The sequence below is a fragment of the Lancefieldella parvula DSM 20469 genome, from assembly GCF_000024225.1.
Classification (GTDB): domain Bacteria; phylum Actinomycetota; class Coriobacteriia; order Coriobacteriales; family Atopobiaceae; genus Lancefieldella; species Lancefieldella parvula.
On the sequence record NC_013203.1, the window covers coordinates 57,672 to 115,342 of the forward strand.

Here is a 57,671-nt window from a genome sequence, read left to right on the forward strand (position 1 = left end):
TGAGCAGGCTGGACGCATGGGCGGTTATGTCACTTACAGCGGCAAGCAGTGCACCGAGTACTCTATTGCAAACGGTGCCGTTGAGGTCATCAAGGCTATTGTTCACGACACCAAGTTGATTACGCCAGTTTCCACGTTACTCACTGACGTGTATGGAGTTTCTGGCTTCTACTCTTCACTTCCTGCAGTCATCGGCGCTAATGGTGTCGAGAAGGTCTTTGTGCCCGAGCTCTCTGACTCCGAGATTGAGGCATGGCGCAAGTCTTGCGAGCACGTCAAGGGCAACATCGACCAGCTCGGCTGGCTTGAGGTAGACGCTCGCATTGACTAGCGTGTCGCGTGCCGCGCGCCACATGCCGCGCGTGCTGCGAGCTTTGCGCGACTGTTGAGGCTGCGGTACCACTACGCTGACTATACAATCTATAGCGCTAGTCATATGACTGTGACCAGGTAATATTGCACATCGAACACACCTTGGGGCTTCTCCCGAGGTGTGTTTTGTGCTTCTGAGGCTCTTTTAGTTACCACTCAGTTATTTTCCGATTGCATGCCTAAAAAGTGCAAAGAATCTGTGTTTTGGATACAGATTCTTTGCAGAAATTAGGCAAATCTACAGATTCTTTGACGTTTTTAGGCAAAACTCACAGATTCTTTGCAGAAATCAGGCGCTCTTAATCCAAGCCTTGCGAGCCAGCTGGCTCTTTCATGCGTGCCGATACGCACTGGTAAAACCACCCTATCACCTGCGATTTTTAAACAACATTTAAATAAAAATTTCTATTGACTTGCAATCAATGTGATATCACAATAATACCAACAGAAGGCTCACTGTCACAAAGGAGATACTATGAGCACTGAAAAAATTATCAAATCCAAGAGTGGTTGGCTATTTTTGCTGATTGCTATTGCTCTTTTTGTAATAGCAGTCCTGTTTTTGGCAAATTTTGTGATTAGCGCTATAGCTGCAGATAGAAATCCTCGCCTGGAGCCATCGGTCCCAAGCATTATTGGTGCGTTGGTTTTCTTCTTTGCTGGTTTGTTTGTTTCAAGCGGCTTGTTTAGTCTTCAGCCTGGTCAGGCAAGGGTTTGCGTGTTGTTTGGTAAGTACATCGGAACCGTTAAGGACGAGGGCCTTCGCTGGGCAAATCCTTACTACGCTAAGACTCTGTCCGCAGGCAACCTTTCCACTCTTGTCACAGTTGGAGACACTTCTAGCGTAAACGTGCACACCTCTATCATTTCTACTCGTGCTCGCACGTTGAATGGCGATGTCCTCAAGGTTAATGATCGCATGGGCAATCCAATCGAGATTGCTGAGGTAGTTGTTTGGCGTGTCAGCGATACCGCAAAGGCTCTCTTCGATGTGGATGATTACGATAGCTACGTTGCTATGCAGGCAGAGACTGCACTTAGGCACGTCGCTAGCATTTACAGCTACGACCACATGGAGGATGAATCCGAGTCTAATACCGCAATTACCTTGCGTTCCAACATCGAGGAAGTCTCCGAGGCTCTTCAGTCTGAGTTGAGCCGCAACCTTTCCGTTGCCGGTATTACTGTCGACGACGCCCGTCTCACACATCTCTCTTATGCTCCTGAAATTGCACAGGCAATGCTCCGTCGCCAGCAGGCAGAGGCCATCATTGCCGCACGTAAGAAGATCGTTGAGGGTGCCGTTTCCATGGTTGACATGGCTCTCACTCAGCTTTCCGAGAATGGCGTTGTTGAGTTTGATGAAGACCGTAAGGCCGTTATGGCTTCTAACCTTATGGTTGTTCTCTGCGGCGAGTCTGAGGCTCAGCCTGTGCTTAACACTGGTTCTTTGCAGCAGTAAAGCATGGCGAGAAACCCATGGCACCTCGCAAACAATATCCGCTTCGTGTAGCTCCAGAAATCTGGGAGGCAGTTGAGCGTTGGGCACAAGATGATATGCGTTCAACCAACGCTCAGGTAGAATGGATTTTGCGCGATGCCCTGAAAAGGGCAAAGCGTTCTCCAAAAGCTAATAACACTTGTATGAACAAGACAGAAAAGATGGAAGAAGGAAACTAACATGGCCGATAATACTCCGCAGCCACCTGTTCCTAACGCTCCCGTTTCTCCCGCTGCACCTGCACCAGATGCGCCGGCGTCTCCCGCCGCGCCTGCACCAGCTGTGTCCGTACCAGCTGCGCCTACACCAACTGCGCCTGCAGCTGCCGTTGCATCAACAACGCCAGCTCCAGCGGGTGTCACTCCAGCGGCTTCTGGTGAGGTAGTTCCTGTGTTGAGCGTTCAACACTTCACCAAGAAATACGGCTCAAAGGTAGCTGTTTCTGATCTTTCGATCGACGTTATGCCTGGCGACATCTACGGTTTTATCGGCCACAATGGCGCAGGTAAAACTACGCTTATTAAGTCTGTCGTTGGCGCTCAGCCATTTGAGGGTGGCGTCATTTTTGTGGACTCGAAGAATGTACTGGTTGATCCTGTTGGCACAAAGCAGGTCATTGCTTACGTCCCAGATAACCCAGACATTTACGAGTTCATGAGCGGCATCAAGTATCTCAATTACGTCTGCGACATCTTTGGCGTTCCTGCGGAGAATCGCGTTGAGCGTATTACTACTATGGCTAACCGTCTGGGCATCACCGATTCCCTGTCAAATGCTATTGGTAGTTATTCTCATGGTATGAAGCAGAAGCTAGTTTTGATTTCCGCCCTACTTCACGAGCCAAAGCTCATTGTTTTGGATGAGCCATTTGTTGGCTTGGATCCAGCAGCAAGCTTCGAGTTGAAGAAGATGCTACACGAGCTGGCTGATCGTGGATCTGCAGTGTTCTTCTCGTCACATGTTCTTGAGGTTGTCGAGAAACTCTGCAATAAAATTGCAATTATTCGTCAGGGCAAGCTTCTTGCTGCAGGTAAAACGGATGAGATTCGCGGCAATGCTTCTCTTGAGGAAGTCTTCCTTGGTCTTGAAGCTGGCGCTCCTGGCGTTTCTGCCGAGATTGCTCAGGACATGGCCACCACAAAGGATGGCGCAGCTGTTCAACCAGTCATTCCAGGTACGCCTGTAGCCACTACACCCGCAGCTCCAGTTGCACCAACAGCACCGGTTACACCTGCGGTGCCCGCTACTCCAGCCGCACCAGCTGCTCCAGCCACATCAGTGGCACCTGCAACACCGGCTGCTCCAGCAGCATCGTCTGCGCCTGCAACTCCAGCGGGATCTGCAGGTCCTGCTGCGCCAACTACTCCTGGAGCACCAGTGCCTCCAGGCGCTCCAGTTCCTCCTTCCTTCCCTAAGGAGAACTAGTCATGGCAAACAACGTTCCACAGGCTCCTCAGCGCCCCGATGTGCCTGAGCAAAATCTGCCACTTTCAGGAGATGTTTTTATTCCGGCTCAGGTAAGTGCTGGTCAGATTCCTGTTCTTAATCGCTCTGAGCTTAAATTACCTTCTAACCTTAAAGTTTTCTGGATGCTGCTTAAAGTTCAGATTACCATGATTTGGACCACTCAGGTTATGGGTGCTCGAAAGAATTTTGAGAAGAAGGTTGGCGCAAATGCCCTGCCTATTGTTGGCGGTATTTTTGCAGTTGTCGGTGCACTCATCATGATGGTTTACATTTATGGCGTATCCACAGGTGTTGCTCTTGCCGGCTTCACAAGATTACTTCCTTTAGCAGGAATTCTTTTTGGTGCTCTACCAGGTGTTATTTTGACATTTGTAAAGGCTAATGGCGTACTTTTTGCGTATAAGGATTACGACTTTATCATGTCTCTTCCTATCAAAAAGAGCACCATTATTTATTCTCGAGTAGCCGCCCTGTATGCTGCCGAAGGTATTTGGTCTTTTGCCATTATGCTGCCAGTTTTTTTGGCCTACTTTACCTTTGAAGCAGTCACAATTCCGCGCTTGATCGGTGCTTTGTTTGCGCTCGTTCTTGGACCTAACTTGGCAGTTTCTGCTGCAATTCTTTTGGCTTTTGCTGTTGCTGCTCTTGCAGCAAAGTTGCACTTCAAGTCTTTAGGAATGGTCATTGGTGGCATTTTTGGCCTTTTATTTATGGTTGCCTATCTGTTCTTTATCTTTACACTTTCTTTCAATGCAGATAAGCTTTCTGCAGGTGCAGCTGGTAATTTTCAAGCCACTGTATTTAGCGTAGCAAGTTCTGTTGGACTGGTTTATCTTCCATCACTATGGATTGCCGACTTCTTTAGGTCTGGTTCTTTTGTCAGCTTCTTGCTATTTGTCCTGGTTTCCGTTGGAGCTCCAGCAGTAATCGTGGCAATTATTTCTCGCTTTAATGATCGTATTAATGCGCTAGTAAGCGAGGACAAGGTTCAGAAAAAGTTCACTACCAAACAGATTTCCACCAAGTCTGTGTCACCTTTTGTTGCTCTGATTAGAAAAGAGATCCAGACCATCATTGGATATCCAGCAGTTTTTGTGAACATGCTTTTTGGATGCTTGCTGATGGTTATTCTCGCCTTTATTTCTCTGTTCTTTAATACGTCGTCTATCGTTGCCAATTTTGTTCCTGCGTCTGAGGTTCCACGATATCTACCTCTAGCAAGAACTATCTTTGGCATGGCAACCACCTGGTTTGGTACCTCGATGTTCTGTGCTGCCAACTCTGCTGCTATTTCATACTCGCTGGAAGGTCGTTCAAACTGGTTGATGGCAACCATGCCAGTATCTTCAAGGCAGATTTTTGGTGCAAAGATTGCCGTTAACATGCTCTACGTGGCATTCTTCAGTATTCTGACTCAGATTTTCTTCCTAATTCCCGGCCACATTACCATTGAAACGGCGTTGAGAAACGTTATTCTGCCGCTTTGCATTGTATTTCTTGTGGCTAATGTTGGTCTGGCTATTGATATTCGCCGACCAAACTTTGATTGGACTTCTGTTATTGATATCACCAAGAGAAGCCTTTCAGTTACTGTTTCTTCTCTCGTTGGCACATTGGGCTCGATGATTGTTATTGGCGGAACATTCATGCTGATGATTTTGCCGGTTATCGATTCATTTAGCTCGTCAACGGGCATGGTTAACGAGACACTTCCAAATGTTGTTTTTGTTACGCTGTCGCTGTTGAATGCAGTTATCGGCGCCCTCATCTTTAACAACACCGTTCACCGAGGAGTCAGAATTTAACTTCTGTAATTCTTACAGGGAGCGCCGTGCAATTTCACGGTATTTACCTGCAGTAACAGTGTAAATTTTTCTGTCAAGAAGAAACTTTGAGACACCCACTAAATGTCGTTTATCGAATGGTGGGTGTCTCTTTTTATGCTTTGCGGTACGGTAGGGTGGCTAGAGGTTTTCTTGTTCGGTAAGTAGCAGGAAGAGCCGAAGCATATCGCGCTAGACTCGGGCGCGAACTATCGGCTGATCTTCTCGGCTGCTTACCGCAGTCAGAGGAGGCATCATGGCCGAAAAAAATGTTTCTAAGGTAAAGAATGTGGTCCTGGTGGGCCAAGGTGGCGTGGGCAAAACCATGCTTGCCGAGGCAATGCTGCATCTGACGGGTGCAACAACTCGTTTAGGCGGCCACGCAGGCACAAAGCCCACGCTTGATTACGATTCACAAGAGTCAGAGCGCGGATTTTCTATCTCTACTACTATCGCACCAATTACCTGGGAAAATACGCGAATTAACGTGCTTGACGCACCTTGTTATCCTGACTTTGTGGGTGACGCCTATTCGGCAATGAGCGCTGTTGAAACTGCGCTGTTTGTCGTTGATGCAGCTAGTGGACCCGGCACCATAACTACTAGGCTTTGGTTTGCTGCTGAGGACCTTTCTCTGTCTCGTGCATTGTTCATTAATCGCCTGGACCGTCCTGATGCAGACTACGAGACTGCAATGGCTATGCTTCAGGACCGTTTTGGTTCTTCGCTTGGAGCGGTGACCATTCCAATGGGTTCTGGTGAGGCATTTTCTGGCATTATTGACGTTGTTCATCAGAAGGCTCGTAAGCTGGTAGATGGCAAGCCTGAGGTCACTGACATTCCTGCCGAGTTCCAAGCAGAGGCAGAAGCTGCTCGATCCGCTCTAACTGAGTTGGTTGTTGAAGCCGATGATGAGCTTATGATGCGCTATCTTGAGGGCGGAGAGATTACGCAGGAAGAGCTTGAGAGCCTGCTGGGTAAGGCCCTTATGGAGCGCATTTTTGTTCCTGTTTTCTCCGGTTCTTGTGTTCACGAAGAGGGTGTCATCTCTCTACTCGACGCTATTGATGGCTGGTTCCCAACCATGTCCGATTTTGGTCGCATTCCGCTGGTTAACGGCGAGCAGCTTGATATTTCACCTGATGATGAGCGTCCTGTTGCGTTTGCTTTCAAGTCGTTGCAGGATTCACAAAACGGCAAGCTTACGTTTGTGAAAGTCCTGGCGGGTACCATTTCTGCAGGCGACGAGCTTATCAACGCGCGTACTCGCAAGCCTGAGCGCCTTTCTCACTTGTATCGCATGTGTGGTAAAGAGACGTCTGACGTCAGCATCGCCGCAGCTGGCGATATCGTAGTAGTTCCAAAGCTCGAGGCTATGACGGGTGATACGCTTTCCGTTACTGGCAAGGTTGAGGCTGCTGCATTTAGGTTCCCTAACTCTCTGTATCGCACGGCTATTGAGCCTGATGAGCGCGGTACCGAGGGCAAACTCTTTGCATTTTTGGAGAAGGCAGCCGACGCCGATCCAACTCTTAAGGTTGAACGCGATGAGGACACCGGACAGACCATTGTGTCTGCAATTGGTGAGGCACAAGTAGCTGTTCTTCTCGAGCGTCTTGAGCAGCGAGCCGGCGTTTCTGCGCATAAAGTTGCGCTCCGCATCCCGTATCGCGAGACGATCCGTCGAGTTGCAAGTGCTCAGGGTAGGCACAAGAAGCAGACTGGCGGTTCCGGCCAGTACGGCGACTGCTGGCTGCGTATTGAGCCAAACCCAGACGCAGGCTACGAGTTTGTCGACGAGGTTGTAGGCGGGCATATTCCACGCGGCTTCATCCCCGCTATTGATAAGGGCGTTCAGGAGACCATGCGTGAAGGCGTTTTGGCTGGTTATCCTATGATTGACATCAAGGTTGCCGTTTACGAGGGCTCTTACCATCCAGTTGACTCTAACGAGATGGCTTTCAAGACTGCTGCCCGCATTGGTTTCCAAAAGGCTGTTGAACAGGCAGAACCTGTTTTGTTGGAGCCTATGGCTCACCTGGAGATTACCGTTCCAGACAGCTATGCGGGTTCCGTTATGGGCGATGTCTCCGCTTCCCGTGGTCGCGTTGAGGGAATGTCTTCTGGCACCGGTGTTTCCGCTGGTGAGACTACTATTAAGGCGACGATTCCATACGCTGAGGTTACCGATTATGCTACAAGACTGAGGTCCCTCTCGCGAGGAACGGGTGAGTATACCGTTGAGCTGTCAGGATATGAGCAGGTACCACATGATATCCAGGCTCGTCTAGCTGCAGAGTATGCCGAGCGTCGCGCCGCCGGTGAGCGCTAAGCCGCAGGTTGAGTGTGGCTGCTAGGAGCACTTCGGGCGCGGCACGTGCCGTGAGCACAGACGCGCTGCGAGCGCTGAGCCGCAGGTAGACGTAACGTTTCAATCACGAGCCCTCGCATCTTTCAGGTGCGAGGGTTCTTTTGCGTTTCTGCAGCGTGTTAGCGTCGGGTTTTAGGCTTGGCGTACAAAATAGTGCAGTGTTGGCGTGTCACGCAGATGAATCGCCGTGTTCCTGATCAAGAAAGCTGGACAGCTAGGTGGTCGTACTACTTGATATGCATCTCTATGAATAAACTTCATCTAATATGCTAAAAGATGAATAGTCTTGTATAAAAAATCTAACTATCGATAAATTCCGCGTTTACAAAACACATCTATGTCGGATATTCTGCTCAATTACGAGCATTTTACACATCTAATGACGATATTTTGCATGTTTTAGGTATTTTCAGCGTCATGTATACGTCTTTTTGACAGATTATCTGACATAGGTGTGTTCAGGCATTATCAAAACAGTGCAAGCGACTAAAGATTCTGCAGAAAGTCAGGTTTCTAGAAATTCGTGGACTTATTCTGGGTAAATTACAAACATAACTTCGTACATCAAAGTTATGTTTAGATTGCCACGTGTTTGACCTGCGTATCTAATGCGTCGCTCGTACGGTGTGGTTGACCCGGCCGCACGCACCCCGTGCGCCTTGCGCCCTACGCACCCCATGCGCCCACTCATCCTGCAGATCCTGCACGTCATACAGCAAACAAGCTGCTTATTCCTGTATCGTTTAAAGAAAGGTCGCACATGTACCTAGAGCATATTAATGGACCGGAAGACGTAAAGAAGTTGGACTCAAAAGCTCGCTTGACGCTTGCCCAGGAGATTCGCGAAAATCTGCTGGTCATGGAGTCAAAACACGGTGGCCATTTTGGTCCAAACTTTGGTATTGTTGAGGCAACTATTGCGCTTCATACCGTATTCAACTCGCCCGTTGACCATATCGTTTACGATGTCTCGCACCAGACATATCCACACAAGATGCTCACTGGCCGCAAGCAAGCATATATGGATCCCGCACTCTATGACTCGGTGTCTCCTTACACCGATCCTGCTGAGACTCCGCATGACCTCTTCAAGATTGGCCATACTTCCACGTCTATCAGCTTGGCGCTTGGCCTGGCAAAGGCTCGTGACATTATGGGCGGCAAGGAGAATATCATCGCAGTTATCGGCGACGGCTCGATGTCCGGCGGCGAAGCGCTCGAGGGTTTAAACGTTGCTGGCGAGCTGAACAGCAACTTTATCATCGTTTTCAACGATAATCAGATGTCCATTGCCGAGAATCACGGCGGCATGTACGACCAGTTCGCTGAGCTGCGCCGCACCAATGGAACTGCCGAGAATAACCTTTTCAAGTCGATGGGCCTTGACTACCTGTATGTTAACGACGGCAACAACATTGAGGCTCTTATCGACGCGTTTGAGCAGGTAAAAGATATGACTCGCCCGGTTGTGGTTCACATTAATACGCTCAAGGGTAAGGGATACGCTCCCGCGGAGGCAAACAAGGAGAAGTGGCACTGGCATATGCCGTTCGACATCCAGACTGGTCAGAGCCCAGCGTCCGGTTCGTCCGAGTCGTACGCCGGAATTTTTGCAGAGTACGCGCTCAAGCGCGCAAAGACCGATCCTAAGTTCTTGGTGCTCATGTCAGCTGTTCCTGGCCTACTTGGTCTTTCGCAGGAACGTCGAGAAGAGCTTGGAAAGCATTATCTTGACGTGGGCATTGCCGAAGAAACCGCAGTTGCAATGGCTTCCGGCGCGGCTCACGCGGGCGCGCACGTAGTTTGGGGTTCAAGTGCAACCTTCATCCAACGTACCTACGACCAGTTAACCCAGGACCTGTCGCTCAATCAGAATCCCGCGGTTATTATGGGCTCCGGCTCCATTAGAGGCTTGATGGCCGCCACTCACCAGGGCCTCAGCAGTATTTCCATGATCGCAAACATCCCTAACATGGTGTACCTCGCACCGTCTAACGCCGAGGAGTACATCGCTATGCTCGATTGGGCGCTTGAACAGGATAAACACCCTGTCTACATCGCAATTTCTTCCGGTCCTGTGGTTCACGTCGAAGGTTCCGTTCGTACAAACTTTGACGACCTCAACACCTACGAGGTCACGCGTCAGGGCTCCAAGGTGGCTGTTCTTGCCCTGGGCGATTTCTACGACCTTGGCGAGAAAACCGTCGAGGCCCTAAACTCTACTTTGGGAATTGAAGCTACGCTGGTCAAGCCATATTTTGCCTCTGGCGTCGACGAAAATTTGCTCGACAACCTGGTAAAAGATCACGACGTCATCGTAACCATTGAAGATGGCATCATCGAGGGTGGTTGGGGACAGAATATTGCCAGTTACCTGGGAACTTCTTCCGCGCGTGTGCTGAACTACGGCGTTAAGAAGGCCTTCTACGACCGCGTCAACATTGCAGATCTTATGCGAGAAAGTCACCTTGACCCTGAACTGATTGCTGCAGACGTCAAGCAGGTGTTGGGTTTGTAGGTGTTGCTGCAGCACCGCACTTCTCGTTATCACATCAAAACTGCAACAAAAAAGAGGGGCCGCAAATGCGGTCCCTCTTTTGTATCAAGTAAGTGTGCTGTTGCAACGCCCCGTTGCGACTTGCCGTCTGAGCTTGCGTTGTGGTGCGTTGTCGCGTTGCGGCACGTTGTTGCAACGCCCCGTTGCGACTTACTGCCGCGTTGCGGTGCGTTGTCGCGTTGTGGCACGTTGTTGCGACTTGCTGCCGTCGCGGTGGCGTGTAGAGCTGGAAGCTTAAGCCTTAAGAGCGCGGCCCATAGCATCGGCCTGAACAATAGCTGCGTAGAGTTCGTCAGGAGTGACATCGCCAGCGAGGTTGTGGATGGTCTCGCCAGGAACACAAGCAGCTTCAGCAATCTTCTTGATCTGCTCGTCAGTGGTAATGCCAATCTCCTCGAGGGTAGTTGGCAGACCAACCTCAAGGCAGAAGTCCTGGACCTCATCAAACTCCTCCTGAGGAACGCCCTCAAGAACAAGCTGGACTAGGGTACCAAAAGCAACGCAGTTGCCGTGAGGTGCACTGTGGCCACCAAGGGAGGTAAGGCCGTTGTAGAAGGAGTGAGCTGCTGCGCAGTTAACGTTGTCAGCGCCGACGCCACTCATGTAGACGGCTGCCTCGCAGATAGCCTCGAGAGCTGGGGTTACAACGTTGTTCTCGCAAGCCTTAATTGCCTGTGAACCGTAATCGCGAAGAGTAAGGTAGCACTCCTTAGCAACTGCCATACCAACGCGGGTAATGCCGGTTCCCTCAAGGGAAGGAGACTCGGTGCGGATGGATGCGCGACCCTCAAAATAGGTGCCCAGTGCATCGCCCATGCCCGCTACCAGGAAGGAAACAGGTGCGTTAGCGATAATCTGAGTGTCGACCATAACTGCGTCTGGGTTCTGTGGGTAGAAGAGGTACTTGTCAAAGGAACCGTCATCGTTGTAAATAACGGAGAGGCCGGTGCATGGAGCGTCAGTAGCTGCAACGGTAGGAAGAATAACGATGCGCTTGCCAGCGTAGTATGCGGTTGCCTTTGCAGTGTCAACAGCGCTGCCGCCGCCGATTGCGACGACTACGTCGATGTTGTCCTCCTCGACAATAGCCTTCATGCGGTTAATCTCGCCGTTAGAAGAAATGCCGCCGAAGATTTCGTAGCGACGGTAATAGTCGCCCTTGCCTTCAAAGCTCTGCTCGATCATGTCGTGAGCTGCTTTGTAGCCGCTGTTAGAGCAGACAAACAGGAAGCGCTTTCCCATGTAGCCCATTTCTTTTTCGAACTCGAGACAAGCATTTTTGCCCTGAACATACTTCAGTGGCTCACGCATAGCGCGTAACATTTTCATAGGTCCCCCTCTCCGGATACGTTTAGACCTATGTAATTTACGGTAGCACTTTGAATGTAAAGAGGAGCGATTAAATTTTTTGAGTCTAAATATTCTGAATTGTATAAACTGTTGTTTTATGGGGGATGTTCTGTAATTGTTGATTTACAAAATGGCACATCTTCCCTGTATGGCCAGCGCTGTGAACGGCATAAGAGGAATAAATGTCAAGATTAAATGAAAGGCAAATACAGGAAAGAAACATTTCCTTATATACGTGGTCAAATTATCTCAACTCAGGTGTTTTGATTTGGACCGTCATAACGCTGTATTATCTTTGGAGAGGTTTAAATTATTTTGATATTGCATTAGTGCAAAGTTTTGGTGCAATTGCGACTGCGGTGCTGGAAATTCCAACTGGATGGGTATCTGATCATTATGGGCATCACCGAGTTTTAAAATTAGCGGCATTGTCACGGTTTTTAGCTCTTGTTATTTTGACTTTAGCAAATAATTTATTTTTGATGATAGTTTCGGAATTTTTGTTCGCTTTAGCTAATGCTTCTCAGTCTGGGGCGGGTAGCGCATTTCTCTTTGAGTCAGTCAGTTTTGTGACCACAGAGGACGATAAAAGTAAACCTTATGCTTTAGTTCTTTCAAGAATAACTGGAGTACAGTCTGAAATTAGAATTGCGGTTCGATTAGTTGCACCTCTATTGTTTGATATTAATCCGTTGATTCCATTTTTAATTTCTATTTTTATCTATCTTTTTAGCTGTTTTCTTGCAACAGAATATAAAAATTCTAAACATGTAGGTGTGAGTTGTAATGTGCATCCACTTTTAATTGAATGTTCAATTAAAAATATTTTTAGAAAAATTTTTATTAATATAAAGAAATTTATTACAGTATTTAAAAACTTAATAAAAAATCGATTCTTTTTAGTGCTATGTGCTGTTTCATCAATTTCATTAGTAATGGTAAGCAATTACAGTCAATTTGTTGCTCCAAATTTAGAGTCCATGGGATTTGATATAAAATTTTATGGAATCGTTACGGCAGCTGTGAGTTTAGGTGAATTGTTTGGATCACGGCTGATTGCCTTTTTTATAAAAAGGTATTCTGAATCTTATGAATCATATTTTAGTAATAATCTTTGCGGTTCGTTAAGTATAGAAGTGCGGCTGATTTTTACAATAGCTTTGTTTATGGCTATATTACTGCTGTTTTATGGAAACTTTTCGAGTATTGCTCTATGCATTTTTGTGTATATAGCGATTAATTTGTTATCGACGATGTTGAGTATTTTGTTAAGCAAGCAAATGAATCAAGTTGCAAACAGCACAAATCGTGCTACTTTGCTTTCAGTTTCAAATCAAATAGACGAGATTACTGCAGTTGTTTTTGATCCTATAATTGGTTTTGGACTTGATGCTGCAGGATTTGGAGTGGTATATATCTGCTTAGGTTGTCTAGCAATAGTAATTCTTAGCCTAATTCTGGCATATTGTGTACTACAAGCAAATTCAAAAAAATCTTTTTCGTAATGTTTGCTAAATGTACTGATAGAGCGCTAAAGGGTTGAATTTAGGTTGTCGGTTTTTAGGAATCTTTCTTAAAACGAATCACCTAACTGCGCTAAATGATATTCTTGTAGTGTCAAATTTTCGCACTGTGGTCTTTGGAGGACGCATGCTTAGTTCTGTCGAAATCAAACCCGATGTCTACTTTGTAGGCGCCCTGGACTGGAACGCTCGCGAGTTCCACGGTTATACCACTGAGCGGGGTATTACCTACAACGCATATCTTATTTTGGACGAGAAAATCACGCTTATTGATACTGTCAAGCGTCCATTTTCCGAGGAGCTGGTCGAGCGCATCAAGAGCATTATCGACCCAGCAAAGATTGACGTTCTAATTTGTAATCACATTGAGATGGACCACTCCGGCAGTGTTCCTCGTATTCTGGAGCTTGCACCAAACGCCGAGGTCTACGCAAGCGCACCTCAGGGAGTCAAGGAGCTCAAAGCTTTCTATGGCGAGAATATCAATGTCAACGGCGTAAAGACGGGCGATACGCTCAACATTGGTAAGCGCACTCTAACCTTCGTGCAGACCCCAATGGTTCACTGGCCAGACAACATGGTCACTTATTCCGACTACGATAAGATTCTCTTCTCCAACGATGCGTTTGGTCAGCACTATGCTTCAAGCACTCGTTTTGAAGACGAGTCAGACTATTGCGAGGTTATGAAGCAGGCTCGCAAGTATTATGCAAACATCGTTCTTCCTTACGGTCGTCAGGCTGACTCTGCTGTTACTGCAGTTAAGGGTATTGGTCTGGAGAACATTGATATTATCGCTCCAGCTCACGGTGTTGCATGGCGTTCTCATATTGCCGATATCATCTCCAAGTACGAGGAGTGGACATCGGGTAAGCTTGAGGAGAAGGCCCTGGTTGTGTACGACTCTATGTGGGGTTCAACCGACAAGATGGCTCACGCTCTTCTCGACGGTTTCTTGGCTGAAGGTATTCCTGTTCAGCTCATCGACCTTAAAGAGACTCACATCTCCGACGTTATGTATCACTTCCTGGATTCAAAGTATGTCTGTGTCGGTTCACCAACGCTGAACTCTAAATTCCTGCCTACCGTTTCTTCATTCCTAACCTATATGACTGGTCTTTCCCCAAAGAACGATCATCGCATTGGCTTTGCATTTGGCTCTTACGGTTGGGCTCCACTTGGGCCAAAGATGGTTCAGGCTGAGCTTGAGGTGGCAGAGTTTACCATGCCACTGCCCGCTCACGCTATCGGTTGGATTCCTTCCGACGAAGATTTAGATGCTGTTCGCGCTCAGGTCAAAGATCTGGTTGAGGCTGGTAAACAGCTGTAAACTGCGCTGCGATGCGCGCGACGCGCGCGACGTGTGCGACGTGCGGCTTTGGGTGGCTTCACGGTCCCGGATTTGACGTGGCAGGCGTAACATTACTGCGAACAGAAGGTACGTCTATACGAGTCGCATGAAATGACGGTTAGACCCTCGTATCCGCTTCGGATACGAGGTTTTTTATGTACGGTTACAGCACAAGTATGCGGCAACAGATGACTCTGCAGCAAAAAGTGTCTCTCAAAATAAAGCGTGCCTCCAAAACTGGACATTATGTCCACTTCTAGCACCGCAAAGTACAATAGTCTGCGTTTTTGGCAGTTTTTGAAGTCGTCGAACACAGCAATGTCGGATAATCTGTCAAAAATAAGCTCAAAATGGCCGTTTTGCACGTTAATGAGGCAATTTTCAACAGATTATCCGACACAAGTGTGCTTTTTAGGTCCAAAAATGCAGATTATCCGACATTGCTGTGTTTTCGAGGTCCTAAAATCGACCCCTAAGCCTATGGCGAGAAGATCCGATTTTCTCGCAATTCATCTACCTGCAGTTTTCTTTGTTTAAGTTATTTATAAATTGAGATATTTATATAAAAGATTTCGCAGCGATATAAAACTGACTAAATAGCGGACTTTTGTCCTATTTTCGGCGTTTTTTCACTGGCTACGTCAGCGGTGTAATTGCTGGAGTAACTTGCACCTGCGTTTCGTGTCAAGACTGTGTCAAATTCTTGCAGACTACAAGGTAGAGCGCGTTAGAGTACAATAGACTACACAAAAAGTAACTTCGAAGAGGTAGGTGCCCATACATTCGATGGACATTGCGTTAAGTATTGCAATAACTCTGCTGCTTACCCTGGTAAACGGCTTCTTTTCTGCAGCTGAGATGGCCATTGTCAGCGCTCGTCGCGGCGCACTTGAGGCAGACGTGGACGAGGGTGACTTAAAGGCCCAGTTGGTCATTGATATTGCAGCCGATCGCGGATATTTTCTCGCAACAATTCAGGTCGCAATTACTTTGGTAGGCTTTGCTTCCTCGGCATTCGCGGCAACGAGCCTTTCCGAGCCATTTGGCGCTTGGCTGGTCAGTATTGGTGTCCATGCTGACCTAGCGCTTCCTTTGGCCGTCGTTGTTATTACATTGATTGTTTCGTTCTTCTCTGTAGTTATCGGCGAGCTGGTCCCAAAGAGTATTGGTCTAGCAAACGCCGAGGCAGTGGCCAAGGCTGTGGTCGGTCCTATGGGGGCGTTTATGAAGATTGCGCGCCCACTGGTGTTCATCACGTCTGCCGCAGCAGATGCGGTCACTACGCTTATGGGCGTTGATACAACTAACGATTATCAAGAGGTCACCGAGGAGGAGCTTCGCTACATCGTTAAGGATTCCGGAGATCTCTCCGAAGAAGAAAAATCCATGATCCACGAGGTCATCGAGATGGGTGACACCGTTGTTCGCGAAGTTATGGTTCCGCGTGTCGATATGACCGCTATGGAGGACACCGCAACTATCAGCGAAGTCTTGCGCGTTATGCGCCAGACGGGTTTCTCGCGCATCCCTATCTACCACGAGAATATCGATCGAATTGTGGGTATTGCCCACATCAAAGATTTGCTGGAGCCGGTACTTGACCAGCATGCAAGTGAAGAGAAGATCGCGCGCTTCGTGCGTTCTGCTGATTACGTGCCCGATACCAAAGATATCATTCCGCTGCTCACCGAGATGCAGACAAGCCGCGACCAGATGGTTATTGCAGTTGACGAGTACGGCGGAACTGCCGGCGTCATTACCATTGAGGATATTGTCGAGGAGATTGTCGGCGAGATTGAGGATGAGTTTGATCCAGACAATAAGTACTTGACGCAGCTCTCTGATAGAGAGTGGCTGGTAGATGGTCGTTTCTCGCTCAATGATGCAGATGAACTTGGATGGCCGGTAGGGGAGTCCGAGGAGTATGAGACTATTGCGGGCTTTGTGCTGGATTTGGCTGGTCATCTGCCACGCCCAGGTGAGGTGTTTGAGAAGGATGGCTATGTGTTCCGTGTGCAGTCAATGCGTCGCCGTCGTTTGTCTTTGCTTCGCGTAATTGCACCAGAACCACAGGTAGACGGTGAATCTGAGCCAGCCAGCGAAAACTCTGACATATCAGAAAATGAGTAGCTAAAAGAATGATTACAATAGAGTGAACCAATAGAAAGAGGTTGAAATGGCGCAGTTGATTTCTATCAAAAAAGTTGTGGTAGGACCTAAAAATTTGACCGCTACCGTTGAGTTTTCGGCCAAAGCGCCACGTTTGACCTCAGAAGACGCTGAGGCAACCGAGCGCGTGCTTGAGCTTTTACCTGGTCTTTCCGAGCATCTGTGCTTAGGTGATGCTGACGCTCGTTTTGGGCTTGTCGCCAAAGACACCGAGGTTGCACACTTGCTTGAGCACGTAACTGTTGAGCTTCTAGCCCTGACCAATCTTGCAGGAGACGTCTCTTCCGGCAAGACTTCCCTGGTAGATTCACGTCGCGGCCTCTACGAGATTATCCTCGCATGCCCAGATGACGTTTTGGTTGCAGCTTCGTTGTCTAGCGCTGTATGGCTTCTCAACTGGGCATATGGCAACCAGGATGAGGCCGATCCAGACATCAATGCAATTGTTTCCGGCCTTGTTGCGCTCATTCAGAGCCTTGATGGCGAGAAGAACGATGAGCTTGCAGATTCCGTAGAACCTGAGGTGGACGCTGCATCTGAGGCAGAGAGCGTAGAAGCAGAGGATTACGCCGCCGACAACTCTTCTGAGGACGTCGATGATGCAGCGGCCGCCGATGCTGCTGAGGCTGAAGCCGCAGATGCTGAGGAGAATAACGCTGAGGTTGCAGGGGTTGATGCAGCTGATAGTAAGCCTGCTGACACCGATGTCGACGCTGCCGAGTCTACCACCGCTGAGGCTGAGCCTGCTGATGAACTGGCTGACGCTACGGCCGCTGAAAATGCTACCGATGACTCTGAAGTCACCGATGTCCCAGACGACTGGAACATGATTAACGTTCCTCGTTCAAAGCCCGTTCGATAAACGCTCTTATTGCGGTATGATTACGTACAGCGTTTTGCTGTTTAACAGGAGGTACTTATGAGCAAAAAGTCTGCTGGTTTCTTTTTAGGTGCTGTTTTTGGTGCTGCTGCTGGTGCTGTAGCTGGTATTTTTCTGGCTCCACGTTCTGGCGAGGAAACTCGTGCTTTGGCCGCAGATGCTGTGAATGACGCATGGGATTCCGCACTTGATTCTTATGAGCGTACATCTAAGGTTGTGAGCACTAAGATTGACGAGGTCAAGCCTACTGTTAACGCAAAGACCGACGAACTCCGTGCAAAAGTTGATCTTGCTCGTGAGCGCATGGATCAGCTTCGTGAGTCACTTTCTGATGCTGTGACCTCTGCTTCTAACACTGTCGCAGATGCCGCTGATGTTGTTGCAGATTCTTTTGCTGTTCCGGAGCCAACTACTACAACTGCTGAGGCTCAGGCAGTTCGCATTGAGAACGTTGAGTCCCATAATCAGGAGAATGCTGACGAGGGTTACCAGGAGGCTTAAGCTCCGCTTAATAGTAATGTGACGGGACGCCTTGTGACGTCCCGTTTTTTATAGAGAGGTTTCATGTGAAAACAACCGAGCTCTTAGGTGCAAAGGTCTTTATCCCTAAAAAGCCTGCTACAAAAGGTAAGCACGCGGGAGAAGAGCGTTTTTCTAAGTTAGGAAAAATTCACAACGTTGTGTTTGCGCCATTCAAACAAGGCAAGCCCTCGCAGGTAGTAGGTGTAATGGTTCAGAAGCCCGATATTGCTGGCATGATTAAGCAAGATGACGCTTTTGTTACGCTGGAGTCGCTTGAAATTATTGAGCAGGGGCTTTGCGTAAAAGAACCCGAGAATAACGTTGATAAGGCCGCAATTATGCGACTGAACTTGGATTTTGATAACTGCATTTTGTGGCACGGCATGGAAGCTCGCACCAAAAGCGGAAAGAGCTTGGGCTACGTAAGCGGTGCAGAGTTTGACCAAACTACAGGCATGGTCTCGGTATTTCTTGTGGGAGACGGTGCTGGATCAGAAGCGCTGGTAGGTTCGTTTGCCATTAAGCCCGAGTGGCTGCTTGGCTACTCTAATGGTGTAATGGTTCTCTCCGATGAGGTGACAGACGCACAGCTCACCGGAGGTCTTGCTGCTAAGGCAGGCGAGAGTTATGCCGCAGTTGCTGCTAAGGCTTCCGAGGCTACAGCTAAGGCAGGCAAGGCTGTTGCTGAGGCTACCGAGAAGGGCGCGTTTGCCCTGGGTAAGACTTTGGCTAAGGCAAAACGTGCTATCGAAGATGCAACTGAGCCTGATGCTGAAGACGATTCTGAGCGTCCAGCACCTGTTGCTGCAGAGGGTGTTCAACTTGAGAAGCTATCTCCAGAAGAACAAGTTGTAGCAGATAAAGCTGCTGCAAAAAAGTCTGTTACTAAACCTGCTGCTACCAAGTCAACCACAAAGACCACCGCAAACAAGGCTGCAAAGAGCTTTGGTATGCAGCTAGGTCGCATGGGCAAGATGTTCTCTGGCTTCAAGGACGAGTTTGACAAAGCAAGTAAATAATAAACTACAGGTAAATGCATACTATAAAGGGCGAGAAGATCAATCTTCTCGCCCTATTTTTGTGTCACAGTTGTGCGGAGGTTGTAGCGTGGCGCACTTGCTATAAGCCCATGGCCTGCAGAATGAACATCACGATGGTCAGGATGATAACGGTGACGATGGTGAACCAGGTCAACGCGTTCCATATGCGACCGTTGGCGTACTTGCCCATGATGTGTTTGTCGGCTGCAATAATAACCATAAAGATGAGCAGAATTGGCAACAGGATACCATTGATGACCTGGGCAGCCATCATGATACCAAAGAGGCTCATACCCGGAATCAGAACAACAAGCGCAGAAATAACTAGTACAGTTGTAATAATGCTGTGGTAGACGGGAGCTTCCTGCCAGCTGCGATCAGCTCCGCGCTCCCAACCAAAAGCCTCGCAGATAGCACTTGCGGTAATGCCTGGTAGAACGCATGCTGCTAAGAAGGATGCGCCAACCATGCCCAACGCAAAAAGCGTACTTGCATACTGACCTGCAAGTGGTTCAAGGGCGCGAGCAGCATCGGCAGCGGAGTCAACAGAGATTCCGCGAGGGAAGAGCACGGCACCAGTGGTCAGCATGATGAACCAGGTAATGATTTCGGCCAAAATGGCGCCCGCAACATTATCTGCACGCTGAGCAGGAATATCGCTGGTATCAAGGTTTTTCTCGACAACATTTGATGCAACCAAGAAGATCATGTACGGACTGATGGTGGTACCAATGTTTGCGACTAGCAGCGAGATATATGAGGGATCGCTGGAAGGTTGAGGAATTATGGTTACTCGAAACGCCTCTGCCCAATCAGGTTGTGCAAGTATACCTGCAATGATGTATGTGACAAAAATACAACTGATGGCTAATAGTATTTTCTCAATACGGCGATAAGATCCACCAACGGTTAAAAGCCAAACCATCAGAGCGCTAATAGGTACTGATACATACGTCGGAATGCCAAAGAGCTCCATACTGGACGCAATACCTGCGAATTCGGAGAAGGTAACCGCAATGTTGGAGAGCAGCAGTGCTCCCATTGCCAGCGTGGACAAGCGGATACCAAAGCGCTCACGTACCAGTGATGCAATGCCCTTACCAGTAACACAACCCATTCGAGCTGCGGTTTCTTGAACAACAATGAGCAGAAAGCACATGAGTGGCACGGTCCACAGCTGGGAATAACCAAAAGTGGCGCCTGCGCTTGAATAGGTTGCAATACCGCCAGCGTCGTTTCCAGCAAAGGCAGCAAGAAGACCTGGACCCATCGCAAGTAAAATATATTTTAAGCTGCTCTTGTTAACGTTTGTTTTTTTAGAAGCAACCATCTCAGATGGATTTGAATCTACTATATTTTGGCTTGCATTTTGGTGTGAGGTGACAACGTCTTGTTGTGGGTCTCTTGAATTTTTGAGGAGATGATCCTGTTTAACCATGAACATCACGCCTATAAAAGTGTAGAGGCACACAAGATAATCAGGAAGCTGATAGTTGAAATTCCCATGGAAATAAGGGTAAGGGTGAGTCCAGAAGTTTCCAGATTCTTTTGGTCACGATAACGAAGAACAGCAAGAAAAATTGGCGTAAGCAAAAAAGAGATGAGTGTTGAACCAGCAGCTGCAGCAAATATTTGCATAATAATATGATTCAATACAACGCCGTAATAGATTCCAAATGTTGAGTCATAAGAAGTCATAAGAACTTGCAGCAGCGCATGGGCAACAGCACCTAGTAAACAGATTAAGCCGCTTACCAAAAGACCTAAAAGCAGGGAGCGGAATGCATAACCTAAAATAGAAGGAGAATCTTCGCTTCCTGGGTCATCCGATAGGAAGAAGTTTGTGACATAGTTGACGGTATTCTCGCTTATGTTAAGGGAAATTGGCATGGTTATAGTGCAAAGTGCTGCGCAGATACCATAAAGAGGATCGCCAAACCAGGCAGTTACGCTAAATGCCATCAATATGATAGCGGCAACCCAAAAAACAAGCCAGAGGTTGCGATGCAAGAACCAAATGAGATCGCGGCCGCGCTCACCATTGTCAGAATCTCTGCTGCCACCACCAGCAATTTGCAAGTCTTCAGCGTGCTCTTCTTCAAGAACATCAAGAGCGTCGTCAACGGTAACAATTCCTAATAGACGACCTTCGTCTGAAACAACGGGCATTGCAAGGAGATTATATTTTGCAATATTACGTGCAACCTCTTCTTGGTCATCTTCTGGTGAAGCGGTAACTAGGTTTTTATTTGCAATATCTTCAAGGCGCGTCTCAGGATCAGAAACAATTAAACGATTGAGGGTGACTGTTCCTGATAGACGATTGTCTTCATCAGTAAGATAGAGGTAGCGGACTGTTTCAAAGTCTTCATCAAGATTACGAAGTTGTTCAAAAGCGTAGGCAACGTTTTGATTTTCTGGAACAGAAAGCGCCTCGGAGGTCATAATACGACCAGCAGTATCTTCACGATATCCAAGAAGCTGTCTAATAGCACGTTGTTCTTTAACGCCCATTAAACGCAAGAGTTTCTCGGCACGATCGTAACTGAGCTCAGAAACTAGTTCGGCTGCGTCGTCTGGATCCATCTCGGACAGGATACGGGATGCTTCTTTTTCGTTCAAGCCGCCGATGAGCTCAACCGCCATAGCGTCGTCGTTGAACTCCGCCATTGCTCCGGCTCGTTGCTCGTCATCAAGCTGGGCAAACACCTGGCTACGTAGGCGAGAGTCCAGGCGCTCGATAATGTCAGCAACGTCAGCAGGGTGCAGCTCATCCAGGGTCTTGTGGGAAACGGAGAGCTTAACGTTGGAGAGATCGCGCTCAACCAGATCCATATAACTCCACGCAATAATGCGCTCTTGCATAGGATGACCCATGGCGCGCGCAATACGCGTGACCAGGCGCTCAAGCTGGGGAGAAAGGCTGCGCAGCAGACCGCGTGCGCCAACCTCTGCACCCAGAAGACGCAGCTGCGTTGAACTAGTATCGGAAAGTTTGAGGTCATTTACGCGAACGACGCGAATACCGCGTGTATCAACAATCTGCTTGTTGAGAATATCTCTGGCGAGAAGAACCTCGTTAGGCTGCAGATATGAGAAACGAATCTCAGTTGAAGGTACTTTGAGCCTAATGACATCCTCATCGTACGTATCAACATACTTGCGCCAAGAAATCATCATTGGTGTACGGCCAGGACCCATAAAAGCAAGGGAAGTAATGCGAGGAAAAACTTCTCCGGTAGCAATTCCTAGGTCAGAGACAGAACCGATCTTCTCGCCTTCTGAATCTAGAACCGGATTACCCATTAACTGGGAAAGATAAATCATGTGTGCTCCTTACATGCGTCCGAAGACTCAAACGTGGCTCTGTGCGAGAAACTCCGCGTAGTTTGCCACGGGACTGCATTGCGATTTCACCCCTCACGGTGCAAATCGGCACACCGCAAGAGGTCAGCGACTGTGAGGTCGAGGTTTCATGCTGACCTTTCTCTTCATCCAATAGGACGTGAATTGTGCTTGCGAAGACAATTCACAGATGTAGTTATTTTAACGATTTTCTTGCGAGACTGTAAAGACTCTTCACATAATCTAGCTGCTCTGATTTAGGCTGCAGCTGGCTTGTGGGCAACGTGCGAGTGGCGCGCAAGCAACGTGTGACCAGCGCGCAAGTGGCGCACGACCAGCTTAGTTCACGAGATAGCGCTACACACAAAAAAGCTCGATACCTGCAGGAACGCAGATACCGAGCTGTGCTGGTACAAAGTGTAAACGAAACAGCTCTTAGAACTGTACGTTTGGTGCCTGACGAGTGGACTCGTCGGTAACCTGGAAGCTTGTACGTGGGGAACGTCCACCAGCAAGAAGGTTGTTTGGGAAGACAGCGATGATGTTGTTGTAGTTCATGACAACATCGTTGTAGCTCAAGCGGGCGTAGCTGAGGCGGTTCTCGGTGTCAGCAAGTTCTGACTGAAGCTCCAGGAAGTTCTCGTTGGCCTTGAGCTCTGGGTAGTTTTCAACAACAGCAAACAGGTTGGTCAGAGCGTTGGAAAGAGTGCCGGAAGCCTGCATCTTCTCTTCAGGAGTGCGAGCATTTGCGACTGCGGCACGAGCAGAAGTAACTGCCTCAAAAGTCTTAGACTCGTGAGCTGCGTAACCCTTAACGGTGTTGACTAGGTTAGGAATCAGATCGTTACGGCGCTGAAGCTGCGTATCGATAGCTGCCCAAGCGTTGTCACACTTGTTACTAGCGCGGATGATGTTGTTGTGAATGCTAATGGCCCAGAAAACCAAAAGGACAATAACTACAACTGCGGCAATAATTATCATGCTAAATCCTTTCAATCACTGACAATCCTGTGTCAGTCATCCATTTGGACAGGTTAATTATACCCAAAAGTAAAAATCTAAGGCGTTATTGATTAAAGCTTTTAACTTGATGGACGTCTTTTGATGAATGGAATGCTCGCCTGCACACTGGCGAGAAGAACGTTGAGCTAGAAATGACGTGAAATGGAATGGAAGCTCTAAAAAACGCCGTAGTAAAACTGAGAGAAAAATGGAAATAAAACAGAAGTAAAACGCGAAGTTGAGGACCGCCAAAAATGGCGGAGAGGGAGGGATTCGAACCCTCGGAACGGGGACACCGCTCAACGGTTTTCAAGACCGCCGCATTCAACCACTCTGCCACCTCTCCAAAGCGGTAATATCCTACCGCATAATTCAGTTTTTTGCGAGTAGGGGATTTAGTAAGTTAGGTTTTGCTTCATAATTGAGAGCAGAAAAATAAGCGTCAGATTCCCGAAGACTTTGTGTCAGAATCGCAAAAGATTTGCGTCAGATTTCTGACTGATTTGCAACAACAATCGGACAAATAAGGAGTAGCTATGAGTGATGAAGAGCAAGAGCCTTTAACTCCACAAGCTGCTCTTGATCAGAAGTATATGAAACTTGCTCTTGAACAGGCAGAACTCGCAGCTCAGATAGGAGAAGTGCCTATCGGAGCAGTTGTGGTTTGTGGTGGGGAAGTTGTTGCCGTTGCACATAATCGCCGTGAGATTGATAACGATCCTTCTGCGCACGCTGAGTTTCTCGCCATGCAGAAGGCTTCAAAGAAGCTTGGTCGTTGGAGACTTTCGGGCTGTACGGTGTATGTAACGCTGGAACCTTGTTTGATGTGCGCGGGTTTGATGGTCAACGCTCGTATTGACCGCTGCGTGTTTGGCGCGTTTGATCCCAAAGGTGGCGCAACAGGCACGTTATTTGACGTGAGCAGTGATTCAAGACTCAATCACGAGTTTGCGGTTTTGGGAGGAGTGCTAGCAGAAGAAGCATCTGCACAGCTCAAAGCCTTCTTTAAAGAGCGTCGACAGATAAATAAGCTGTAGTTTTAAATCACCTGGAAAATGAAGAAATCAAGATAGTGACTCTCAGGAACACCCCAAAGAATTGGGTGGTCAGGAGCTTGCTGTCGCTCTTCAATTTGTTTGAGCTGCACGTTGGTATGGTGTGCTGCCTCGGCAATTGCCTGGGCGAGAAGATCTCTAGTCATGAAGTGAGAGCATGAACAAGTTGCTAGGTAGCCGCCTCGAGGTAGCAGCTTCATAGCTGTTGCATTGATTTCTTTATAGCCACGCATGGCGCTGCGGACTTTGTCGCGCGTTTTGGTGAATGCAGGCGGATCCAAAATGATAAGGTCAAATGGACCTCCCTCAGCTTTGAGCTGGGTACGGTCGCGAGCCAGTTCTGGCAGGTATTCAAGAACGTTTGCACAGGTAAAGTCTATGCGGTCTGCCAAGCCGTTGAGCTCCGCATTTTGGCGTGCAAGGTCAATGGCGGTTTGGCTGACATCTACGCAGCGGACAAAATCTGCTCCTCCTGCTGTAGCGTTTAGACCAAACGGACCAACGTGACAGAAGCAATCCAGTACACGATGACCTTGCGCAAGTTGACGAACTGCTCGGCGGTTGTATTTTTGATCTAAGAAAAAGCCGGTTTTCTGGCTGTTCTCTAGGTCAAGGTTGAATTTGAGTCCATTTTCGGTTGCAAGAACGTGAGTTGAAGGCGAGGTAAGGGAACTTTCTGCAATCAAGCCATTCTCGTCAGGAGAGGTACCTGTCCACCAGCCCTTATATTGCGGAAGTCCCTCTTTAAGGCGTGAAGGAGAGTCATTTCTTTCGTAGATGCCATCAATTACCTGGCCGTCTGAAGATAAAACCTCAAGCAGCAGAGGATAGATAACGTTGCGCAGACGCTCCATGCCAACGGTTCCTACCTGCGCAACAAGTACATTCTCGTAGCGGTCAACGATTAAGCCAGGAAAACCATCGGCCTCAGAGAAGATAACGCGGCAGCAATTGGTATCGGACTCAGTACCTGGTAGAGCGCGGTTTCCCATAATGGTTTTTCGGTGCTTCCACGCCCAGCTAATTTTTCGGCTCCAAAACGCTTCGTTGAGTCTATCGTTGGCGTTTCTTGTCACAATTCTGACGCGAATCTTGCTCATTTCTGACAGAAGACCGGTTCCCTGGTAGGTGCCGTTCTCCTCAAAGACATCAACAATGCAACCATTTTGTGCATGCTCGCCACTTTCTGGAGACGGCTCTACACGGATAACCTCACCCTCAAAGACCCAAGGATGCCCGCCCGCAAGTGCGCGAGCTGCTTTCTTGGTGACAATAACCTGAGGATAAGGGCGAAGTTGCTTCATGATGTTCTTTCTCGTAAGAAAAATGTAAAAAATAAAGTGCCGGGCACATAAACGCACTCGGTATTGATGAGCTGTAGGAATACGTTACAAAAACAGCAGGATGAGTGCAATAAGAGGGAGGGTTCCTTGTTTGATGGCGGCGCTGCGTTTATCTGGCGAAGAGAAGAACAGCAATGCTGCTGCGCTGAACATTGAAAGAACGCCAAAGATTGCAAGAGGTTTACCTATGACGTTGCCAAAAAACATGAAACAGACGCCAAAAAGTGTCTCTATAGCAAGCATAAGGTTGTAGAATCCCTGATTAAAGGCCATTTCTTTGGTATTATTGGCTTCTTCTTTTGTCATGCCAAAAGTTGAACGAGCTTTTTCTGAGGTCCAAGCAATAGACTCCATATAGAAAATGAAGACGTGTAGAAGACCGGCTAAGATAGCAGCAATAGCACCAACGGTTGACAAAATAGACATGGCAACTCCTTACTAAGCGTTTGGTTAAGGTACCTTAACACTTATGTGTGGCGTCCATATCTTCCGCTAAAACCAAAGTTTCTTCCGCGTGCTCTTGAGCCAGAAAACATGGAACGAGTAGTTTTGGAAGTAGAACGAGACGCCTGCAAAATAATACGTCCTGTTTCATACCCAAAGCCAGGTAGATCCCATGCAGGAACTAACGCTTTTGTGAAGTACTCAATCTCTCTAAGCGGCGTAACCTCGTCTGGTCCCATGAACGTATAGGCCTGACCTGTGGCTCCGGCACGGCCCGTTCGGCCAATGCGGTGAACGTAATCCTCGGGGTCAAGAGGTACGTCAAAGTTAATGACGACGTCAATGCCCTGGATATCAATGCCGCGGCTCATGACGTCGGTTGCAACAAGAATTTGAATAGAGGCGCTGCGGAATCGATCTAAAGCTTTTGCGCGAGCTTTTTGCGGACGGTCCGCATGCATAACATCAACTTTCAGACCTGCAGCTTTGAGGTTTTTATAAATGCTATCAACGCGCGACTTTGTCCTGCAAAAGACCAAAACGCGCTCTGGCGCAGGATCAAACGAGTCGATAAGTGCCTTCAAGAGCTGCGGTTTTTGTCCCTGGGTAACTGAGCACAAATGTTGCTCGATTGTTGCTGCAGTTTGTCCGGTTCTTGCAATCTCGATACGCTCTGGGTCTTTGAGCAGCGCATCTATGGTTGACGTAATTGACGCGGGGAGCGTTGCCGAGAAGAGCAACGTTTGATGTGCCTTGGGAAGCTGTTCCATAATGCGGTGCACGCTTGGCCAAAAGCCCATGTCAAGCATACGGTCTGCTTCATCGAGTACCAGCACCTGGATGTCCTCTAGGCTTGTATGCTTCTTGTCGAGAAGATCAATCAAACGGCCGGGTGTTGCCACCAGCACGTCGCAACCTTTTTGCAGCGCGGCTATCTGGTGTTTGTAGTGAGCGCCACCTGTGACAATGACGGCTTGCTGACCAGTGGATGCGCAAACGCTTTTGGCAACGTTGTCAATTTGGGCTGCAAGTTCTCTCGTCGGTGTAACGATGAGCGCACGAGGATACGCGTTGCGTTTGCCGGTGCCGCGTTTGGCGTTGCGCTCGGCGACTGCGTTGCGCTCGGCGGCTGCATTGCGTTTGCCGTCAGGTTTCTCGGCTTTGTCGTGTTTCTCGACAGCAATACGCTGCAGCGTAGGCAACATAAACGCTGCAGTTTTGCCCGTTCCTGTTTGAGCAGATGCAACAACATCCTTACCCGCCAGGACAGCAGGAATTGCTGCAGTTTGAACGGGAGTGGGCACGCTAAACCCAAGCGTTGTAACGCCCGCTAAAATTTGCTCGTTTAGCCCGAGCTCGGCAAAAGTTATTTCCATACAAACAAGTATACTTATGTGCAACGATTAGCTAAAGGAAGTTACCATGCCAATTAATATTCCAGATGGTTTACCAGCTAAGAAGACACTGCAAGAAGAGCGCATTTTTGCGCTTGAGGAGGAAGTTGCAGAACACCAGGAGATTCGCCCGCTTCGCCTGGCAATTTTGAATTTAATGCCTAAGAAAATTCAGACTGAGACACAAATTCTCCGCCTGATTTCAAAGTCTCCTATTCAGGTGACGTGTGACTTTATGCGTATCTCTTCGCATGAATCTAAAAATACTTCCGCCGACCATTTGGTTACGTTTTATTCAACTTTTGATGACTTCAAAGATAAAAATTACGACGGTTTGATTATTACAGGTGCTCCTATTGAGGACCTCAAATACGAAGACGTAGACTACTGGGATGAATTTTGTCGCATTGTTGACTGGTCTCAGGAACATGTCTTTTCCACCATGTATCTGTGCTGGGGCGCACTAGCTGGCCTGTACTACTTGCACGACATCCCAAAGAAGATACTAGGAGCTAAGCTCTTTGGTATTTTTCCGCAGCGTTTATGCGACGAGTATTGCTTTCTTACCAATGGATTTGACGAGGTACATTACATGCCGCATTCTCGTCATGCCGCGATTGAGACATCAGCTCTAGTAAATCATCCCGAGCTTGCTGTGCTTTCTGAGGGATTTACCAGTGGCCCTGCGCTTCTCGTTACTAGAGATTTCCATGAGATTTTTGTAACCGGTCATTTTGAATATGACCGTGACACTCTTGCAGAAGAGTATTGGCGTGACTTCCACAAAGGCCTGCCTATTCGTTTGCCAGAGAATTATTTTCCTGACAACGATCCAGAAAAGCAGCCGCTGTTCACCTGGCGTGCTCATGCTAATTTGCTGTATCGCAACTGGATTAACTGGGTGTATCAGATGACGCCGTACAATACAAATAAGATACCTGCGGCTATTACAGATCTTCATCAGCGTGTTGTCGAGGCCGATCCTGATGCAAGGATGACCGGTAGGTTCTAGGTAGGCATTTACACGGTGACCGAATTGCTAACGCTTGTAACTGGTTAGACGCCATCAATACAATAAAATAATTGATTGATACACGCGTATGAAGCTACGTGTAGAAACACGTATAGAGAGGATACGTTGATGAAGGTTGTAATTGCATCAGATATTCACGGTGCTGCTGACTATTGCGAGAAGCTCATGCAGGTTATAGAGGAGGAGCAACCAAAGTATGTTTTGCTTCTTGGAGACCTGCTTTATCACGGACCTCGTAACGATCTTCCTGCAAATTATGCACCAAAGCGTGTCATTGAAATGCTGAATAGTATTTCCGATAAGGTCATTGCTGTTCGCGGAAATTGCGAGGCAGAGGTTGACCAGATGGTTCTCGATTTTCCGTGCATGGCTGATTACAACATCTTGTTTGACAAGGATCCAAAGACTGGCAAGCAGTTCACTATCTTCTTTACTCACGGTCATGTCTTTGGTCCTGGTATTCACAACAGCGTTGATAAGTGGCCTCAGATGCCAAGCCTTGACGCGTTTGTGTACGGTCACACGCATAGAAAAGTTAACATGCAGAGCGCCGATCATCCAGAGGTCACCGTGTTCAACCCAGGCTCCGTGGGCATTCCAAAAGACGGCACCCATAGCTGCGGAATCTATGAGGATGGTAAGTTTAGGCACGTAATTCTTGGCGAGTAGTTATTGAGCAAATCGCGCTCATCCGCACATCGTGCGTCATAAGCCGTTTACCTGCGTACGTAAAAAGGCGAGAAGATCAATCGGTCTTCTCGCCTTATTTTGTAGCACTATACGAGTCGGCTAGTGCATAGAAATAGTCATGAATTCATAGCCATGAGCATGGCGTGCAACAGAATATTCAAAAGCACGGCCGTCATCGATATAACCTATTTGTTCAACTTCAAGTAGAGGTTCATTTGGAGTTATAGAAAGACGCTCAGCTTCAAGAGTGGTTGGCATGACTGCTCTAATGACACGGTGAGCGTTGGCAATACGAAGCTCAAGGGTATTCTCAATATATGCATATATCGAATGCTCAAGATGTTTCATTTTAAGATTTGGAATTAAACCGATAGGCATATAGGTGTATTCAATAACTTGTGAAACATCATCAACAATGCGTACACGTACAATGCGGTATACAAAATCTTCAGGACTAATATCCAATGCTTTGGCAATGTATTCTGATGGATGCTGAACCTCAAAGGTATATACAATAGATTTGACACGTTCACCACGAGCGGTATGCTCAGCCATGAAACCTTCCATTTGTCCGGAGACTTCTTTACTCGGACGTATTTGAGTTCCTTCTTCAAGTTTTTTTACAAATGTGCCCGAACCCTTACGTCTAAAGATAAGACCTTGTTGTTCTAGCACTTCAAGTGCCTTGTTAATGGTAATCTTGCTCACTTCATATTGTTGACAAAGCTGAGCTACAGAAGGTAGGCGAGAATATGCTGGGTAGGTACCCAGGGAGATATCTTGCTTTATATCTTGAACAATAAGGTCGTATTTGTTCATCTTAATTCCTTTGAAACAGAACAATTTATAGATTGCATTTTAATTTATTTAGGCTAGTATACTACGTGTATTTATTTGACATATCTTCTTATATAATATGACATGTCAGATTTATTAATACAAGAGAGAAGGGCAATTATGCAATATCAGCTTCCTAAAGACTTTTTCTTTGGCGGGGCTATGTCTGGCCCACAAACTGAAGGCAGATGGCAAGATGACGGAAGAATCCCTAGCATTTGGGATACTTGGTCTAACCTTGACATCACCGCTTTTCACAACCGCGTAGGGTCTTATGGTGGCAATGATTTTAGCAGCAGAATGGAAGAGGACTTTGAGCTTCTTAAGTCAATAGGAATGGACTCAGTTCGTACTTCTATCCAGTGGAGTCGCCTTTTAGATATCGATGGAAACCTTAATCCAGAGGGTGAGAGGTACTATCATCAGCTCTTTGCTACAGCAAAGAAGGTTGGTATTGAGATTTTTGTAAATCTCTATCACTTTGATATGCCTGAATACCTCTTCAATCGCGGTGGTTGGGAGTCTCGCGAGGTAGTTGAGGCATATGCGCATTATGCACGTATTGCGTTTGAGACTTTTGGTAAAGAGATTCGTTACTGGTTTACTTTTAATGAGCCAATTGTTGAGCCTGAGATGCGCTATACCGTTGGCGGATGGTTCCCTTTTGTAAAGAATTATTCCCGCGCTCGTGCTGTTCAGTACAATATTTCGCTTGCTCATGCGCTTGGTGTCCGCGAGTATCGTCGCGCAAAAGCAGCAGGTTTTATGCTTGAGGATTCTCGCATTGGTCTTATCAATTGCTTTGCACCACCATATACCAAAGACAATCCATCAGAAGCAGACCTTGAGGCGCTGCGTATGACCGATGGCGTTAACATTCGCTGGTGGCTTGACCTAGTTACTAAGGGAGAACTCCCACAGGATGTCATTGATACGCTGCAGTCTCGTGGTGTTGACCTGCCTATTCGCCCTGAGGATAAGCTCATTCTTGCCGATGGAGTTGTGGATTGGTTGGGCTGCAATTATTACCATCCAGAGCGTATTCAGGCTCCTGCAAAAGATACTGATGAAAATGGCATTCCAAACTTTGCTGACCCGTATGTTTGGCCAGAAGCAGAGATGAATGTTTCTCGTGGTTGGGAAATTTACCCACAAGGTCTTTACGACTTTGCTATGAAGGTTCGCGATGAATATCCAGAGCTTGAGTGGTTTGTTTCTGAGAATGGCATGGGTGTTGAGCGAGAAGATCTTAAAAAAGATGAAAACGGTGTAATTCAGGACGACTACCGTGTTGATTTTGTTCGTCGCCATCTTGAGTGGATTGCCCGTGCAATTCAGGACGGCGCAAAATGTCGTGGTTACCACTACTGGGCCATCATTGATAACTGGTCTTGGGCAAATGCTTTCAAGAACCGTTATGGCTTTATTGAGGTAGATCTGGAAGATAACTACAACCGTCGTCTTAAGAAATCAGCTAAGTGGCTTAAACAAATTGCCACTACACATATAGTTGACTAGAAACTCGTGAAAGGAGTTTGTTCATGGCAAAAGATAATGGCCAAGCATCGTTTCTAGATAAATTTGCAGAAGTTTCTGCAAAAGTAGGCAATCAAGTTCACTTGAGAAGCCTACGCGATGCATTCGCAACTGTCAGCCCAATTTACATTTTGGCTGGTATTGCAGTACTGATCAACAACGTTCTGTTCCCACTCATCTTTGCTAATGATCCAGTCACCTTGGCTAATTTCAAGGTTTGGGGTGCAGCGATTGCTCAGGGAACTCTGAGTTTCTCGGCAGTTATTCTTGCAGGCATCATTGGTTATTGCCTTGCTCGTAATAAGCGTTTTGAAAACGCAATTTCTTGCGTTGTTATTGGCATTGCTGCTCTTATTATCATGATGCCTCAGAGCATTGTTGCCACCGCAGGCGCTGTTCTTCACGCAACTAACGCTGCTAACGCAGCTGCTGCAGCAGTAACACTTCCTGTGGCTGAGGTTGCTAAGCTTCTGCCAAATGACTATGCAGTCACTGGCGTCGATGTAACAGGCGCTTTTTCCTCCTCCTTCACTGGTACTAACGGTCTGTTTGGTGCAATCATTATTGGCCTGCTTTCGACCACAATTTTCATTAAGCTCTCTAGCGTTAAACAGCTGAAGGTCAACCTTGGTGAGGGTGTTCCACCAGCGGTTGCAGATTCTTTTAACACCATGATTCCTATGATGTTGACCTTGAGTGTTTTTGGTATTGCTTCTGCTCTTCTTGCAGTTTGTGCAGGTACTGACCTTATGACCATCATTGCAACAAGCATTTCCGCCCCACTGAAGGGCCTTATGAATGCTGGTCCATTTGCTGTCATCGTCATCTACACCTTTGCAAACCTTCTCTTCTGCCTTGGTATTCACCAGTCCACCATCTCTGGTGTTCTGATTGAGCCAATCCTGACCATGCTTATTGTTGACAACATGGCAACCTTCGCAGCTGGTCAGCCAATCCCTCAGGATCACTACATGAACATGCAGATCATCAACACCTTTGCGCTGATTGGCGGTTCTGGTTGTACTCTGATGCTGCTTTTTGACACCTTTATCTTCTCCAAGAACAAGGCTTCTAAAGACGTTGCGGCACTTTCTCTTCTCCCAGGTATCTTTAACATCAACGAGCCAGTTATTTATGGTTACCCAATTGTCTTTAACCTTCCTTTGATGATTCCATTTGTTCTTGTACCAGATTTGTTCATCGGTCTGACCTACCTGCTCACCAACCTTGGTTGGATTAGCCCTTGCGTTGCAATGGTTCCTTGGACCACTCCAGTCTTTTTGAGTGGTTGGTTAGCAACCGGTGGCGACGTTCGTGCTGTTATTTGGCAGATCGTCGAGGTTCTTCTCGCAATGGCAATTTACCTGCCATTTATGAAGATCTCCGAGCGCGCACAGGTCAAGCAGGCTGAGGCTCTTGCAGAGAAAGCTCAGGATGCAGAGTAGTTTGTAAGCTTATAATCTGAGTATCACTTGAAGCCAGCCATCGTATTAGGTGGCTGGCTTATCAGAAGGAGATCACATGAAAATCTTACTTGCTTGCAACGCCGGGATGTCTACCAGTTTGCTTGTCCAGAAGCTTCAGAAAGAGGCTGCTTCTCGCGGTTTAGATGCAGAGATTATTGCAAATCCTCTTAATAAGGCACTCGAGCTTATTGATGGCGCAGATGTCTTTTTACTTGGACCTCAGATTGCTTATGCAAAGGCAGATGTTGAGGCTGCAGCAGGATCTATTCCTGTAGCTGTTATTCCTATGGTTGATTACGGTAGGATGAACGCTGCAAAGATTCTTGACGATGCACTTGAGCTTATTAAATAAGCTGTAAAAGATTTTGTGAGCTCTCAGGTGCTCAAAAGAAGAGTATGAGGTAAAAATGGCTTTAGATGACGGCATGACTGCTACACAAGAAGCAGCCTTTGAGATTATTGCTACCGTTGGAACTGCAAAGTCAATGTATATTGGCGCAATCCAGAAGGCAAAAGCAGGCGATATTGAAGGTGCTCGCGCAGATGTTCTTGCGGGTACAGAAATCTTCAATGAGGGTCACGGCACGCACTTGAATATGCTTCAGCAGTCTGCAATCGACAACAGTAACGTTGAGTTCTCGCTCATTTTGCTCCACGCCGAAGATCAGCTTATGCAGGCTGAGTCTTTCCGCATCATTGCTGAGGACTTTATTGATGTGTACGAGAAGCTACTTAAAAAATAGCTGGCGAGAAAAACATTCTAGGCGCTTTGGTGCTTGGCTGCTAAGCGCTTGGTCTGTAAAGTAGCTCTCATTCACCTCAGACAAATAAAAAGGCGAGAAGATCAATTGGTCTTCTCGCCTTTGTGCGCCTTGCGGTATATTGTGCTGCTTTCTAGTTAGCGTTACTTTCTAGAAAGCGTATCTGTGTTCCACGTGCTACTTTGAGAGCTGATAGAAACGGTTTTGCCGCCGTCGGTAGAGGAGAGGGTAAAAGGCTCGCTTCTGCCACTAACCTGACCATTGAAGTTAAGCTCAAGCTTGCTCTCGTCGCCGGTCCAGGTTCCGCGAACCTCAGGCTGACCACCAATACGCCAAAGGACCGTGCCATCTTTCTGGATGACAACCTCCATAGATTTGCCGTCGGTGCCGGTTCCGCTATAGGTACCAACCCACTTTTCGGCTTTCTTGCGGTCCTCCTCGGACTTTTTGTCCTTATCCTTCTTCTCTTGCTCGTTCTTGTTTTTCTCAGTCACGCCAGATTTTAGACTCTCACCTTTCTTTATCTGGTCAGAAACACGAGAGTGGTATGAGTCATATGTTGAATTAGTGCCGGTATCATTGCCCCAGATTTCCTTCTCGTTCTCTATGTCACCGAGAAGAGCCTGCAGTTCAACAAGCCTATTAGCAACGGACTTGAGGTCAAGCGTGGTTGCTGAATCGGTATCGTTAAAGCTGTTTGCAGCCAGCCTGCGCTTGTAGTCGGCCTCAAACCAGTCGCGAATCTTCTTCTGCCCATCCGAGATTGAGCTGTTTAGGACGTTGACACTTGAGTCATCGGTGCCGTTTGGAAGGCGGAACTGGCCATTTTTCTGGTCACCAGTGATTTGCTCTTCAATTTGATCGAGCTTCTCGTATTGGTTGAGAAGTTCAACACGACTGCTGTCGCTGGTTGGATTAACGTCAACGCTTTTGATTTGCTCTTGATAACTGGCAATACGCTGCTGGACAGCGTTGCGCCTGGCTGCATCGTCTTGATGAGAGTGGATGACCCATACAATGGCCAATGCGCCTACGACTAAGACGGCTGCCAGCAAGCCAAATGCAACTTTGCGGAGCGTGTCCGAACCGTCCTTGGTTTGTTTGCGTTCAACAGAGCTAGGTCCGTTTGAAATGACGGTGAACTGTGAAGGGTCAAAGTGAGAAATGGCAGTTGAATCAAGGTCGTCGGTGGTAAAGACGTTGATGCGGTCAGGGTCGTTAATGAAGGTTGTAGATTCCTCATCGGTTGCGTCATCAGCTGCGTCATCAGCTGGATGCTCTGCGAGGATGGTAGCGTCTGGGTCAGTTACCGTTTCAGTTGGCGTATCAGACTCTGCTGGTGCGATAACCTCGGTGGCTGTGGTGGAGTTGTCGGGTGCGGTTTCTGGTGTAGGTCCTGTAGACTCAGCAGGCGCATCGGTTTTCTCGACATTCGCGGCGTCTGCAACATCCGCAGTGTCTGCAACATCCACGGCGTCTGAAACATCCACGGCGTCTGCAACATCTGCAGTGTCTGCAACATCCGCAACATCCGCGGCGTCTGAAAGCTTCTGTCCACAGTTGGGACAGAAATTTGTGTGCTCATCAATTTCAACTCCGCAATTGGGGCAATTCATAGAGTCGCTCCTTAAATCGCCAGTTAGACTCAGTGGCTTTTAGTTGTACTGGGTTACTATTGTAGCGTTAACAGGAGAAACGCCAAAATGTTTTTAGTTTTGGGAACAGCTGTAGATGCTGAGAGTGGAGTGATATGGCACAAAGCTGCACGTTTGAACCTACGGCTTAAAGCAGAGAAACCCCTGCTTCTGCACAACGTTCTTCAGTCTTCTTGTCCCAAATAGACGCCTGCACCTCTCCAACGTGCGCTTTTTCTAGTAGTAGCATGCAGAGACGGCTTTGGCCAATTCCACCGCCAATGGTAAAAGGCAGCTCACCGTCAATAAGCATCTTATGGAACGGCAGCTTAAGGCGGTCTTCGCATCCAGCGATTGCCAGCTGCGACTTAAGTACCTCGGCATCAACGCGAATGCCCATACTGCTAATCTCAACAGCACAGTCTAAGGTCTCATCCCAGAACAGCAGGTCGCCGTTGAGTGACCAATCGTCGTAGTCGGGAGACCTAAAATCGTGAGGTTGGCCAGAGTTTAAGGCACCACCAATGCCCACGATAAACGTGGTTGGATGTTCGCGAACAAACAGATTTTCTCGCTGTTTAGACGTCTGAGTAGGGTAGAGGTCCTCGAGCTCTTGCGAGGTTACAAAGGTAACTTCTCGGCTAAGCTGTGTGTTGAGCTGGGGATAGTGCCATTTGAGCTCGTCGAGCGTACCGCAGATTGCCTCGACAATGCGGCAGACAGCGTCTTCTAGCGTATCGGTATTGCGCTCGTCCTGCGTAATGATGCGTTCCCAGTCCCACTGGTCCACGTAAATGGAGTGCAGGTTATCGGGTTGTTCATCGCGACGGATAGCGTTCATATCGCAAACCAGGCCGCGGCCGACGGCAAAGTTGTAGCGCCACAGTGCATAGCGCTTCCACTTAGCAAGCGACTGAACTACCTCGGCGTCTTTGCCAACGTTAGGTAGATCAAAGGCAACGGGATGCTCGACACCATTGAGGTTGTCGTTCATGCCAGTAAGCGGATCAACGATGAGCGGTGCAGTGACACGCGACAGCTTCAGTGCAGCGCACAGTTTGGTCAGAAATACGTTCTTGACCTGCTCAATAGCTTTCTGTGTATCGTAGAGGGAAAGGCTTGAACGGTAGCCCTCGGGAATCTTGGTCATGTGGTCTCCTTGCAAGAGAGCGCTAAAAATTTGAATGCGCTGATTTTGCCTTCTTTCTTTAACCCTTTGGCGAGAAACTCGTGTGATTTAACCGTTTTGTCAAAAAGACGTACATTCAGTGACTGGAGAGATTCTATATATAGGTAGGAAAGTGAGTTAAATAGCTTGTCGCACGATATTAATGTCTCAGCATAACAGTCGAGAAAATTTCTAAAAATTTTTGAAAAAGTCAGTATAGTCTAACTATTTTCGGAAATATAACAGTTAACTAGTAATAATTACTAGTTAACTAAATAATATATCTAACAGAAAGGTTTTAACTATGCTAAACGATAAGCTCAATGTTCTTCTCGCTAACTACGCTGTTGAGGCCCACAAGATTCACAACTTCCATTGGTACGTCAGTGGTCCTTCGTTCTACAACGTGCATACTGACCTCGACGAGGTTTATGGTGCAATGTATGATCAGCTTGACGAGGTTGCCGAGCTTATTCTGATGAACGGCGGCTCTCCACTTGGCTCTATGGATTCCTTCCTCAAGAATGCAACTCTTTCCGAGGCTGCAGAAGGCTTCAAAAGCCCACAGGAGATTTTCAAGGCAATTCTTGCTGACTACGAGGCAATTCGCACACTTGCAGCGGAAATCAAGAAGGATGCAGACGCTGAGGACAACTTCCTTGTTTCTGCAGCAATGGACGAGCACATCGCTCTTCTCTCCAAGACCATTTGGATGATTAAGCAGTCCAACAAGTAAGTTTGGTGAACAACCTTCGGGTGAGTAATAAGCTTAACCCTTAGTAAACAACCAGCTAAACGTTGTGTTTCTTTCTTTCCCGTATGTTCCATGAATGCCGTCGGATTTCCGGCGGCATTTTTTGTGGCGTATTGTAGCGTGCAATGTTTCGTAAACTAGTCAACTGTCCAACGTAGTGGACACATGACCGCAATTCAATAACTACTATCTGCACTGTAGTAAGTGTTCTTGTTCAAAAAGGCGTTTAACAGATAAAAGACACATCAAACATGGGAGGAATTATGTCTTTAACACGTCGCGAGTTCATTTATGCAGGTGCTTCTAGTTTGTTTGCTCTTGGATTGGTGGGCTGCGGAAACAGCGACACAACATCCACGTCTACTTCTGATGCGCAGAAGGAAGATCAAAAGAAGTCGGAAGAGAAGCAGCCAGAAAAGTATGCGGTGACCATTGGCACGCTTACGCAGATTGCTGATTACAATGGCGATCCAGCAGCAAAAATCACGTTCAATTTCACAAATAACTCTGATGAGACCACTTCATTTATGAGTTCAGTACGAGTTGAAGCGTATCAGGATGGCCAGCAGCTTGAAGTCGCAGTTATAACTAGCGGTGAGGTCAATTGGGAAAGCACTGCGAAAAAGATTAAGACTGGAACAAGCCTTGATGTTGAGCAAGCTTACAAGCTTATTAGCTCGTCTGATGTTGAGGTTGAAGTGTATCCACTCTTTGGTAAGGATAAGCTTGCTGCTCAGACTTTTAGTCTACAGTAAGTGCGTCATCATAGCTAGATAGTTACTTCAAGAGAGCTACCGCAAGATGGCTCTCTTTTTTAGTTTCCGGCTTTAGCCTGTTAAGCGAGAGAAACACGCTGACCTTAAGCTGGTAATCTGTAAGGATTACCAGCTTTTTTCTGCAACGTGCTAACGCCGGCTTTTAAGCCTGGCGTACAAATAGCGCAGCTTTCTTATGTTCTGCTGAAGAATCAACATGTTCCTAATCAAGATAGCCAGGCAGCTAGGAGATCACACTGTCTGATATGCATTTATATGTATAAACTTGATCCAATATGCTAGAGAATGAATAGAATTATATAAGAAATTTAACTATCGATAAATTCTGTATCTATGGAACACACCTAAGTCGGATATTCTGCTCAGATGCGGGCATTTTATACATCTAATGACGATAATCTGCATGTTTGTGGTAATTTCTGCGTCATGTATAGGTCTTTTTGGCAGAATATCCGACATTGCTGTGTTTTGCGGACCCGAAATTTACCTCGCGAACCGATGGTGAGAAGATCCGATTTTCTTGCATGCTGTATACCTGCGGTTTTATGTGATTGCATATTATATAAGTTCGGATATTTATATAAAAAGCTTCATGGCATCTTTTGGGTCGTACTTAAGCCACATTCAAGATGTACTTAAGGGTCATTGGCATTGCCATGATACTCGTAGAAATTTAAAAGATATTTGAGCAGCTATTTATAACTCTTCCCGGAAAAATTAAATTAGCTTAACAGTGATTTAACACCCCTTCTGTTGTACTGGATAGCAGGAGAAGGGAGTATCTATGGAATCAAAACAAGCTTGCGGCTGGAGCTGTCGCCTACGAATTCTACCTATTTTATTTATGTTGCTAGGCTGTGTGTTTGTAGTCTATGGCGCATCTCGTGGAGAGGTTCAGACTGTTTTGGGAAAAGCGGTACGAATCTGCCTTGAGTGCGTAGGTATTGGCTAGGTGACCTGCAGTGAAAGTACTCTCGGGGATTAAATCTCTTGGAAAGAAAGTGTGGAAATTCGTCACCAAAAGAGGGTTCGTGCAGGCATGTGCAGCCTTTCTGACCAATCCTCACCTGCCAAATTTTGTCAAGGGAACCATCTATACCGGTCCTGCAAAGTCAGTCTGTGTCCCTGGACTTAATTGCTATTCCTGTCCAGCAGCCACGGGAGCTTGCCCCATTGGAGCATTTCAGGCGGTAGTTGGGTCATCTAAATTCAGTTTCTCGTATTACATTACGGGTATTTTGATTCTTATCGGAACTTTGCTTGGTAGGTTTGTTTGCGGATTCCTATGCCCGTTTGGCTGGGTACAAGATCTTCTTCACAAGATCCCGTTCCCTAAAAAATTCAGCACTAAAAAACTCAAAGCTTTGCGTTATTTGAAATACGTTATTTTGATTGTGCTCGTTTGGGCTCTACCAGCTTTGATTCAAAACGCTGTAGGGATGGGAGAGCCTTATTTCTGCAAGTACGTTTGTCCACAGGGAATTTTGGAGGGAGCAATTCCGCTTTCTCTGGCAGATAGTAGTATTAAGGCGGCTCTTGGCAAACTTTTCACGATGAAGTTCAGCATTCTGTGCACCATTGTGCTGCTGAGCATCATGTTTTACCGCCCCTTCTGCAAATGGATTTGCCCGCTTGGAGCTTTTTATTCTCTGTTTAATCGCATCTCAATTTTGCAGTATCGAGTTGACAAGAATACTTGTGTAAGCTGCGGAAAATGTGCACGTACATGCAAGATGGACGTAGATATTACTAAGAATAATGCGGCTCTTGAGTGTATTCGTTGCGGAGAGTGCATCAAAGTTTGTCCTGTTCATGCGATTGACGCAAAGCTTTTGTTAATCAACAAGAAAATCGAACACTCGGAAAAGATTGCTACAGCAAAGCACTTGGCAGATTGCCAGACGGCAAGTTCGAAAAAGCAACCGCTGAAAGCAGAAAGTACTGACTAATCCTTGTAAGTAGTTGTCATAAAAATGTGTATCACTACGTTTTATGCGTAGAAAAGACAGAAAGGAATCTGAAATGAAAAAATTTGTAACAAAATCCCTAACGTATGTCGTTGGCCTGGTTATGGCAGTTACGTTAGCTGGATGCAGTGTTGGCGGCACTGGCAACGCTGGCAACACAGGTAACACAACTGCTCCAACTGCCGAGCAGCAGAATTCCGGTGCAGTTCCACCTGAGGCCGCATCAAAACTCCATCTCAAGGACGGCGACACCTTCCCGGACTTCAAGGCAACAGATATCTCTAACGGTACTACTTACGACAATAAGGTTTTTGGACAGAATAAGGTTACCGTTATGACCTTCTGGTTCAATGGTTGCACTGGCTGTATTCAGGAGATGCCAATGCTCCAGGAGCTGGCTGAGACCTATAAAGACAAGGGTGTCAATGTTCTGGGTGTAAATGCAGAGGCTGCATACACAGACGATGCCAAGAAGGAAGCACTGGATATCCTTAAGAAGCAGGGTGTTACTTACGGAAACCTTGCACTTGATCCACACAGTGATGGCGGCCATGTTATCGAAGGCCTGACAGCATTCCCAACCACTATGGTTATCGATCAGAACGGTAAGCTTGTAGGTGACCCAATCACTGGTGGAGCCACCAAGCTTCAGGGTAGCGAGCTCCAGAAGCGTGTTGACCAGGCTCTTGCTCAGACGAAGTAGTTCTTAGAAACTTACATACCGCTTACGGCATACGGCGAGAAGTTCTTCTCGCGTACAGCTCAATCGGTTAGCATTTGAAATATCGTAGAGATTACGTCTGGGCTGAGTCAGTTAAGCTTGGCCCAGGCGTACTCTAATACTTGCGAATGGTATCAATCTGCACTTGAAAGGGAAGACTTGAAGATCCTAGTGGTAGAAGACGAAAAAGAACTTCTCGCCTCCATTGGAGAGGGTCTTGAGCTTGATGGCTATTACGTTGATCTTGTCGACAACGGCACTCAGGCTCTTGAGATGGCTCAGCTTGAGCAATATGACCTCATCTTGCTTGACCTTAATCTTCCTGGCATTGATGGTCTGGATTTACTGCGTACGCTTAGATCGGAGCACTCAGAGACTAAGGTATTGATTCTTTCTGCGCGTTCATCAGTGTCTGATCGTATTGTTGGACTGGATGCGGGTGCTGATGACTATCTAATTAAGCCTTTTGCGTTTGGCGAGCTAGAAGCACGTATTAGGACGCTTTTGCGTCGTGAGTATATTCACGGAGAAGCTTCGTTGACATTAGGAGAACTTCGATTTGATACTACGGCTCGACAAGTTTTTGTTGGAGATGCTCAGGTCAACCTTACCAAGAAAGAACTTGCGATTTTGGAGTATTTGATGCGAAATGCCGGGGCGGTTGTAAGCAGTGAAGAGTTGATGGCTCATGCATGGGACAGCAACGTGGATTTATTTAGTAATTCCGTGCGTGTTCACATTTTCTCTATTAGAAAAAAGTTGCGAGAAGCTCTTGGATATGACCCAATTTCCAACAAAGTAGGAGAGGGTTATTGCTTTAAGAAGGATAGCGATGATTAAGATAAGTGAGATAACCCCAAAACCAATGCGCTCAATACGAGCTCAGCTCACCTTTCTTATGGTGGCTCTCTTAGTATGTTGCTGCGTTGTTTTAACTTGGCTTGTGTACCGCTCGACGTCTGAGCTGTTGGAACTAGCGGCAGCTAATGCTATCAACAAGGGAGCCCTTTCTATTGTTTTAGACGTAGGTGCTATTGAGCGTTCTATTTTGTTTGATGCGTTGGGCATTTTGTTCTTTGTGATTATTGCTGGCAGCTGTGCGGCCTATCTTTTAGCAGGTCACTATACTAAACCAGTTCAACAACTCTCTGCTCATATGAAAGAAATTGGTCCTGATACATTGTCTGATTCCATTGAGATTGAGGGTGGTGGAGAAGAGGTTCAGGAGCTAGTTAAGTCATTTAATCAAATGACTGATCAGTTAGATGAAGCGTTTGCAATGCAGAGTCGTTTTTCGGTTAGTGCGGCTCATGAGCTTAGAACGCCAATTGCGGTACTGCGAACCAAACTTGACGTTTTTAAGAAAAAGAAACGCAAACAGAATGAATATGACGAGCTTGTAGATACGATGGAGACATACATTGATCGTTTGTCTGCAATTATCGCCAACCTGTTAGAGCTTACGGAGACATCTGAGCTTGGAGAGGTTGAGGACGTTTCTCTTGATGCGGTAATTACGACAGTTGTGGATGATCTTGAACCGGTTGCTCAAAATAATATGGTCAACGTGCAGGTTAACACGCAGATTGATGCACATTCTGATACGCCATCTGAGGCACAAAATCTTACTGTTAAGGGAAATGCCAATCTGTTATACCGAGCTATTTATAATTTGGTAGAGAATGCTATTCGCTATAACCATAAAGAGGGATCAGTTAACATTGCCATGGAGACTGAGGGCCAAGAATGCCTTGTTACAATTGCCGACACAGGAGTAGGTATTGCGCCTGAGCAAAGAGAGCTTGTCTTTGAGCCGTTCTACAGGGTAAATAAATCTAGGTCTAGGGAATTTGGCGGTGCGGGCATTGGTCTCTCGCTGGTTAAAACTATCTTAAAGCGACACGGAGCTTCCATTACAGTCTCCGAAAATACCCCACAGGGTTCTGTGTTTACCATTAGGATTCCACTGGTTGATGCAATAGACTCTGAGTAGCGCTTAACCCTTCACATACACTGCCGCTCATAGATAAGATGAATGGCAGCTAATGGCGAGAAGTACAATGGCTAAAATAGTTGTTAGTACATAGATGCCCTAGTGATGAAGGGAAGCCAAGCATGGAGTTTATTCTGGATACAGCTGATATCGACGCGGTTAAGCAACTTGATGAGCTTTTGACCATCGATGGAGTTACCACTAACCCTTCAATTATCACTAGAAGTGGTAAGCAGCCCGAGCAGGTAATCAAAGAGTTTGTGGAGTATCTACTTCCTGACCAGAAATTCTTTGTTCAGGTTGTTTCGACTGACTATCAGAAGATGTTGGAAGAGGCTCGCTATATTTGTGGCCTCCGTCCCGAGAATACCTACGTGAAGATTCCTGTGACTCGCAATGGTTACAAGGCAATTAAGCAGCTCAAGTCCGAGGGTCTTGGTGTTCTTGCAACCGCTATTTATTCCGCTGACGAGGCATTCCTAGCAGCTATGAACGGCGCAGATTACCTCGCCCCTTACGTTAACCGTATGTGCAACTATGGTGACGGTATTGGCCAAGTTTTTGATCTGATGCAAATGCTTGAGACTCATGGACTGAATTCTAAGATTCTTGCTGCATCATTTAAGAATACTGAGCAGGTTCATGCACTTATTTCTGCAGGTATCGATGCAGTTACACTTCCACCTGATATTGTCTATACCATGATGGATCATCCAGGCACAAAGATTGCTGTTGATGAGTTTTCCGTCGCATGGCGCGAGGCTTACAGCAGGGATACATTGCTGGAGTAAAGTATCTTTAAATTCTTATAATAAATACGTATTGGAGAAAAATGCGCGATTTACTTTCACTACAAAGCAAAATACAAGATGTATACGTAAGACAGATTTATTGTGAGGCGGTTGCTAGCTATAATGCTCAAGCTTATAGATCGGCAATTTTGACTGCATGGCTTGCTGTGTATGTTGATTTAATGAAAAAAATAGAATCAATAGGAGGTAATAAAATTGCAGAGGAATTTCAAACAAAAGTAAATAAAATGCGACTTGAGAAAAACGACTCAGCTAGGATTAAATCTGCATTAGATATAGAAAAAGGAATAATTTCGACCGCTAAGGATTTATCACTTATTGATGAAGCTGAGGAAAAATTTTTAAGAGAATTACATGAGTGTAGACACAAGTGCGCCCATCCAACTACAGATGATACTGTATATATTTTTGAGCCTACCGAAGAGCAAGTAAGATATCTTTTAAGTGGTGTAATAGATAACTGTCTATCATTTAGCGCACTTCCAAAAAATAATCAAATAATACAAATTTTGATGAATGATTTATCGAAAGATTTCCCATTAGAGCAGGATTTATTTGAATTTTACAAATCAAAGTATATTGATAAAATTCCACAGAATACGCAAAGACAGCTTATTAAGATAATTGCCATAGAAGCGGTATGTCCGTCGTCAAAAGAAAAATGGGCGGAGTGCGGACTTGAAATATCAAGTCCAGATTTGATTGCAAAAAGGTGTATGCAAATATTGAAATGCATAAATACGTTTAGCAAAGATCTTTTAATAGAAGTTTTCACCAATCAATCTAAAAAATTATCCAACGGTGACTCTTCCTATAGATTTGTTGGTGTATTTTCTTCATTTGATTTCTTTAGGGATCACTTAGACCGAGATCTATACTTTATATGCAAAGCAAAGTTTAACAAAGCAATTGAAAGTGAGTACGATAAGCCTTGGGAGTTGCTTCTGAATGGATTTCCGTATGATCAAGAATTACGAGAAGAATCTGAGAAGTTATTTAATTCTGATTATTTTTTAAGCCATGAGAAAAATTTGACTGAATTATCAAAAAATGGAGATTTGGACAACGATGAGCTAAAGAAGCTTGTTGATTGTTGTATAGATAAATTGGAAAAATCAAGTTCATATAGTGAAGCAGATTATCTTGCAAGATTAATAGTTGAACTCGCTCCAGTACTGGAGGGTAATGATATTTTAAAAATCTCTGCTATTTTGTTTAAAAACAATCAAGTATTCGAATCTTTTAGTATGGATAGATTAATCAAAAATATTGCTTTAAATTCTATGAAGAAGGAGACTGCGAATTATTGGAAAGAGTTTGCTGAAAACGGTATGGAAAAGAAAAAACCAGAGTTATTGAATCCAGATTTATCTCCAAGTTATGATTCAGTAATGAAGTGGATTTATAACCGTGCTATCGAAGAGTTAAAAAAGTCTTAGTTAAACATTAAAACTCAGCGGCTACAAAACGTCGGTGAAAAAATCTACTACAAACTGACTTAGATTATGTATATAAGTCAGACATAGGGGTATAAGCAAAACCGTAAAGCAGAAACACAGTATGTGTTCGCGGTTAGCTTGTACCCTTTTTCAGGTCATCTACCTGTAGGGTTTCTCGCCAAACGGAATACGTACATAGGAAAGGATGATTCACAATGGGTAAGATTCTTGGAATTGACCTGGGTACTACAAACTCAGCTATGGCTGTCCTCGAGGGTGGAGAGCCAACTATTATCGTTAACGCAGAGGGAGACCGTACAACTCCTTCCGTTGTCGGCTTCCGCACTGACGGTGACCGCATTGTTGGTAAGGCAGCAAAGAACCAGGCTGTCACCAACCCTATTAATACCGTCTTCTCCATCAAGCGTTTTATGGGCCGCAAGTTTGATGAGGTCCAGTCTGAGATCAAGACGGTTCCTTACAAGGTTAAGGCTGGTACTGACGGCCGTGCAGTTGTTGAGATTGAGGGCGTTGACTACACTCCAGAGCAGATCAGCGCTATGATCCTCGCAAAGATGAAGGCAGACGCCGAGAAGTACCTTGGTGAGCCTGTAACCGACGCTGTTATCACTGTCCCAGCATACTTTAACGACGCACAGCGTCAGGCAACCAAGGACGCAGGTAAGATTGCTGGCCTCAACGTTCAGCGTATCGTTAACGAGCCAACCGCAGCAGCTCTTGCTTACGGTCTGGACAAGAAGGACCAGGACCACAAGGTTCTTGTCTTCGACCTTGGTGGCGGTACTTTCGACGTCTCCCTGCTTGACCTTGCAGACGGCGTTGTTGAGGTTCTTGCAACCAACGGCGATAATCACCTGGGCGGCGACGACTGGGATCAGCGTGTTATCGACTGGCTTGCAGACAAGTTCAACTCCGATAACGGCATTGACCTCCGCAAGGATCCAATGGCACTTCAGCGCCTCAAGGAGGCTGCAGAGAATGCCAAGAAGGAGCTCTCCAGCGCTCAGCAGGCACAGATTAACCTGCCATTCATTACCGCAGATGCATCTGGTCCTAAGCACCTTGACTACACCCTGACTCGTGCAGAGTTTGAGCGTATCACCCGCGATCTTCTCGACCGCTGCAAGGCTCCTGTAACCAAGGCACTCCAGGATGCAGGTCTTCAGCTCTCCGACGTCAGCGAGGTCATTCTGGTCGGCGGCTCCACTCGTATGCCAGCTGTTCAGGACCTGGTCAAGAGTATGACCGGCAAGCAGCCTAACATGTCCGTCAACCCAGATGAGGTTGTTGCAGACGGCGCAGCTGTTCAGGGCGGCGTTCTTACCGGCGATGTTTCCGGCATTCTGCTGCTGGACGTAACCCCACTGTCCCTGGGCGTTGAGACCCTCGGTGGTGTTGTTGACAAGGTCATTGACCGCAACACCACTATCCCAACTTCCAGCACAAAGGTCTACTCCACTGCAGCTGATAATCAGACCTCCGTTGAGATTCACGTCCTCCAGGGCGAGCGCGAGATGGCTTCTGACAACAAGAGCCTTGGTAAGTTCAACCTTACCGGCATTCCTGCTGCTCAGCGTGGTATTCCTCAGATTGAGGTTACCTTTGATATCGACGCAAACGGCATCCTGAAGGTCACTGCTAAGGACAAGGCAACTGACAAGTCCCAGGAGATTACCATTTCTGGCTCCACTGCTCTGTCTGATGAGGAAGTTGACCGCATGGTTAAGGACGCAGAGTCCCACGCTGAGGAAGACAAGAAGCGCAAGGACGAGATTGAGGTCCGTAATCAGGTAGACTCCCTGGCGTATAGCACTGAGCAGACCGTCAAAGATCTTGGCGATAAGGTCCCTAAGGATCAGAAGAAGGCTGTTGAAGAGGCTGTTGCTGAGGCAAGAACTGCACTTGATGGCTCCGATATTGAGGCAATTAAGAAGGCTGGCGAGAAACTCACTGAGGTTGGCCAGAAGCTTGCAGAGATTGTCTATGCTGACGCTCAGGCTCAGACCGCCGGTAACAACGATGCAGCAAGCAACTCTTCTGAGCCAGATGTTGTTGATGCAGACTACGAGGTTGTCGACGACGATAAGAACCAGAACTAATCTGAGTTTCTCGGCATATGCGCTTGGGTAACTTGGTGCAGTAGCTGGTAGGACAATGTGATATGACTCGGAGGCGGCTGGCGGAAACGTTTGGCCGCCTTCTACACATAGGGAGGTGATGGCAGTGGCAACAGCAGATCAGAATAAGGTTGACACTACCTTTGATAACGAGAATAACGGTGATGAAACCGTAGGTGCTGTTGGCGTTGTTGGGGATGGCTCCGCAAGTCAGACGCTTGATGGTAATGAGTCCGCTGCCAACGGTGCAGTCGGCGCAGACCGCACGATGACCGAAGAAGAGATGGTTGCTGAGGCAATTCGTCGCGGAGAAGAGACGGCAGAGGCAGAGATTGCTGCCGACGCAGAGCGTGCAGCTCAGGAGCGTGATTGCCTGCAGAATGAGCTAAATTCGGTCTCTGATCAGATTGAATCTGCGAAGCAGCAGGCAGCTGAGGCAAATGATCGCTTTCTTCGCCTGCAGGCTGATTGGGATAACTACCGTCGCCGTACTGCTCAGGAGCGCCTTGATGAACGCCAGCGCGCAACAGAGAAGCTGGTAGTTGATCTTCTCCCTGTTATTGATGACTTGGAGCGCGCAATTGAGCACGCAGACAACTTGACTGACCCTGCAGCTAAGCAGTTTGTTGAGGGTGTTGACGCTATTTGCAAGAAACTTGTTGGCGTCTTGAATAAAGAGGGCGTTGAGGTAGTTAATCCTGTTGGTGAGGCTTTTGATCCTCTTTCACACCAGGCAGTCAGTCAGATTGAGGACACCGAGGCGTATGATGAGACCGTCGCTCAGGTGTACCAAAAGGGCTATCGCATGGGCGGCAAGGATATTCGTACTGCAATGGTTGTTGTTACCCATGGTGGTCCAAAGCGTCCAGCAGAGGCAGAAGCCACAGACGGCGTAGCCGCAGACAACGCTGATGCTGCGGACAGTGCAGAAGCTACTGACGGTGCAGCTGAGTAAGATAAAGTGTTTTAGAGAGGAGGCCGTGCTGAATGGCAGGTAGTAAAACTTTTTATGACGTTCTTGGCGTGAAGCGCGACGCCTCGAAGTCTGATATTCAAAAAGCGTTTAGAAAACTTGCAGCTAAATACCACCCTGACAGGGGCGGCGATGAAGCTAAGTTCAAAGAGATCTCAGAAGCGTATAACACGCTTTCTGATGATAAGAAACGTCAGGAGTATGACCAAATGCTCGCATTTGGTGGTATTCCTGGAGGTGGATTTGGTGGTCGCCAAGGCGGTTACACCTATACCACTAACGTAAACGGCGCCAACTTTGCCGATTTCTTTAGCGGGTTTGGCGGCGGTGCAGGCGCAGGAGCTGGCGGTTTTGACTTTGCCGACATTTTTGGTGGGCGAGTAAACCGTCCAGTTGCAGGTAGCGACCTGACTATGTCCGTAAATGTATCGTTTGACGAAGCGTTTAAGGGAACTTCTCGCAAGGCAACGTACCGTGTGCCTTCAACTGGTGAGGAGCAATCGCTCACTATCAAAGTGCCAGCTGGTGCTTACGACGGTATGAAGCTACGTTACAAGAAGAAAGGCGAGTACGGCGTTAATGGCGGCCCACGAGGCAACCTTGTGGTTACCATCAACGTTGCAGCTCATCCGGTCTTCTCGCGAGATGGTGCTGACGTGCGCATGAAGCTGCCAGTGAGCATCTACGAGGCGGCTTTGGGTACTTCGGTTGACGTGCCAACGCCTGATGGAACTACGGTGCGACTCAAGGTCCCCACAGGTACGCAGAGCGGAAAGACGTTTAGGTTCAAGAGCTTGGGTGCTCCTCGCGTAAAGAATCCTACAACTCGAGGCGCGCTGTATGTTTCGGTGGACGTTAAGGTCCCAACAAAACTTTCCAAGAAGGAGCGAGACGCTCTTCAGGCGCTGCTTGATGCCGACGAGCGCAGCTACCGAGAGGAGCGGTAATGGCTCGAAAGAAGGACGACGGTCGTAATAAGCCGCTTTACATGATTAGTGTTGCGGCCGAGCTCACGGGCATGCATCCGCAGACGCTTCGCGTGTATGAGCAGAAGGGCCTGATTAACCCCGGCCGTTCCAGGGGCAACACGCGCTTGTATTCTCGCGCAGACATCGACCGCCTCAATCTTGTCTCAAAGCTGACAGACGAGGGTATCAATCTTGCCGGCGTTGTACGTATTTTGGATATGCGTGAACGAGCTCTCGAGAAAGACGATCTTATTGATGAGTTGCGTGAACGCATCCGCGTGCTTGAGGATGAGCTCCACGAGTACCATATGCGCGAGCGCATCACCTCGCTTGTTCGTTACAGCGAGACAAATCCAGAGATGGTGATGCAGCGCCTGCTTGGTATGCCAAGCTCCGCTCCTTCTGACGCTAATGCTGCTGAAGATAATTCGGCAGAGTCAAAAGAATCGTAAGATGACGAGGAAAATTGTTACTAGTAAGATGACCAACTCTCCGTGAATAAACGTGGGGAGTTGGTTTTTTTATTGGTGTGTTTATCTAGACAGAATCCTTTTAGTCTCTTCTTGACCTAGTTGTAATACGTGAATACAATGATATAAATAGGTAAAGGAGGGGCTATGGACAGTATTGTAACTGCTCGCGTTCCTGTTGAAGTAAAAAATCAGGTTTCTGAGGTTCTTGAATCGCTTGGGTCAAACACCACCAAACTGATTAATGCTGCTTTTGAATATGTGCTTGTAACAGGCAAGCTTCCTGATGCTCATGAAGGCGCTTCGTTGGAATCGTCTGCTAAGGGATCTTCTCGCCAATTGAGCGAGAAGGACAAAGAGCAGCTCTCGGCACTCTTTGGAAAGATTTCAGTTCCTGCACCGGCGTCGTTTTGGAATGATTTGGGAGACAGCTCCTACAAAGAGGCAATTAGTGAGTGGAGGTCGAAAGACTATGAAGCTCTTGATTGACGCTAACGTTTTGCTGGACGTCTTTTTGTGCAGAGAGCAGTTTGTTGCCGACGCTAAAAAACTTTTTATAATGAAGCAGTTTAAGGACGCTGAGCTGTGGATAGCAGCTCAGTCATACACAGATCTCTACTATGTTGGCGCTAAGGCTCATGGCTCTGATCGCATGCAAAAAATTCTAAAAGAGGTATTTCCGCTGCTTAACGTATGTTCTATTGATGGTGCAGACATTTCGTATGCGCTTGATGAGCAGTGGAAAGATTTTGAGGACTGTCTTATTTGGCGAGCGGCTAAAAAGATAAAGGCAGACTATATCGTCACAAGAAATGTGGCAGATTTTACTCGCTCGGATATACCAGTGCTTACACCTGGTGAGTTTTTCTCGACAATGGAAGCTGAGCAAAATCTTGTCTATGAAGAGGTTGAATTTTAAAAGCATTAAGACTTGGAATAGAGCTGCGAAAAAGCTCAGTATTTTGCTGCGAAAAAGTTCAGTACAGTAAAATAAGAAAATCTGCTACAAACACACTTAGATATGTATTAAAAGTCGTGCTTGGGGGTATATAGAATCCGATGAAGATTCAGTCCCCGGCACGATTTTTGTTTGGGGTAGGAGGGTGATTATATGAGACTAGATAAATGGGCTGTAACCGCCCAGGAAGCACTGCAGGCAGCTCTTGGTATTGCTGGCGACGCAGAGGCTTCTGAGGTTACACCAACGCACCTGCTCAAGGCGTTGTTGGACAGCAACGAGCGCAACCTGCGTTCTATTTTGGAGAAGATTGGCGCAGATCCTGACAGCATTGCTACGCAGGTAGACCAGGCAATCTCCAAGGCTCCAAAGGTAAGTGGAGCACAGATTGGCATTGGCAACGACCTTCTCAAGGTTATTAACGAGGCCGAGAAGCTTGCCACCAAGCTGGGAGATTCTTACGTTACCTCTGAGCATTTGCTCACAGCGTTAGCAAACGATAACACTGACGCAGGTAGGATTCTTCGCGACGCCGGCATTACAGCCAAGCGTGTAGAAGAGGTGTACAACGATCTTCGCGGTGATGAGCGTGTAACCTCGCAGGATGCAAAGCCACAGTTTGAGGCGTTGGAGCAGTATGGTCGCAATGTGACCGATCTTGCTCGTCAGGGAAAGCTTGATCCAGTTATTGGCCGCGTCGAAGAAATTCGTCGCACCATTCAGGTTCTGAGCCGCCGCACCAAGAACAATCCTGTTCTCATTGGCGAGCCTGGTGTTGGTAAGACCGCAATCGTGGAAGGCCTGGCAGAACGCATTGTTTCTGGCGACGTTCCAAGTACCCTGCGCGATAAAGAGCTTGTTGAGCTTGACATGTCTGCCCTGGTAGCGGGTGCAAAGTACCGTGGTGAGTTTGAGGACCGCCTGAAGAGCGTGGTAAAAGAGGTGGCCAAGTCTAACGGCCAGATTATTCTCTTCATTGACGAGCTCCACACCATCGTAGGCGCTGGTGCTTCCGAGGGCTCCATGGACGCTGGCAACATCTTGAAGCCAGCACTTGCCCGTGGAGAGCTCCGTGCAATTGGTGCCACTACGCTGGATGAATACCGCAAGTACATCGAGAAGGACGCTGCTCTTGCACGTCGTTTCCAGACCGTACTTGTCTCTGAGCCTACTGTTGAAGATACCATTTCTATCTTGCGTGGCCTTAAGGAGAAGTACGAGCAGCACCACCGCGTCCGTATTACGGACTCCGCTTTGGTTGCAGCAGCAGACCTTTCTAACCGCTACATTTCTGACCGATTCTTGCCAGATAAGGCGATTGACTTGGTAGATGAGGCAGCGTCAAGACTTCGCATGGAGCTTGATTCTATGCCAGCAGAGATTGATGCGGTTGATCGTCAGCTTACTCAGATGCAGATTGAGGAGCAGGCTCTGATGAAGGAGGAGGACGCTGCTTCCAAGGAGCGCCTGGAGAACCTTCGCGCAGAGATTGCTACGACGCAGGAGAAGCTGGATGGCATGAAGGCCAACTGGCAGAACGAGCGCGGCGCAATTGACCTGGTACAGGACTTGAAATCCCAGATTGAGGAAGCAAAGACGCAGATGGAGCGTGTGACTCGCGAGGGTAATTTAGCGCAGGCATCTGAGCTTCGTTACAGCACTATTCCAGAGCTTGAACGTAAATACGATGAGGCAGAAAAGGCCCTTCTCGCCAAGCAGGAAGACGGCGGAATCCTCAAGGAAGAGGTCACCACGGACGAGATTGCCGAGGTAGTTTCTTCGTGGACCGGCGTGCCTGTGTCCAAGATGATGCAGGGCGAGATGGACAAGCTCAAGAACCTTGAGGACCAGCTTCACCTGCGCGTTATTGGTCAGGACGATGCTGTTTCCGCAGTTGCTGCAGCGGTCCGTCGTTCTCGCGCGGGTCTGGCAGATCCAAACAAGCCTCTGGGCAGCTTCTTCTTCCTGGGCCCAACCGGTGTGGGCAAGACCGAGCTGGCAAAGGCGCTGGCAGAGCTGCTGTTTGACGACGAGCGCTCGCTGATCCGCATTGATATGTCTGAGTACATGGAGAAGTTCTCGGTCCAGCGACTCATTGGCGCACCTCCAGGATACGTGGGTTATGACGAGGGTGGCCAGCTCACCGAGGCAGTTCGTAGGCATCCATACTCCGTCATCTTGCTGGACGAGATGGAGAAGGCCCATCCTGATGTCTTCAACATCTTGCTGCAGGTACTGGACGATGGTCGACTAACGGACGGTCAAGGTAGGGTAGTCAGCTTCAAGAACACCATCATTATCATGACCAGTAATGTTGGTTCGCAGTTCATTGCCGGTGCTGGCGAAGAGGGTCTTACTGAAGAGTCCAGAAAGCAAGTTATGGAGGCGCTACGTAGCTCCTTCCGCCCTGAGTTCTTGAACCGTATCGACGACGTGGTTGTCTTCCAGCCTTTGGGTCTTGAAGATATTGAGCGCATCGTTGATATTCAGCTCAAGGATGTTCGTAGTAGACTTGCTAACGAGCGCATGACGCTGGAGCTTTCTGAGGCTGCAAAGCAGTCACTGGCTCTTGATGGTCTGGATCCTGTTTATGGTGCTCGTCCTTTGAAGCGACTGATTCAGCGTCGCGTTGTTGACCAGGTAGCAAACTTGATTATTGCAGGTGAGCTGTCTGAGGGCGATACTGTTCTGATTGATACTGACGAGAACGGCAATTTGGTTGCTCGTAAGAAGTAAGTGAGAATAGGCGTGGATAAGAAACCTACTGCAACGGTAACATCAACTGGTGCTGTGTCAAAAGATACAGCACCAGAAAATGATGTGAGTCTGAAGAAAGCACCAAAGTCTAAGAACGCTGACTTGAAGAAAAAGCAGGAGGTAGACCCGGAGTTTGCTCGTGCCCAGAATGAAGATGATGATGGATATGATCCATATTCTGACCGTCGACCTGTGAGTGAGCCACTTTTTGAGAGAGATCCGTGGAGTTAAGTGTAGGTCTTTGATACATAACAGTGTCGGGTGTTGTTTTTGTAACACATGTATGTGTCTTAACTAAATTAAAAAACCGCTGATGCAAATGCATCAGCGGATTTTTTGTATCTATTTACTTTATGAGTGTCCTTGTAGCCCGTTTTGAAGTATGTGTTTAGGTTGATGAAGCACATAATTTAGGCGTAGACGGTATTTTTTGACCGTTCACCGGTATCTTTTTGAAAAGTTGCGTTGGGCGTAATGAACGTTGTCATTTCCCTTTATGATTTGAGCAAAGTGTATATGTGTGTAGGTTAGCCACAATCTTTGGGGGAGACATGACAAGTCGTTTGCGCAAAGTATCTGCAATATGTGCGGCATTAGCTTTTGTGTTAGGTGTGTTTTATATAGCTCAACCCACGTATGCAGAAGAGCAACCTGCTGAGGTGAGGTCTCAATCAACAACGCAAATGAATTCTGCGCCTGAAAATGTTAACGTTAACATTATTAATGACACCACGAATCGTGTGCAGAACTTCAATTCAAACTGGAAGTTCAAACTTGGTGATGCATCAGGTGCAGAAAACACAACGTACGATGACTCTTCTTGGGAATCAGTTAATCTTCCTCACGACTACAGCATAGATCAGCCCTATTCTCAGTCCGGAGAGGCAGAAAGCGCCTATAAACCTGGTGGAGAGGGTTGGTATAGAAAGACTTTTGAAGTTGCTTCCAATCTTCAAGGAAAGCGTTTTCGTTTAGATTTTGATGGCGTCTACATGGATTCAACTGTGTGGGTCAATGGCCATATGTTGGGTACTCATCCGTATGGTTACACGCCGTTTGCTTTTGATATCACGCCATACATTAAACCTGGCGAGCAAAACGTCATTACCGTTCGTGTAAACGCACAAACACCAAGTAGTCGTTGGTATTCGGGCGCTGGTATTGGCCGTGACGTTGATCTTGTGGTGACAAATCCTGTTCATGTTTCAAAAGATGGTGTAAAAGCAACTGCTCCAAATCTTGCATCTGAGGTTGGCGGAAGCGTTACCACTCAATTGACCACTTCAGTAACAAATTCATCTGATTCACCTGTAAATGTACAGGTAGTACAGACTGTCTTTGCTCGCGGAACTTCTCCCCAGCAGGCTATTGCATCCGTTACCACAGAGCGTAGTATCAATGCAAACACAACTGATACGTTTAACGCTTCTGCGATTACTTCATCTTCACCAGCGCTTTGGGATATTGATAACCCCAATCTCTATACCGTACGCACTGAAGTAAAGGTAGACGGAAACGTTGTTGATACCTATGACACAACCTTTGGATATCGTTATTTTAGCTTTGATGCCGAGAAGGGCTTCTTACTGAACGGTATGCCTGTCAAGATAAAAGGTGTTTGTATGCACCATGACCAGGGCGCACTTGGCTCTGTATCTACTGCCGATGCAGTTAGGAGACAGGTACAGATTCTTAAGAATATGGGCGCCAATGCCATTCGTACTTCTCATAACACACCCTCTCGCGAGCTTATTGAGGCATGTAACGAGCAAGGTGTCTTATTAGACTATGAGTTCTTTGACGGTTGGACTGCCGCAAAGAACGGTAATAGCAAGGATTACGCAAGGTTTTTCTCAACGGTGATGGGGGAATCTGAGCTTATTGGTGGCGACGCAAACAAGACGTGGGCACAGTTTGATATTGAGGCCAGTGTTGCACGTGATTACAATGCGCCATCCATTGTGATGTGGTCGCTTGGTAATGAGATGACTGAGGGTACCTATGGTATTTATGGTTTAGCTCAGGTCCAAAATAGTCTAATTGCCTGGACACAGGCTGTTGATCCAACTCGCCCTGTTACTACAGGAGATAACCGACTTAAGCGTGGATCAAATGAGCTAAATCCTCAGGGAATTTCTGATGCTGGCGGTATTGTTGGCATGAACTACGCTGGTGGTTCTACGTACGATAGTATTCACAGCCAACATCCAGATTGGAAACTTATTGGCTCTGAAACAGCTTCGTCAATTAATAGTCGTGGTATTTACAGTACTCATAGTAGAGACAACTCTTCTCAGCAGCTTACTGCATACGATTATTCTCGTGTTAATTGGGGTCATTATGCTTCCCAAGCATGGTATGACGTACTGACACGTGATTTTGTTGCTGGAGAATTTGTTTGGACTGGCTTTGATTATCTGGGTGAGCCAACTCCTTGGAACGGAGTTGATCCTGGCGCAAAAGGTAGATGGCCATCTCCAAAGAATTCTTATTTTGGCATCATTGATACTGCTGGTTTGCCAAAAGATTCGTATTATTTCTATCAGAGCCAGTGGAATGATGCTGTTCACACATTGCACTTACTTCCTGCATGGAATGGTGATGCTGTAAAGAAAAACCGTGATGGCACTGTTGACATATCGGTTTATACCGATGCTCACGCTGTCAGGCTTTATTTCACTCCTGCTGGCTCAACAGAGAAGCAAGATTTAGGTCTCAAGACATTTACAACAAAAACAACACCAACTAATGGTTTTACGTATCAGATTTATGAAGGGGCCGATAAGAGTACTGACGAGTTCAGAAATCTATATCTGACCTGGCAAGTTCCGTATGCTGACGGCACTATCACCGCCGAAGCATACGATGAAGCAGGCAATGTTATTGATACTTCGAGCTGGGATGGCCGTCAGAGTCTAACTACCGCAGGTCAACCAAAGAAACTTTCAGTATCAGCAAACCGCTCTTCTATGAGCGCAAACGGTACCGATTTGACATATTTGACCGTAGATGTTGTTGACGAGAATGGCAATCGTGTTCCAAACGCTAACAATAAGGTAACGTTTGATGTTTTTGGATCTGGCAAATTAGCAGGAATTGATAACGGCAGCGCGCCCGATCATCAGTCATATCGCGACGCTAACCGAGACGCGTTCTCGGGACAGGTTGTGGGAATTGTTCAGGCGGGAACAAAAGCGGGTGAGGTTACCGTACGTGTTTCTGCTGACGGCTTAGAGCCAACAGAGGTTACCATTCCAGTTACTCCTGCAAATACAAGCGATGATACTCCTCAGAAGACAGTTGGAAGTCTGTTCTATTCTCGTTATTACTACGTTAAAACAGGCTCTTCACTGACATTACCTAAAACAATTCAGGCTCGATATACTGACGGAACAGCTTCGGATGAGCCTGTTGTTTGGGATTTATATGATGCCGAGAAACTCAACTCTGCAGGTACCTTTACTGTTTCTGGAACAGTTGCAGGTGTTCGAGCTACCGTAACGGTGACGGTATTAGACAATATTGCCGCTCTTATGAACTACTCGACAACAACACCAGTTGGTCAAAACCCTATTCTTCCTGATGCACGACCAGCAGTTCAGGCGGACGGCACCGTTTTACGGGCTAATTTCCCAGTAACTTGGAATGCTGTTCCCGAGGGCTCCTATAACCAGGAGGGAACAGTTACTGTCACTGGTACCGCAAACGTTTTTGGCCGTGATATGTCCGTCACAGCAACTGTGCGTGTGCAGCGAGAGACTGTAACGTTGGGTGAGAATGTTGCTCCTGTTGCATCAGTCTCGCAGGATATTCCTGAAGACAAACAGAGTGACACACTTTCTGCTATTACTGACGGCTCTACTTCAGTTGCAGCCAATCAAGGCGGTGGAGCTAATCCAACTTGTTGGACAACGTACAAGAACGCACAGGCAGGAAACCAAACTGCGTCCATTACGTTCCGCTACGCAACTCAGCAGAGAATTGGTCAGGCTCGCGTTCACTTCTTTGTAGACTCTTACTCCGCAAGGTTGCCTAAGCCAGGATCAACTATCATCGAGGTTTCTGAGAATGGCGAGGATTGGACTAGGGTTGACGCACAAGAAACAGTTGGACAAGCACAAGGTCGTGTAACTCCTTACACGTATAATTTTGCTCCGGTAACCGCTACGTATGTGCGTTTTACCATTACCAACTCTGATGAGGTTCTTGCTGGAAGAAAGCCGTGTACAGGTATTACTGAAGTTGAGCTCTTCAGTGCTGTTGGGTCATTTACTACAAATAATACGGCTTCATTTGATTCGCTTTCTGTAA

General features: G+C 47.1%; 48 protein-coding genes and 1 tRNA gene (2 of these 49 cut by a window edge). 38 read left to right on the forward strand and 11 right to left on the reverse strand.

Translation table 11 applies throughout. The features are described from left to right. The 7 genes from APAR_RS00300 to APAR_RS00330 form a co-directional block, all read left to right on the forward strand. Positions 1–331 carry the final stretch of a lactate/malate family dehydrogenase gene (locus tag APAR_RS00300; RefSeq protein ID WP_012808150.1) on the forward strand. The gene continues 638 nt to the left of window position 1, outside the view, so only the last 331 of its 969 coding nucleotides appear in the window; its start codon lies off the left edge, out of view; it ends in the stop codon at positions 329–331. A 516-nt stretch (positions 332–847) separates the two neighbouring features. Further along, a complete protein-coding gene (locus APAR_RS00305; protein ID WP_012808151.1) occupies positions 848–1,834 on the forward strand; it encodes an SPFH domain-containing protein in 987 nt (328 codons plus the stop codon). Between the two features lie 17 nt (positions 1,835–1,851). After that, the gene (locus APAR_RS00310; RefSeq protein WP_012808152.1) at positions 1,852–2,052 is read left to right on the forward strand and encodes a type II toxin-antitoxin system antitoxin; all 201 of its coding nucleotides are present in this window, start codon (positions 1,852–1,854) and stop codon (positions 2,050–2,052) included. A 1-nt stretch (position 2,053) separates the two neighbouring features. Next, positions 2,054–3,298 (forward strand): ABC transporter ATP-binding protein, encoded by a 1,245-nt coding sequence (locus APAR_RS00315; RefSeq protein ID WP_012808153.1) that lies wholly within the window; start codon positions 2,054–2,056, stop codon positions 3,296–3,298. Between the two features lie 2 nt (positions 3,299–3,300). Continuing rightward, positions 3,301–5,145, forward strand: a complete 1,845-nt coding sequence (locus APAR_RS00320; protein WP_012808154.1) for a hypothetical protein — start codon at positions 3,301–3,303, stop codon at positions 5,143–5,145. 274 nt (positions 5,146–5,419) lie between these two features. After that, the gene (locus APAR_RS00325) at positions 5,420–7,495 is read left to right on the forward strand and encodes an elongation factor G (RefSeq protein WP_012808155.1); all 2,076 of its coding nucleotides are present in this window, start codon (positions 5,420–5,422) and stop codon (positions 7,493–7,495) included. A gap of 799 nt (positions 7,496–8,294) precedes the next feature. Then, positions 8,295–10,052: a 1-deoxy-D-xylulose-5-phosphate synthase gene (locus APAR_RS00330; RefSeq protein WP_012808156.1), complete on the forward strand. Its 1,758-nt coding sequence runs from the start codon at positions 8,295–8,297 to the stop codon at positions 10,050–10,052. A gap of 273 nt (positions 10,053–10,325) precedes the next feature. Here APAR_RS00330 and APAR_RS00335 read toward each other — a convergent pair whose 3' ends face one another. Next, complete coding sequence (locus APAR_RS00335; RefSeq protein WP_012808157.1) at positions 10,326–11,420, reverse strand: glycerol dehydrogenase; 1,095 nt, start codon at positions 11,418–11,420, stop codon at positions 10,326–10,328. A gap of 203 nt (positions 11,421–11,623) precedes the next feature. Here APAR_RS00335 and APAR_RS00340 point away from each other — a divergent pair, with 203 nt between their 5' ends. From APAR_RS00340 to APAR_RS00365, 6 genes are all read left to right on the forward strand, one after another. After that, positions 11,624–12,946, forward strand: coding sequence for an MFS transporter (locus tag APAR_RS00340; RefSeq protein ID WP_012808158.1), 1,323 nt, complete (start codon positions 11,624–11,626; stop codon positions 12,944–12,946). A gap of 145 nt (positions 12,947–13,091) precedes the next feature. Next, the gene (locus APAR_RS00345; protein ID WP_012808159.1) at positions 13,092–14,294 is read left to right on the forward strand and encodes an FprA family A-type flavoprotein; all 1,203 of its coding nucleotides are present in this window, start codon (positions 13,092–13,094) and stop codon (positions 14,292–14,294) included. 807 nt (positions 14,295–15,101) lie between these two features. After that, positions 15,102–16,445, forward strand: a complete 1,344-nt coding sequence (locus tag APAR_RS00350) for a hemolysin family protein (protein WP_012808160.1) — start codon at positions 15,102–15,104, stop codon at positions 16,443–16,445. 46 nt (positions 16,446–16,491) lie between these two features. Continuing rightward, the gene (locus tag APAR_RS07055) at positions 16,492–17,346 is read left to right on the forward strand and encodes a cyanophycin synthetase family protein (RefSeq protein ID WP_012808161.1); all 855 of its coding nucleotides are present in this window, start codon (positions 16,492–16,494) and stop codon (positions 17,344–17,346) included. A 57-nt stretch (positions 17,347–17,403) separates the two neighbouring features. Further along, entirely contained in the window at positions 17,404–17,865 is a 462-nt protein-coding gene (locus APAR_RS00360; protein ID WP_012808162.1) for a YtxH domain-containing protein, read from the forward strand. 65 nt (positions 17,866–17,930) lie between these two features. Then, complete coding sequence (locus APAR_RS00365; RefSeq protein WP_012808163.1) at positions 17,931–18,905, forward strand: hypothetical protein; 975 nt, start codon at positions 17,931–17,933, stop codon at positions 18,903–18,905. Between the two features lie 100 nt (positions 18,906–19,005). Here the strand turns inward: APAR_RS00365 and APAR_RS00370 are convergent, their stop codons facing one another. From APAR_RS00370 to APAR_RS00385, 4 genes are all read right to left on the reverse strand, one after another. Continuing rightward, positions 19,006–20,256 (reverse strand): Nramp family divalent metal transporter, encoded by a 1,251-nt coding sequence (locus APAR_RS00370; RefSeq protein WP_041654111.1) that lies wholly within the window; start codon positions 20,254–20,256, stop codon positions 19,006–19,008. Between the two features lie 119 nt (positions 20,257–20,375). Continuing rightward, positions 20,376–22,253 (reverse strand): magnesium transporter, encoded by a 1,878-nt coding sequence (locus APAR_RS00375; RefSeq protein ID WP_012808165.1) that lies wholly within the window; start codon positions 22,251–22,253, stop codon positions 20,376–20,378. Between the two features lie 453 nt (positions 22,254–22,706). Beyond that, positions 22,707–23,252 (reverse strand): LemA family protein, encoded by a 546-nt coding sequence (locus APAR_RS00380; protein WP_012808166.1) that lies wholly within the window; start codon positions 23,250–23,252, stop codon positions 22,707–22,709. Positions 23,253–23,528: 276 nt separating this feature from the next. Then, positions 23,529–23,619 (reverse strand) — tRNA-Ser (locus APAR_RS00385). 190 nt (positions 23,620–23,809) lie between these two features. Here APAR_RS00385 and tadA point away from each other — a divergent pair. Beyond that, positions 23,810–24,310 (forward strand): tRNA adenosine(34) deaminase TadA, encoded by a 501-nt coding sequence (gene tadA / locus APAR_RS00390; protein ID WP_012808167.1) that lies wholly within the window; start codon positions 23,810–23,812, stop codon positions 24,308–24,310. Positions 24,311–24,312: 2 nt separating this feature from the next. On the opposite strand, the gene APAR_RS00395 is transcribed toward tadA, so the two are convergent. The 3 genes from APAR_RS00395 to APAR_RS00405 all read right to left on the reverse strand — a co-directional run bounded on the left by APAR_RS00395 (position 24,313) and on the right by APAR_RS00405 (position 27,419). After that, positions 24,313–25,632, reverse strand: a complete 1,320-nt coding sequence (locus APAR_RS00395; protein WP_012808168.1) for a class I SAM-dependent rRNA methyltransferase — start codon at positions 25,630–25,632, stop codon at positions 24,313–24,315. An 84-nt stretch (positions 25,633–25,716) separates the two neighbouring features. Then, the gene (locus APAR_RS00400; protein ID WP_012808169.1) at positions 25,717–26,097 is read right to left on the reverse strand and encodes a DUF1304 domain-containing protein; all 381 of its coding nucleotides are present in this window, start codon (positions 26,095–26,097) and stop codon (positions 25,717–25,719) included. A 41-nt stretch (positions 26,098–26,138) separates the two neighbouring features. Continuing rightward, positions 26,139–27,419 carry a DEAD/DEAH box helicase gene (locus tag APAR_RS00405; protein WP_245526051.1) on the reverse strand — a complete coding sequence of 427 codons (1,281 nt, stop codon included), beginning with the start codon at positions 27,417–27,419 and terminating at the stop codon, positions 26,139–26,141. Between the two features lie 118 nt (positions 27,420–27,537). Here APAR_RS00405 and APAR_RS00410 point away from each other — a divergent pair, with 118 nt between their 5' ends. Together APAR_RS00410 and yfcE are read left to right on the forward strand one after the other, a co-directional pair. Further along, positions 27,538–28,521 carry a homoserine O-succinyltransferase gene (locus APAR_RS00410; RefSeq protein ID WP_012808171.1) on the forward strand — a complete coding sequence of 328 codons (984 nt, stop codon included), beginning with the start codon at positions 27,538–27,540 and terminating at the stop codon, positions 28,519–28,521. A gap of 129 nt (positions 28,522–28,650) precedes the next feature. Then, positions 28,651–29,211 (forward strand): phosphodiesterase, encoded by a 561-nt coding sequence (gene yfcE / locus APAR_RS00415; protein WP_012808172.1) that lies wholly within the window; start codon positions 28,651–28,653, stop codon positions 29,209–29,211. Positions 29,212–29,331: 120 nt separating this feature from the next. On the opposite strand, the gene APAR_RS00420 is transcribed toward yfcE, so the two are convergent. Next, the gene (locus APAR_RS00420; RefSeq protein WP_012808173.1) at positions 29,332–30,051 is read right to left on the reverse strand and encodes a GntR family transcriptional regulator; all 720 of its coding nucleotides are present in this window, start codon (positions 30,049–30,051) and stop codon (positions 29,332–29,334) included. A 138-nt stretch (positions 30,052–30,189) separates the two neighbouring features. On the opposite strand from APAR_RS00420, the gene APAR_RS00425 reads away from it, so the two are divergent. The 4 genes from APAR_RS00425 to APAR_RS00440 all read left to right on the forward strand — a co-directional run bounded on the left by APAR_RS00425 (position 30,190) and on the right by APAR_RS00440 (position 33,814). Beyond that, positions 30,190–31,587, forward strand: a complete 1,398-nt coding sequence (locus tag APAR_RS00425) for a glycoside hydrolase family 1 protein (protein ID WP_012808174.1) — start codon at positions 30,190–30,192, stop codon at positions 31,585–31,587. A gap of 23 nt (positions 31,588–31,610) precedes the next feature. After that, on the forward strand, positions 31,611–33,050 hold the full coding sequence (locus APAR_RS00430) for a PTS sugar transporter subunit IIC (RefSeq protein ID WP_012808175.1): 1,440 nt from the start codon (positions 31,611–31,613) through the stop codon (positions 33,048–33,050). Positions 33,051–33,126: 76 nt separating this feature from the next. Continuing rightward, complete coding sequence (locus APAR_RS00435; protein WP_012808176.1) at positions 33,127–33,423, forward strand: PTS sugar transporter subunit IIB; 297 nt, start codon at positions 33,127–33,129, stop codon at positions 33,421–33,423. A gap of 55 nt (positions 33,424–33,478) precedes the next feature. Further along, positions 33,479–33,814, forward strand: a complete 336-nt coding sequence (locus APAR_RS00440; RefSeq protein WP_012808177.1) for a PTS lactose/cellobiose transporter subunit IIA — start codon at positions 33,479–33,481, stop codon at positions 33,812–33,814. 161 nt (positions 33,815–33,975) lie between these two features. On the opposite strand, the gene APAR_RS00445 is transcribed toward APAR_RS00440, so the two are convergent. Further along, complete coding sequence (locus APAR_RS00445) at positions 33,976–35,448, reverse strand: zinc ribbon domain-containing protein (protein WP_012808178.1); 1,473 nt, start codon at positions 35,446–35,448, stop codon at positions 33,976–33,978. A 166-nt stretch (positions 35,449–35,614) separates the two neighbouring features. Further along, on the reverse strand, positions 35,615–36,616 hold the full coding sequence (gene asnA / locus APAR_RS00450) for an aspartate--ammonia ligase (protein WP_012808180.1): 1,002 nt from the start codon (positions 36,614–36,616) through the stop codon (positions 35,615–35,617). 322 nt (positions 36,617–36,938) lie between these two features. On the opposite strand from asnA, the gene APAR_RS00455 reads away from it, so the two are divergent. The 18 genes from APAR_RS00455 to APAR_RS00535 form a co-directional block, all read left to right on the forward strand. Next, the gene (locus APAR_RS00455) at positions 36,939–37,370 is read left to right on the forward strand and encodes a Dps family protein (RefSeq protein WP_012808181.1); all 432 of its coding nucleotides are present in this window, start codon (positions 36,939–36,941) and stop codon (positions 37,368–37,370) included. 281 nt (positions 37,371–37,651) lie between these two features. Next, a complete protein-coding gene (locus tag APAR_RS00460) occupies positions 37,652–38,143 on the forward strand; it encodes a DUF5067 domain-containing protein (RefSeq protein ID WP_012808182.1) in 492 nt (163 codons plus the stop codon). A gap of 805 nt (positions 38,144–38,948) precedes the next feature. Continuing rightward, positions 38,949–39,116 (forward strand): CD1871A family CXXC motif-containing protein, encoded by a 168-nt coding sequence (locus tag APAR_RS07335; RefSeq protein ID WP_012808183.1) that lies wholly within the window; start codon positions 38,949–38,951, stop codon positions 39,114–39,116. A 79-nt stretch (positions 39,117–39,195) separates the two neighbouring features. After that, complete coding sequence (locus APAR_RS00465; protein ID WP_245526052.1) at positions 39,196–40,113, forward strand: 4Fe-4S binding protein; 918 nt, start codon at positions 39,196–39,198, stop codon at positions 40,111–40,113. A 73-nt stretch (positions 40,114–40,186) separates the two neighbouring features. Continuing rightward, positions 40,187–40,834: a TlpA family protein disulfide reductase gene (locus APAR_RS00470; protein WP_012808185.1), complete on the forward strand. Its 648-nt coding sequence runs from the start codon at positions 40,187–40,189 to the stop codon at positions 40,832–40,834. A 189-nt stretch (positions 40,835–41,023) separates the two neighbouring features. Then, positions 41,024–41,692 carry a response regulator transcription factor gene (locus tag APAR_RS00475; RefSeq protein ID WP_245526053.1) on the forward strand — a complete coding sequence of 223 codons (669 nt, stop codon included), beginning with the start codon at positions 41,024–41,026 and terminating at the stop codon, positions 41,690–41,692. Further along, positions 41,685–42,845 carry a sensor histidine kinase gene (locus tag APAR_RS00480; RefSeq protein ID WP_012808187.1) on the forward strand — a complete coding sequence of 387 codons (1,161 nt, stop codon included), beginning with the start codon at positions 41,685–41,687 and terminating at the stop codon, positions 42,843–42,845. Before APAR_RS00475 ends, APAR_RS00480 begins: the two co-directional genes overlap by 8 nt. A 122-nt stretch (positions 42,846–42,967) precedes the next feature. Then, positions 42,968–43,636 carry a transaldolase family protein gene (locus tag APAR_RS00485; protein WP_012808188.1) on the forward strand — a complete coding sequence of 223 codons (669 nt, stop codon included), beginning with the start codon at positions 42,968–42,970 and terminating at the stop codon, positions 43,634–43,636. A 41-nt stretch (positions 43,637–43,677) separates the two neighbouring features. Beyond that, positions 43,678–45,096: a hypothetical protein gene (locus APAR_RS00490; RefSeq protein WP_012808189.1), complete on the forward strand. Its 1,419-nt coding sequence runs from the start codon at positions 43,678–43,680 to the stop codon at positions 45,094–45,096. Positions 45,097–45,311: 215 nt separating this feature from the next. Next, positions 45,312–47,216 (forward strand): molecular chaperone DnaK, encoded by a 1,905-nt coding sequence (gene dnaK / locus APAR_RS00495; RefSeq protein WP_012808190.1) that lies wholly within the window; start codon positions 45,312–45,314, stop codon positions 47,214–47,216. A 118-nt stretch (positions 47,217–47,334) separates the two neighbouring features. After that, positions 47,335–48,189, forward strand: coding sequence for a nucleotide exchange factor GrpE (gene grpE / locus APAR_RS00500; protein ID WP_049754769.1), 855 nt, complete (start codon positions 47,335–47,337; stop codon positions 48,187–48,189). Positions 48,190–48,221: 32 nt separating this feature from the next. Beyond that, on the forward strand, positions 48,222–49,154 hold the full coding sequence (locus tag APAR_RS00505; RefSeq protein WP_012808192.1) for a DnaJ C-terminal domain-containing protein: 933 nt from the start codon (positions 48,222–48,224) through the stop codon (positions 49,152–49,154). Next, positions 49,154–49,627: a heat shock protein transcriptional repressor HspR gene (locus APAR_RS00510; RefSeq protein ID WP_012808193.1), complete on the forward strand. Its 474-nt coding sequence runs from the start codon at positions 49,154–49,156 to the stop codon at positions 49,625–49,627. The genes APAR_RS00505 and APAR_RS00510 overlap by 1 nt, the downstream gene beginning before the upstream one ends. Positions 49,628–49,792: 165 nt before the next feature. Continuing rightward, complete coding sequence (locus tag APAR_RS00515; RefSeq protein ID WP_012808194.1) at positions 49,793–50,134, forward strand: hypothetical protein; 342 nt, start codon at positions 49,793–49,795, stop codon at positions 50,132–50,134. Next, positions 50,118–50,564 carry a PIN domain-containing protein gene (locus APAR_RS00520; RefSeq protein WP_012808195.1) on the forward strand — a complete coding sequence of 149 codons (447 nt, stop codon included), beginning with the start codon at positions 50,118–50,120 and terminating at the stop codon, positions 50,562–50,564. Before APAR_RS00515 ends, APAR_RS00520 begins: the two co-directional genes overlap by 17 nt. Positions 50,565–50,756: 192 nt before the next feature. Continuing rightward, positions 50,757–53,339, forward strand: a complete 2,583-nt coding sequence (clpB, locus tag APAR_RS00525; protein WP_012808196.1) for an ATP-dependent chaperone ClpB — start codon at positions 50,757–50,759, stop codon at positions 53,337–53,339. Between the two features lie 12 nt (positions 53,340–53,351). Then, positions 53,352–53,591 (forward strand): hypothetical protein, encoded by a 240-nt coding sequence (locus tag APAR_RS00530; RefSeq protein WP_012808197.1) that lies wholly within the window; start codon positions 53,352–53,354, stop codon positions 53,589–53,591. 320 nt (positions 53,592–53,911) lie between these two features. Then, on the forward strand, positions 53,912–57,671 hold the 5' portion of the coding sequence (locus APAR_RS00535; RefSeq protein ID WP_012808198.1) for a discoidin domain-containing protein. The gene runs 1,586 nt beyond the window's last position; the window shows 3,760 of its 5,346 coding nt (coding positions 1–3,760); the start codon lies at positions 53,912–53,914; its stop codon lies beyond the right edge, outside the window.

Excerpts from the sequence above, each read along its gene's own strand:
- APAR_RS00305 (WP_012808151.1), top strand. The coding sequence starts at position 848 with ATGAGCACTGAAAAAATTATCAAATCCAAGAGTGGTTGGCTATTTTTG.
- APAR_RS00310 (WP_012808152.1), top strand. The coding sequence starts at position 1,852 with ATGGCACCTCGCAAACAATATCCGCTTCGTGTAGCTCCAGAAATCTGG.
- APAR_RS00315 (WP_012808153.1), top strand. The coding sequence starts at position 2,054 with ATGGCCGATAATACTCCGCAGCCACCTGTTCCTAACGCTCCCGTTTCT.
- APAR_RS00320 (WP_012808154.1), top strand. The coding sequence starts at position 3,301 with ATGGCAAACAACGTTCCACAGGCTCCTCAGCGCCCCGATGTGCCTGAG.
- APAR_RS00325 (WP_012808155.1), top strand. The coding sequence starts at position 5,420 with ATGGCCGAAAAAAATGTTTCTAAGGTAAAGAATGTGGTCCTGGTGGGC.
- APAR_RS00330 (WP_012808156.1), top strand. The coding sequence starts at position 8,295 with ATGTACCTAGAGCATATTAATGGACCGGAAGACGTAAAGAAGTTGGAC.
- APAR_RS00335 (WP_012808157.1), bottom strand. The coding sequence starts at position 11,420 with ATGAAAATGTTACGCGCTATGCGTGAGCCACTGAAGTATGTTCAGGGC.
- APAR_RS00340 (WP_012808158.1), top strand. The coding sequence starts at position 11,624 with ATGTCAAGATTAAATGAAAGGCAAATACAGGAAAGAAACATTTCCTTA.
- APAR_RS00345 (WP_012808159.1), top strand. The coding sequence starts at position 13,092 with ATGCTTAGTTCTGTCGAAATCAAACCCGATGTCTACTTTGTAGGCGCC.
- APAR_RS00350 (WP_012808160.1), top strand. The coding sequence starts at position 15,102 with ATGGACATTGCGTTAAGTATTGCAATAACTCTGCTGCTTACCCTGGTA.
- APAR_RS07055 (WP_012808161.1), top strand. The coding sequence starts at position 16,492 with ATGGCGCAGTTGATTTCTATCAAAAAAGTTGTGGTAGGACCTAAAAAT.
- APAR_RS00360 (WP_012808162.1), top strand. The coding sequence starts at position 17,404 with ATGAGCAAAAAGTCTGCTGGTTTCTTTTTAGGTGCTGTTTTTGGTGCT.
- APAR_RS00370 (WP_041654111.1), bottom strand. The coding sequence starts at position 20,256 with ATGGTTGCTTCTAAAAAAACAAACGTTAACAAGAGCAGCTTAAAATAT.
- APAR_RS00375 (WP_012808165.1), bottom strand. The coding sequence starts at position 22,253 with ATGATTTATCTTTCCCAGTTAATGGGTAATCCGGTTCTAGATTCAGAA.
- APAR_RS00380 (WP_012808166.1), bottom strand. The coding sequence starts at position 23,252 with ATGATAATTATTGCCGCAGTTGTAGTTATTGTCCTTTTGGTTTTCTGG.
- tadA (WP_012808167.1), top strand. The coding sequence starts at position 23,810 with ATGAGTGATGAAGAGCAAGAGCCTTTAACTCCACAAGCTGCTCTTGAT.
- APAR_RS00395 (WP_012808168.1), bottom strand. The coding sequence starts at position 25,632 with ATGAAGCAACTTCGCCCTTATCCTCAGGTTATTGTCACCAAGAAAGCA.
- APAR_RS00400 (WP_012808169.1), bottom strand. The coding sequence starts at position 26,097 with ATGTCTATTTTGTCAACCGTTGGTGCTATTGCTGCTATCTTAGCCGGT.
- APAR_RS00410 (WP_012808171.1), top strand. The coding sequence starts at position 27,538 with ATGCCAATTAATATTCCAGATGGTTTACCAGCTAAGAAGACACTGCAA.
- yfcE (WP_012808172.1), top strand. The coding sequence starts at position 28,651 with ATGAAGGTTGTAATTGCATCAGATATTCACGGTGCTGCTGACTATTGC.
- APAR_RS00420 (WP_012808173.1), bottom strand. The coding sequence starts at position 30,051 with ATGAACAAATACGACCTTATTGTTCAAGATATAAAGCAAGATATCTCC.
- APAR_RS00425 (WP_012808174.1), top strand. The coding sequence starts at position 30,190 with ATGCAATATCAGCTTCCTAAAGACTTTTTCTTTGGCGGGGCTATGTCT.
- APAR_RS00430 (WP_012808175.1), top strand. The coding sequence starts at position 31,611 with ATGGCAAAAGATAATGGCCAAGCATCGTTTCTAGATAAATTTGCAGAA.
- APAR_RS00435 (WP_012808176.1), top strand. The coding sequence starts at position 33,127 with ATGAAAATCTTACTTGCTTGCAACGCCGGGATGTCTACCAGTTTGCTT.
- APAR_RS00440 (WP_012808177.1), top strand. The coding sequence starts at position 33,479 with ATGGCTTTAGATGACGGCATGACTGCTACACAAGAAGCAGCCTTTGAG.
- APAR_RS00445 (WP_012808178.1), bottom strand. The coding sequence starts at position 35,448 with ATGAATTGCCCCAATTGCGGAGTTGAAATTGATGAGCACACAAATTTC.
- asnA (WP_012808180.1), bottom strand. The coding sequence starts at position 36,616 with ATGACCAAGATTCCCGAGGGCTACCGTTCAAGCCTTTCCCTCTACGAT.
- APAR_RS00455 (WP_012808181.1), top strand. The coding sequence starts at position 36,939 with ATGCTAAACGATAAGCTCAATGTTCTTCTCGCTAACTACGCTGTTGAG.
- APAR_RS00460 (WP_012808182.1), top strand. The coding sequence starts at position 37,652 with ATGTCTTTAACACGTCGCGAGTTCATTTATGCAGGTGCTTCTAGTTTG.
- APAR_RS07335 (WP_012808183.1), top strand. The coding sequence starts at position 38,949 with ATGGAATCAAAACAAGCTTGCGGCTGGAGCTGTCGCCTACGAATTCTA.
- APAR_RS00470 (WP_012808185.1), top strand. The coding sequence starts at position 40,187 with ATGAAAAAATTTGTAACAAAATCCCTAACGTATGTCGTTGGCCTGGTT.
- APAR_RS00480 (WP_012808187.1), top strand. The coding sequence starts at position 41,685 with ATGATTAAGATAAGTGAGATAACCCCAAAACCAATGCGCTCAATACGA.
- APAR_RS00485 (WP_012808188.1), top strand. The coding sequence starts at position 42,968 with ATGGAGTTTATTCTGGATACAGCTGATATCGACGCGGTTAAGCAACTT.
- APAR_RS00490 (WP_012808189.1), top strand. The coding sequence starts at position 43,678 with ATGCGCGATTTACTTTCACTACAAAGCAAAATACAAGATGTATACGTA.
- dnaK (WP_012808190.1), top strand. The coding sequence starts at position 45,312 with ATGGGTAAGATTCTTGGAATTGACCTGGGTACTACAAACTCAGCTATG.
- grpE (WP_049754769.1), top strand. The coding sequence starts at position 47,335 with ATGGCAGTGGCAACAGCAGATCAGAATAAGGTTGACACTACCTTTGAT.
- APAR_RS00505 (WP_012808192.1), top strand. The coding sequence starts at position 48,222 with ATGGCAGGTAGTAAAACTTTTTATGACGTTCTTGGCGTGAAGCGCGAC.
- APAR_RS00510 (WP_012808193.1), top strand. The coding sequence starts at position 49,154 with ATGGCTCGAAAGAAGGACGACGGTCGTAATAAGCCGCTTTACATGATT.
- APAR_RS00515 (WP_012808194.1), top strand. The coding sequence starts at position 49,793 with ATGGACAGTATTGTAACTGCTCGCGTTCCTGTTGAAGTAAAAAATCAG.
- APAR_RS00520 (WP_012808195.1), top strand. The coding sequence starts at position 50,118 with ATGAAGCTCTTGATTGACGCTAACGTTTTGCTGGACGTCTTTTTGTGC.
- clpB (WP_012808196.1), top strand. The coding sequence starts at position 50,757 with ATGAGACTAGATAAATGGGCTGTAACCGCCCAGGAAGCACTGCAGGCA.